Consider the following 57671-nt stretch of genomic DNA (forward strand, 5'->3'; position numbering starts at 1 on the left):
ACCGGAGAAAACGTACGTTTTCTCCGGTCTCTTACACATATGTTGACGGTTGATTAACCTACCGTTAAGATTTGGAAATAAATGTCACTTATAGGCACGAATCACTCCATACGCAAAAGCCCGAAATCGCCGGCCTCGCGCTTATACACGACGGCACTCTCACCGGTGGCATCGAGTATGAACATGAAGAAGTCGTGTCCCAACATCTCCATATGTAAAATCGCTTCGTCCTCGCTCAAACGCAAATTCTTGAACTGTTTCGATCGCACGATTTCTCCGAGCGGTCCGAGTTCGGCTTCGGTGTCGCCTGGGGCGCTACGAAATATCTCCTCGCCTTTTTGCCTACGAGAAAGCATGCGCGTCTTATACTTGCGCGTTTGCCGTTCGAAACGGTCGGTCGCCGAATCGACCGCGGCATGCATATCGGGCGCAGCCTCTTCGACGCGCAATTTGTAATCGCGGAGGCTTCCGGTTATTTCGACATGGTTTTGATTGGGAATCGAAGGATTTCTGTCATGGCTCAAGACGATTTCGATGCTGAGCTCATCGCTTCCGACTGCACGTGAAACCTTGGATATCTTTTCCTCGATATACGCCTTAATCGGTGGAGAGACGGTCATGTGACGACCAGAAATGTTGACCTGCATGAAAAACTCCCTTCATGAAGCAATGGACGAATAAAACGGTCGGTGGAAAGTGCCACCTCGCAATTCGACGATTCCATCAACGCGTCTACAATGAAAGGATACCGCTTACAAAATGAAAATCACACTTATTTCCCCCTTTTTGCACAAGTTTCGCCCTCTGCACATAATTAAGCTTCCCCTGCGCCGAATACCCTCCCGCCCATCTGTCAAAACTGAAAATATTGTGTGCAAAGACTTGCGTATGCCCTCTATCTTCGGTAACATAATCCCTCGCGCGGAAGTGGCTCAGTTGGTAGAGCACCACCTTGCCAAGGTGGGGGTCGCGGGTTCGAATCCCGTCTTCCGCTCCATTGAATCTTTTTAAAAATCGTCCGTGCGGCTCCTCGGCGGCACGTCGATTTTCTTTAAGGGCTTTGCCCGACTTCACGTGTTCGGCGATGTGGCCAAGTGGTAAGGCAGAGGCCTGCAAAGCCTTTATCCCCGGTTCGAATCCGGGCATCGCCTCCAAGATATTGAGAAAAACTCCCTTCAAAAGGGAGTTTTTTTATCTACTTAAGAGCGATAAAATTTCCGGGATGGAAGCTATCCGCGGTACGCCGCTCGTCTCTCTTTGCGCCGTCGGGTCCAACATCGTGTGAGAGGAGTGTTCGATAAGCACGGGATGCATTCCGACCGCACGGCAACCGGCGACATCTGCAATGGGGTGATCGCCGACATGTAGGGCGTTGTCCGCTGAAACGGACAGCGAGGAAAGCGCATGACGGAAAATATCGGGCTCCGGTTTGTGCATGCCGACTCCGGCGGATGCCGTGACGGAATCGATGTAGGCACCGAGCCCCAGCCCCTCGAGAAGCTCGTTCAGCCCCCTGCCCCAGTTCGAAATGATACCGATTCGGTACCCTCGCTCCTTCAACTCGGCGAACGTACTTTCCACTCCCTCGAAAAGACGCCACGCCTGCGCATCGTCGAATGCATTATAGATATCATTTACCAGCTGCTCGATGTCTGATTCGATGCCGGCACGCCTCAATATCAAACTATAACCGTCAATCCACATGCGCTGCTGCCTGTCGTGCTCCGACCAAAAGGATTCGTCGTTCTCATATGCCTGTGCATAATAATCGGCAAACGACACCATATGCTCATCGAAATCCTGCGCGGTTTTTTCAATCCCGTGGCTCTGGCATACTCGTGCCATCGTTGCACCGACGGAAGGATAGGGATAAAGAAGCGTGTTGCCTGCATCAAAGAAAATCGCCGATATACCCGTCATTTAGTTATCCAATCTTTTGATCGGGCGCGCCAAAATAGCACGCTCATATATATTGGGCCAAACTCGTGAAAAGCCCCGTAGCTATGAGAAATCCGAAAATAATCAGAATCACCCCGGCCACACGCTTTATGGCCATCGAGTGAACTGACATGAATTTCAGATACGGAGCGAAAAAACCGAACAATAAGGCAACCGCCAAGAACGGCAGTCCGAGACCGACCGAATACACCACCAAGAGAAGCGTTCCCGACGCGACCGAAGCACTGCTCGCGGCAAGAGTCAGAATGGTCGCCAAAATCGGTCCGATGCACGGAGTCCAGCCGGCACCGAACGCCAATCCGGTAAAAAAGGCAGAATATCGACCGAAGACTTTCGTCTTTCCCATATCGAATCGTGCTTCGCCGTAAAGTGCCGGAATTTTTACAAAATCGGTCATGAGGATACCGAAGATAATCACCAGAATGCCGCCTGCGACGGTGATGGTCTTCTGGTGCTGTTTGAGAATGCTCCCCAAAACCGAGGCGCTCGCTCCGAGCGCGATGAAAATCACGCTGAACCCCGCAATGAACAGCAGTGCCGGCACCACGGTTTTTGAAAGGGGCGGTTTTTCTTGGAGTTCCTCCGTGGAAAGACCTGTGAGGAAGGTCAGGTAGGCGGGAATCAACGGAAGTACACAGGGGGAAAAGAACGAAAGAAGACCGCCGAAAAATGCCGTCACAAATAATGTCGTACTCACTGTACCAACCCCTTTATTGCTCTCGAATCACTCTCGAACCGGAATGCCCTTGACGACTAGTCTTGAAAGGGAAACTCTTTCGTCTCCTTATTCGCATCGGATAGTTGAATCAACACGATGGCGAAAACAATCACCGCTCCGCCGACGGCAAGAGACCATGTTATCTTATCGCCGAACAAAGCCCACGAAAGGATGCCTGCCGTCACCGGTTCGAGCATGGCGGTGATCGAGGCATGCGTCGGCGATATGTATTTGAGCGATATCAAGTATGCACCGAAAGGTATTATCGTCGACACACACGCCATGATGATGATGGCCGTCGCCTCGTGCGGATTTTTAAAAGGTGCCATCACCGCTTTCGGACCCAAGACGACCAACCACATGAGAGCCGCGAAAAAAAGACCATAGAATAACAGCGTGAGGGAGTCGAAACGCTCGCTGCCCACGCCTCCCATAATCGAGTAAAACGCGAAAAACACCGCTGCTGCCAGACCCCAGAACAAAGCCTTCGGCGTGATGAGGAGTCCTCCTCCGTTAAAGGCTCCGACCACCACGGCACACCCCAAAATCGCAAGAAACACTCCGGCAAGCATCTGCCCTGTCGGTTTGTGTTTATAAACCAACACGCCGAATGCCAAGGTGAAAATAGGTGCGAGATATTCGAGCAATATCGCCGTCGTCACGTTACTCAGTGAAATCGCCTTAAAGTACGTGAAGTGCATTCCGGCAAGAGCCAACGCTCCGAAGGGGACCAAAAAAACCAACGATTTCGCTCCCTGCGGCAAGCGAAACGTCTTTCGAGAACCGATGATGAGTATGAGCCCCAAAATAAGCGTCGCCGACAAAGCACGCGAGCCTGAAAGCACCGTCGGTGTGATTGTGTACCCGAGCGGTGAAATCACCCAGTTTTTCGTCGCAGGGCCGGGGGACGTCATGAGCCAATGGGAAATGAGACCTCCGGTAGACCATCCGAGCGCGGCGATGACCGCAAAAAAATAGCCGCGCCGGTTATTTGACTTTTTCTGACCGAGAGATTGCAAACTTCTGCCCGAATCCTTTCATAAGAAGCGTTTCTACTTTTTCGATCGATACAGCTTTTGAAGTGCGACACCGAATACTTCCAGCTGGCGGAGCTCCGCAAAACCCAGCGTCTCGGTAGCAACGACTTCGTGGGGAGTCTCGTGATCGAAAACGACACCGAGATCGTCGGCCTCATCCCACAGCGGAGTGCCCGGCAAAACGCGCAGGGTCGAAATCTGCAATGTGCCGGGATCGGCCGAAAGCACGAATCGCAGGGAATCCAAGACATCTTCAACGGTATCTCCGGGAAGTCCGATGATAAGATCGGCCTCGACCGTTATCCCCGCCTTTCTGCACGCCGCTACGCCACGCAAATACTTTTCTTTATCAAGTGTGCGACTACAGGCGCGCAACGCCTTACAGCCCGTCGTCTGCGGCCCCGTCTCGACGCTTGCGACTCCCGCGCGCTTGAGGTCTTTTGCTTGGCTCTCGTCGATCGCCTCGATGTCGACCTCGATGGTATGCAAACGGATACCGCGCTTCGCCCACGGCTCCATAATGTCTGCGAGCTTCTTCAGGCGATCGGACGTCAGGTTGAACACCGAATCTATGAAAGAAAAGGCGGTCATTCCCGGCGTCGACGCCATCCGGGCGACGTCACGTTCGATACGCTTCCAACTATGCGATCTTATGCGGGTCGAGCCTTTCGCCTCGAAACAATACGCGCATCGGTGAGGACAACCGCGAAAGGACTCCAAATACGCCGACCCGTCGGTTGCCGGAGGATGAGCATCGGTATAAGGCGATGCCACCGAGTCGAGATCGGCAATCGGTTTTGCGGGCGGACCGACTTTCACGCGCCCGTTATCGTTGACGCTGACGCCGTCGATACCGAAGGGGTCTCCTCCGCGAGCGAATGAAAGCATGATCTCAGGAAGAGTTCGTTCACCTTCGCCTTCAACGACCGCGAAAATTTCGCCATGCCTCGCAAGCGTCTCGCCCGGGGTCGGACCGACCTCCGGGCCTCCGACAACGAGTGAAATGACGGGATTTATCGACGAGAGAATGCGCGAGACGGTAAATATCGCCTCTGCGTTCCAACAATATACCGAAAAACACACAAAATCAGGCACCGGGTCGAGTTCGAGGATGCGATACACCATCCACCACGGATCGAACGAGATTTCGAAGTCGAGCGTGGTCACCCAAATCTCGGGCAAACGCGAATCGCTTTTGAGCGCCTCCCTCAGATAAGCGTTGGCCTGCGACGTATAGCCGGGTTCGCTGACGCCCACCAAAGCGACGACGATTCTCTCCTTCTCCAAGGCTCTCATGCACCGACCTCGACAACCGAGTAGAGGCGCACGCCGTTCAGACGTGTCATTCCGTCGCCGAACAGCGCGACGCCTGCCGGAGTGGCTATCTCATATGCTTGTTTCGCAAGAGCCTGAGGAACTTGTCCCCCGCTGCGAATTTCGACGCGAATCGCATCGACTCCGATGCGGCAAAACGCCCCGACGATCAAAGGGAGTTCGGTGATATTGTGCGAGCAGACCGCGGCGATGCCGACGACTGTGGCGGACACGCCGAGCTGAAGAGATACGGCGGTGATATTTTCCACACCGAGAACGACGGCATCGAAAAGACCGTGTATACCGGTGCGCTCGTCGTGTGAGCGTGCATCGCCTCCCGTAAGTACAACCTCGAATACACGCACTCCCGCCGCGATACTGCCCCGCGTGTTGTCCGAAGAACTCAGTGCACCTCCATCGGTTTGAATACCGATGCGTTCAAACGACGAATTCGCGCTTTCAGTGATTATTTCGACAAGACCGCGATGCTCGAACGGCTCGAATCCGTCGAACATGACACCCTGAAATCCTTGCAAAGAACAGTCTTTTGAGAGGTGCGACGATTTCGCCAGAACGGATGCGGTGGAATACGGTTCTTTTTCGGCGGCACCACAGTTCAAGCAGGGGGCGATTCCGCCCGAACCGAGCTGTATACCTGCAAACCGGAACATGATTCTCCTCAGTCGGAAATTTCCCGCACGAAAACGACATGAAAAACGACATGAATATAGTCTAGCATGCAGACTCGGCACGGCTCACGACACAAAAAATCGCAAGCTTAAACGGCTTGCGATCAATGGTTATGTGGTGTCGGAGAAGGGATTTGAACCCTCACACCCTTGCGGGCACTAGCCCCTCAAGCTAGCGCGTCTGCCGTTCCGCCACTCCGACGTTTCGCCTGTTCGAGATAGTCGATTCGTCTCAAGACAGCGAACGCTAGTTTACCGAAGAATCACTCCGGTTTCAAGTAGTGCAACAAAAAAAATGAGTGCCCCCCGCAATATCGAGGAGCACTCACAATCTTCATGTTTTATTCGGGATGAAATTCGCCTGGAGTCGCAATGGTTTGAGCGGCGATTTCGGCGGGAATCGGATACGGCTTGGCGAAATGACAGGCGCACAGATGACCCGGCGTCACTTCTTTTAGCTCGGGAGACTCTTGCGAGCAAATTTCTTGCGCAATGGGACAACGCGTATGGAAATGACACCCGCTCGGAGGATCGATGGGCGAAGGAGGATCACCCACAAGCAAAATACGTTCACGCGATGTCTGGATATCGGGATCAGGAATCGGGACCGCCGATAAGAGCGACTGAGTGTACGGATGGTTGGGCGATTCATACAAATCGCGCCAGCTACTTTTCTCAACGATACGGCCCAGATACATGACCGCGACATCGTCGGAAATATGCTGCACAACCGACAAATCATGGGCGATAAACAGATAGGCTATACCGTATCTGTTTTGAAGATCTTCGAGTAAGTTGAGGATTTGCGCCTGAATCGACACGTCGAGCGCCGATACCGGCTCATCGCACACGATGAGTTTCGGCTCGAGCGCGAGCGCTCGTGCAATACCGATGCGCTGGCGTTGCCCGCCGGAAAACTCATGTGAATAGCGATTAATGTGCTCCGGGTTGAGGCCGACGATTTCCAAAAGCTCTTTCACATGAGCTTTGCGCTCTTTCTTCGTTCCGATTTTATGGATGATGAGCGGTTCTTCGACGATTTCACCGACGGTGAATCGCGGATTGAGAGAAGCATACGGATCCTGGAAGATGATTTGAACTTCTCGGCGAAACGCTTTGAGTTCTTTGCGATTCATTTTCAGCACATCGCGGCCCTCGAACGCGACCGAACCCGATGTCGGCTCGAGGAGACGCATAAAAGTGCGTCCGGTGGTCGATTTCCCGCACCCCGACTCACCGACGAGACCGAGTGTCTTGCTTTTTTGAACGGAGAACGTAACCCCGTCGACGGCTTTGACCGTCTGTTTTTGCCCGGAAAAAGAAGAGCCGTCGACCTTGAAATATTTCACAAGATCAGTTACTTCGAGTAAATCTGACATTATCGGTTCAACTCCTTTTCCTTTTCCTCACGCGAAAAGCCGGCTTCTCCCGCAAAATGGCAGGAAGCCGTATGCAAGCCGCTGATCGACTTCGTTTCGGGAACTTTCGTCTTGCAAATTTCCTTCGCATAGGGACAACGAGGATGGAACGTGCATCCGGCAGGCAGATCGATGAGACTCGGGGGCATGCCGTCAATCGGTTTAAGCGAGGATTTCTCCGTCATGTCGGCGCGCGGCAAAGAGCCCATCAAGCCCCACGTGTAAGGATGCGACGGCTGGTGGAAAACTTCTTCCGTCGTACCGTACTCAACCGGACGGCCGGCGTACATGACGAGAACGTTATCGGCCATATCCGCTACGACACCGAGGTCGTGGGTAATCATGATAATCGCACTGCCGGTTCGTTTTTGGACGGCCTGCATGAGCTCGATTATCTGTGCTTGGATGGTGACATCGAGGGCGGTCGTGGGTTCATCGGCAATCAAAATATCAGGGTCGCAGGTCAGCGCCATGGCAATCATGACACGCTGACGCATACCGCCTGAAAACTGGTGAGGATAATCCTTCACCCGCTGTTCCGGGTTCGGTATGCCGACAAGGCGCAGAAGCTCGATCGAGCGTTCGATTGCTTCTTTTTTCCCGACGCCTTTGTGAATGCGCAACGGCTCGGAGAGCTGGCGACCGACGCGATATACCGGGTTGAGCGAAGTCATGGGGTCTTGAAATATCATAGCTATTTCATTGCCGCGAATATCGCGCATCTTTTTTTCGGGAAGCTCGAGCAAATTCTGCCCTTTGAATGTGACCGTTCCCCCCTCGATTTTTCCGGGAGGCATCGATATGAGACGCATGATCGTCATGGCAGTCACCGATTTACCGGAACCGGATTCCCCGACGATACCAATCGTCTGGTTTCCATCGAGTTCATACGACACACCGTTGACGGCCTTTACCACGCCGTCACGTGTATGAAAATACATTTTCAGGTCATCGACTTGTAACAACTTTTCGCTCACGGCTGCTAATCCTCCATCTTTACATCGAGGGCATCTCTGACACCGTCGCCCAGGAGGGTGAATGCAAGCACGGTAAGCAAAATCGCAAGCCCGGGGAATAAAACCATTGCCGGATGATCGGTCAAATTCATACGACCGTCATCAATCATGCGACCCCATGAAACGGTCGGCGGTTGAATGCCTATCCCTAAAAAGGAAAGTGCCGATTCCGTCAGAATCGCACCGCCGACACCCATGGTCGCATAGACGACGGCAGGCGCGATGGCGTTCGGCAAAATATGCTTGAACATCAAGCGTGCGTTCGATGCGCCGAGCGCGCGCCCGGCAGCGACATAGTCGTTTTCTTTCACCGAAAGTACCGAACTTCTGAAAAGTCGCGCAAAAGTCGACCAGCCGAGCAAACCGATGACCGCAATTACCACCGGCACTCCCTTATATTGGCTGGGAAGCACCGACATGACCAAAATTGCAAACAATATATACGGAAACGCGAGGAAGATATCGGTGATTCTCATAATAATCGCATCGACGGCTTTGCCGTAAAACCCTGAAATCGCTCCGAGGAAAACACCTATTGAAAGAGAGATCAACGTCGCGAATATACCGACGGTCAAAGATACGCGTGCACCGTAAATGACCCGTCCGAATATATCTCGGCCCATGTCATCGGTACCGAACCAGTGCGCGAAGCTCGGTGAGGCGAAACGATGGGTCATCGCAAGCTGGGTATTGATTATCGTCGGGTCTCCGAATAATTTCGGCACCCAGAGCTTTGCGGCAATCGCTGCGAGGGCAACGACGATAATCCAAATCAGCGAAAACATCGCCAACTTATTTTTCGAGAGCCTTCTAAAAGCATCCCCCCATAAAGTACGGGTTTTGCGATCGATCGAAGCATCGAGAAGCTCACGGGGCGAATCGGAGTTGCCTTGAGAAATACGATTCCCCGACGGGCCGTTTTTCTCAATATTGGATTGACTTATGCTCGACTGTTCCTTTTGGGCACGATACTCATGCTTGATTTCGCTCTCGTCCCTATTTGATTTATCGTGTATTTCGTTATCCATAAATTATTCCTCCGATCCACCGAAACGAATCCTTGGATCAAGGAATGCATAGCTGATATCGACAAGTAGATTGATAATCATGACGGCGAACAGGATTACTGTCACACAGCCGATGACCACCTGAAAATCTCGAGCCATGATAGCCCGATAAACCGTAAAGCCGATTCCCGGCCAGTTGAAAACCGTCTCGGTGAGCACGGCGCCGGCAAGCATCGCCCCGAAGTCGAGGCCGATGAAGGTGACGACGGGAATGAGCGCGTTTTTCATTTCGTGGTGAAAAAGAATTTGTCGTCCGCTCAGGCCCTTCGCCTTGGCGGTGCGGATATAATCCATCCCCATGACTTCAATGAGCTGACTTCGCATGATGCGAGCACCATAGGCAGTGGAGACCGCCGCCAGAGTGATTCCGGGAAGAATGTAGTATTCCCATGTGGGAAGAGCTCCCGAGGCACCGGATATAGGTAGATAAAACGCACCGCCTGTTTGCTGTTTGAGGTAAATTCCGAAGAAGTACTGCAAAAGCAAACCGAGCCAAAACACCGGCAGCGATACGGATATCGACGTAGCCAGCGTTACTAATATATCGAGAAAGGTTCTCTGCTTGAGCGCCGATATGACACCGGCACATATACCGATCACTATCTCAATGGCGATTGCAACAAGTGCGAGATTCAAAGTGAAGGGGTATTTTTCCAATATTATATCTGAGACTTCGCGGCCCGTTGAGATCGAAACGCCCAAATCACCTTTGGTCAATTTAACGAGATAGTCGCCGTATTGAATGTACCACGGCCTGTTGAGGCCGTAGTCTTGTTCGATTTGCTTGCGCAGCTCCGGCGTTACGTGCTTTTCTCCGACTTTCATTTGAACCGGGTCGGATCCGGGCATATAGTTTGCAACCAAAAAGAGAATCAGTGTTACCCCGAAAAACACCGGAATAAACTGCAAAATCCTCTTAATAATATATTTGAGCATGAAAGAATAATCCTTTAAGGCCACATAAGGGGGCGGCGCGCCTACGTGCGCCACCCCCTTATGCTCGCAACAGGGACAACTACTTGCCTGGGGTAATCCAGACCTTGCTGAAGTTGCCCAAATACATAGCGTCGAACGTAAAGTCGTTGAGACGCGCAGAAGCTACATGATGATGCCTGTAGAACATGATAGGCGCAACCGGATTGGCTGCACCGATCGTCTTGTTAATAGCTTGAAGCTTAGTCAAACGAGCGGCATCGTCGGTAATTTTCTCGGCATCTGAAATCGCCGTGTCGACGGATGTGTTCTTGTAGTAAGCCTTGTTGTCGCCTGACTTGGAGTTGAAGACAGGATAGAGGAAGTTGTACTCAATCGGATAGTCCGCAACCCAGCCGAGACGGCCGAGGTCATAGTTCTTGGCGTCGAGCTGCTTGAGATAGGTCGGGAAATCAGCTGAATCGAACGTGGTATTGATTCCGATCGCCTTCAAGTCAGCTTGGATGAGCTCCATGACCTTCTCGTGACCGCCGTCGCTGTTAAACGAAAGCCTCACCGTGGGAAGGCCTTTTCCGCCGGGATATCCCGCGTCGATGAGAGCTTGCTTTGCAGCAGCGATATCGTACTTGGAATCCGTCCACGTGTCCTTTTCATAGCCGGCGATTCCCGGAGGAACGATGCCGTCTGCGGGCTCACGAGTACCCTCGAATACGATATCGCAAATCGCCTGACGGTTGATTGCGAGAGTAATCGCCTTGCGGAGATTCTCATTCTTGAAATACTTGTTCTCGTTGTTCATCAAGAGATAATAAACCGAGGTCTCCCCTCCGAGCAATACTTGTGCATTCGGGTTCGCGGTATAACCGTTCTTCGAAGTACCGTACTTGGACTCGGCGTCTTTAATCTTGCCCGCGCCGATTTGTGTGAAGTCGAGGTTTCCGGCTTCGAACTCGGTGTATGCGGTCTCGGGATCTTTGAAGATATTGAAATCTACACCATCGAGATAAGGTGCGGTGCCGTAATAGGTATCATTACGAACGGTCTTGATGTACTGATCATGCTTCCATGGCTCCGCCATCTTGAACGGACCGTTTCCGACGGGCATATCGCCGAAGGCGACATTCTTGCCGTTATACGTCACGCCATTCTCGACGGCCTTTTGTGGTGTAGGTCCGAGGGAAGGATGCGTAACGACATAGGCGAAGTCAGCAAACGACTGAGAAAGAGTTACCTGCAAAGTGTAGTCATCTACAGCCTTGAGGCCTGAAAGCTCCGTCGACTTTCCTGACTGAACGGCATCATAACCCTGGATGAAACCGAGGTGATAGGAAATAACCGAAGGGTCCGATTTTCCCGTCAGAGTGTTCTTGGCGCTGGGGTTGGCGATACGGTTCCAAGAATAGATGAAGTCCTTGGCGGTGACAGTCGTACCGTCGGAGAACTTATCCTTTGGATTCAACTTGAATGTCCAAACGGTAGCATCTGCGTTTTTGCTCCATGAAGATGCAGCAGCAGGCAAAAGCTTGCTCGAATCCAAACTGTCAACGGTGATCAAGCTGTCAGAGATAGCTTGAACGACCTGCATACCTTCGGTCTCTTGGCAGTTATAAGAATCTATGTATGCCGGTTCGCCGATATAGAACGACATAGTGCCACCCTTTACGGGTGTTGTGGTAGCGCTACCGCTCGTGCTACCGGTGGTAGCCTTTTCCCCGCACCCCGCGAGAGAAAAGACCATGACAACTGCAACCGCAAGAATTAAAAATACATTTCTCTTACGCACAATTGCCTCCCTTCTTCCAACTCACCGAGTCGCTTCTATTGAAGCGGCTTTTTAGTTAAACCAGCCCCTTGCCGGTTTTTCACAACTTTGATTCGCTTATCAGCTCAAAGCTTCAGCGTTTCGGCCAGATGAGCATGAAAACGATAAGCGACGCTATGAATACGACCGCTGATGCAATGGTGATGCGGTCGAGATTCTTCTCAATGATTCCCGTGCCGACAGAAGTCTGCATTCCTCCGCCGAATGTCTCGGAGAGACCTGTTCCCTTGCCTGAATGGACCAAGACTAAAACGATGAGGGCGATTGCAGAAAGTGCCCATACGATTGTCGTGATGATGAGTAGTGGACTCACGTTAAATCTCCTTTTATAACTCTCACAGTAATTTCATATTTCGTTCACTTCAATAATATCCGTATCAGTATACCACCAAGTTCTTTCCCGTCCACGCTGAAGGAGCAGGTATTTTCAAAAGAAAAAGTATCGTCGGAGCGATGTCGCTCAGCACGCCGTTTTTCACCATTGCTGCATGCGCGCCGACCGCGATGAAGGGGACGGGATTGCACGTGTGTGCCGTACAAGGCGAGGTCCCGCCGTCGTAAAGCATGTGCTCACAGTTCCCGTGATCCGCCGTTATCAGAGATGCGCCGCAAACGTTCAGCATCGCTTCGACGACGCGTCCGACTTGCGTGTCGACCGTCTCAATCGCCGCCACAGCCGCGTCGAAATCTCCCGTGTGCCCGACCATGTCTCCATTCGCAAAGTTGACGACATAAAAATCCGCTTCGCGAGCATTGATCGCTTTGACTAAATCATCGCCCACCTCGGCCGCACTCATCTCCGGTTGCATGTCATAAGTCGCAACTTTCGGGCTGGCGACGAGAACTCTCTCTTCATTGTCCTTTTGAGGCTCGACTCCCCCGTTGAAAAAGAACGTAACGTGCGCATATTTTTCGGTCTCCGCAATATGCAGTTGGCGCAAACCGTGCGCAGCCAGCACATCCGCCAAGACATCCGGAAGCTCTTCCTTGGGAAAAGCGACGAGCGCCGAAATGGTCGGATCGTACTGAGTGAGACACACAAAAGTCGTCTCGACGGTTTTTTCTCGGATGAACCCATCGAAATCGGAATCGACGAACGCCCTTGTAATCTCACGGGCCCGATCTGACCTGAAATTGAAGAAGATGACCGTGTCGCCGTCGGCAATCGGGTTTTCGGCCAGCACGGTGGGCTCGACGAACTCATCGTAAATGCCGTCGCGATAGGATTCCTCGATGGCAGAGAGCGCATCGGTTCCGTAGACTCCTTCACCGAGAACGAGGGCATTATACGCCCGTTCCACGCGATCGAAACGCTTATCGCGATCCATTGCGTAGTAGCGTCCGATAACCGTCGCAATCTTTCCAACGCCGATTTCATCGATATGATCTTCGAGATCTCGAAGATATCCCTTTCCGCTTTGCGGCGCGGTATCCCGCCCGTCCATGAAACAATGGATTGCGACGTCTCGGGCGGAGAGCGATTTTGCGAGTTCGAGTAGTGCATACAGGTGCTTGTCGCTCGAATGCACTCCTCCATCGGAGAGCAATCCCATGAAATGAACGGTTTTCCCTCTTTCTACAGCGGCTTCTATCGCGCATACGAGGACTTCGTTTTTGAAGAACGAACCATCCTCGATTGCTTTGTCGATCCGCGTGAGTTCTTGGTAGACCACTCTACCGGCGCCGATATTGAGATGCCCCACCTCGGAGTTCCCCATTTGGCCTTGCGGGAGACCGACGGCCGATCCCGAGGCCTCGAGCTGTGAATGAGGCCAAGTCTTAACCAAAGCATCGAGCACGGGGGTATGCGCCTTCGCCACTGCATTGCCCGATTCGTGCGTCGTCTTGACGCCGTAGGCGAGCCCGTCCATGATGATCAGACAGACGGGAGCGGTGCTCCCGTGTTTCAATTCCATTTCACTTGTATCCCTAGTCATCGATTATCTTGCCGCCGCTTTGATAATCTCACTGAACGCATCCACCGTAAGCGATGCGCCTCCGACCAGTGCACCGTCGATGTCGTTTTCGGCAAAAAAGAATGCGGCGTTTTCCGGCTTGACCGACCCTCCGTAAAGCACACGGACATCATCGGCAATAGCCTGGTTGAATTCATGAGCGATTACCGATCTGATGGCGGCGCACACTTCTTGTGCCATTTCCGGTGTCGCAGTGCGTCCGGTTCCAATCGCCCAAATCGGTTCATATGCGACGATGAGTTTATGCGCGTGCACCGGAGAAAGACCTTGGACGGCTTCAGCGATTTGGGCACTGATGACGTCGACGGTCTTACCTTCCTCGCGGAGTGCAAGCGTTTCGCCGCAGCAGAGAATGGCCGTCATCCCGTGTTCGAAAACCGCTTTGAGCTTACGGTTGACAATCGTATCGGTCTCGTTGAAAAATTCACGACGCTCGGAGTGCCCCACTATGACATAGTCGACGCGAAGATCCTCGAGCATACGCGGAGAAATCTCGCCGGTATAGGCACCCTCGTCTTCCCAAAACATATCTTGCGCAGAAAGTCCGATGGGAACCCTATCGAACTCGATTACGTTCGATACGCTGTGCAGCGCAGTGAACGGAGGCGCAACGACGACCTCGACTTTATTCTCATGGTCCTCCGCGATAAACTCGAGTTTTTGGACCAAAACCACGGCTTCACCAGCCGTTTTGTGCATTTTCCAGTTACCTGCAACCATCGGCTTTCGAGACATGACAACGCTCCTTACTCATGTAAAACCTATCGGCACGTTCAACTCGTTTCATCACTGCAACCTATGCATCGAGAAGTGCTTCGACTCCCGGCAGTGGGGCGCCCTCGAGCAATTTCATCGATGCGCCGCCGCCGGTCGACACGAACGTCACACGATCTTCCAAGTGGAATTTCTTGACTGCTGCGACGGAATCGCCGCCGCCGATGACTGAGACCGCACGATTGTTACGAGCAACCGCTTCGGCTACCTCGCGCGTTCCGGTCTCGTAAGATTTCATCTCGAAAACACCCATCGGTCCGTTCCAAAATATTGTTTTCGCCATGGCGATCTCCGACTTGAAGAGTTCGCATGTCGCCGGTCCGATATCGAGACCCATCATATCGTCGGGGATCTCTTCCCTGCCGACGACCCGTGTGTTCGCATCTTCGGCGAAAGCGTCGGCGACTATGAAATCGATGGGCAGGACGAGTTCACAACCGGATTTCTTGGCCTTTTGCAGAGTAATCTTCGCCGATTCGATCCAGTCCTCTTCGACAATCGAAGTGCCGATTCCCAGGCCTTTCGCGGCAAGAAAAGTAAACGCCATCCCGCCTCCGATGAGTAAAACGTCGACGACATCGATGAGCCTGTCTATAACGCCGAATTTATCCGAAACTTTCGAGCCGCCCAAAATTGCAACGAACGGTTTCTCGGGTTCGGACAGCATGGAAGAGAGAGTCTGGACCTCACGAGCCAGTAAAAGCCCCGCATACGAGGGAAGATACTCGGCGACGCCGGCGGTCGACGCATGGGCTCGATGGGCGGCTCCGAATGCATCGTTGACATAGATATCGGCCAGTTGACTGAGTTTTCGCGCGAATTCCACATCGTTTTTTTCCTCTCCGGCGTGGAAACGCACGTTTTCGAGCATGATGATTTCACCGTCGACCATTCTCTCGACGGCGTCGAATGCTTTTTGATTGATCGTTCCTTCGACGAAGACGACATTGCGTCCGAGGAGACGCTCAAGACTTCTGCGAACGGGACGAAGGGAATACTTCGGATTCGGCTCGCCTTTCGGCCTACCGAGATGGCTGACTACAATGACTTTTGCACCGTGATCGACGAGATAGCGCAAGGTCGGTAGCGCGGCGCGAATGCGCGTGTCGTCCAAAACGGAGCCTTCTTGAAGCGGCACGTTGAAATCGACGCGTACCAAGACGCGCTTGCCTTTCACATCGACGTCTTTGACGGTCTGCTTATTGAACATGTACGCAAGCCTTTCCCTCGTGGTTTTTACCGTTCCATTTTAGCACTCAACCACGCCTCTGTTTGGGGATCAGACGTTCGGACGACTTTGCGCGTATCGCCACGCGTTCCCCTCGTCACGCCGCTTGGAACACCGGACACGTTCGAATCGGTATACCACCACAAAAAAGAGCCTCTAAGGTAAGGAAAAGTTCCTTCTTAGAGACTCTTAAGAATGCGTTTCGACGCGTCGACGAATATCTGAAACCGATTTCGCGCGAGGAGTCGAATGATCGCCTTAAGCCATCATGAGTTTTGCAAGATCGTTCACGCGACTGCTGTAACCCCACTCGTTGTCATACCAACTGAGCACCTTGACGAAATTTCCCTCGCCGCCCATAACCATGGTCGCAAGCGAATCAAAAATCGATGAAGACGGGTTATCGATGACATCCACCGACACGATCGGGTCTTCGCAGTACTCGAGAAATCCCTTGAGCGATCCGTCTGCAGCCTTTTTCATGGCGGCATTGATATCCTCTTTGGTCACCGACGTACCGAGTTCGGCGACAAGGTCGACCAAAGAGCCATCGGGAGTCGGTACGCGCGTCGACATACCGTCGAGCTTGCCTTTGAGTTCGGGAAGAACGAGTCCGATTGCTTTTGCCGCACCGGTCGAAGTCGGAATCATCGAAGATGCTGCTGCGCGAGAACGACGCAAGTCCGAGTGCGGGAGGTCGAGAATACGCTGATCGTTGGTATAGCTGTGAATGGTGTTCATATAACCACGTGTGAGACCGAATGTATCCTTGAGCACTTTTGCCACCGGAGCAAGACAGTTCGTGGTGCACGATGCATTCGAAACGATGAAATGCTTCGAGGGATCGTACTTATCGGAGTTGACGCCCATGACGATGGTGATGTCCTCATTTTTTGCCGGAGCAGAAATGATGACACGCTTCGCGCCGGCGTCTATATGGGCATGAGCCTTATGCGCATCGGTGAAAAAGCCCGTCGACTCGACGACGAGTTCGACCCCGAGTTCGCCCCAAGGAAGGTTTGCCGGATCACGATCGGCGAGCACTTTGACGAGACGGCCGTTTACCAAGAAGCCACCCTCGACGACTTCGACCGTGCCGTCGAATTTACCGTGAATCGAATCATACTTAAGCAAATGTGCAAGCGTCATAGCATCGGTCAAGTCGTTTACCGCCACCACTTCAACCGCCGGGTCATTTTCCATAACGCGAAAAACATTTCGACCGATACGGCCGAATCCATTGATACCTACCTTAATAGCCAAAGCAGATTCCTCCTTGAGATCTTTGGGCGGTCACTCGACCGCAACGGATGTAAGAAGGCGCCTTCGAAAAAACCGCGCCTTCACCGTGCTTTTCCATGTTACGACAAAAAAGTGATTTCATCTACCGCAATAACGGCATCGTTTCGCACGCGCGCGGCATTTCACACGCGCACGGCATGACGGGCCTATTTCGACAGCGACTGAGCCGTCTCTTCGATGCGCCGGACACGATGGTTCACCGCTGATTTCGACAGAGGAGGCTTTGCCGCCTCTCCGAGTTCGCGCAAAGAAAGCTCGGGGTTGGCGAGTCGTAATTCTGCGAACTCTCGCAAGGCACGGGGAAGACTGTCCAGACCGACATGTTCCTCGATGATACGTATCGATTCTATTTGCGAGAGCGCGGCGTCGGTTGCCTTCATCTGGTTGGCGACTTCTGCATTCACCCGACGATTCACATCGTTGCGCACCGATTTGTACACACGGACGTCTTCCGCGCGCAAGAGCGCATTATGCGCTCCGACCAATGCGAGAAAATCGATGATCGGCTCGGTTCCCTTCATGTATACCGTCCAGCCGCTTCTGCGAGGAATGATTTTCGGCTCGATATCGAAGCGTTGCATCAGTGCCAAAATATCATCTCCGAGCTGTTCGGAGTGGACGCTTATTTCAAAATGAAAATCCCCTTTGGGGTCGGCGATGAAGCCTGCAGCCAGAAAGGCACCGCGCAAATACGCAATCGCACACCCGTCGTTCGGCACCAACGCGGGCAAGACGCCCCAGTAGGGATTCGCTCCGCCCATCATTCCCAGCTCATCGAGAACTTTTGTGAGTGCCGATTGAGCGGGAAAAGTTATCAGGTAATTGTTGGTCTTGTGAAGTACGTTCCTCCGAGGCGTGAACTCCGTTTTAAGACCGTACACATTATGGGCGAGCGTAATTATCTTTCGCGCGACCGGAGCATTTTCCGTCGCGACTTCCACGCGGTAATGCCCGCTTCTGCTCCCCCCGAGCGTACCTTCGAGATGCACGAGCGCGGCCAACTCGGCTTTGCAACACTCGCTCTTACTCTCGAGTATGCGCGCCAGCTCATCTCGCACCTCTGCGGTAAACGACATCTAAAGCACCTGCCTGAGAACAGCACACATCGCATCGAATCCGTGGCGTGTCGGATCTTCGAAATCGGTCACATCGAAGAAAAGGGGTTCGACACCCAGCTCGACCAGCGACGTGGCGGTCTCTCGGTGATCGGCGCACATTTCACCGTCGGGAACGATGACGATGTCGATGACATCGGTGAGTCCGTGGTCGCAAAGCGCTTTCACGTGATCGTAGCTGTCGAATCCGGCGGTCTCTCCACGCATATTGGCAACATTGCAAAAATAGATGACGCGAGCGTGACTTTGCGCTATCGCTTCGGTGATTCCGCCCACCAGCAAGTTTGGAATGATGCTCGTATACAACGAACCGGGACCTATCAAAATGACATCCGCATGCTCCAACGCGGTAATCGCCTCGGGATTCGGTTTCGGGCTGGGAGGCGTCGAATACACTTCGGCGATGGCCACGGCATTGGACGCAAGCGATTCTTGACCCGAAATCGGCTTTCCGGATCTGTCGAGTCCCTGCAACTGCATGTCTTCAAACGTCGAGGGAAGTACTCTCCCGCGCACGGCGAGGTGGCGCTCCATGAACTTGACCGCCTGTTCGAAACTTCCGGCCAAATCGGTCAGCGCGGCGATGATCAAATTTCCCATCGCGTGGCCCTCGAGACCTTCTCCGGCGACGAATCGATACCCCAAGACGGAAGCGAAATCGCGCTCCTCTTCGGAAGCCAACGCGACAAGACAGTTCCGCACATCGCCGGGAGGATTGATGCCGAGTTCGCGACGGAGACGTCCCGAACTCCCCCCATCATCAGCCATCGTGACGATTGCCGACGGATGATACCCGAGCTCGACACAAGCGCGAAGCACGAGAGGCAAACCCGTGCCACCGCCCAGGGCGACGATATTTTTTTCGGTGACGGTATTCATATCAGTGATTCGTGCCCCGATTGATGTCGCGATGGATGACCGTCGTCCGGTATCCGATTTCAGTCAAACTGTCCGCCGTCTTTTCGGCAAGGGCGACCGAACGGTGTCTGCCTCCCGTGCAACCGAGCGCGATGGACAGATGAAGTTTCCCTTCGGCGAGATAACTCGGCAGCACCGATTCGAGAAGCGGCATCCATGCATCGAGGAACTGGACCGTTTCCGGTCGAGCCAAAATATAATCCGAAACAGGCTTGTCGAGACCGGAGAGGGGTTTGAGCTTCGGGTCATAATAGGGATTCGGCAAAAACCGCACGTCGAAAACGATGTCGGCATCGACGGGCGGGCCGAACTTGAAGCCGAACGACGAGACCGAAACCGCCAGAGAATCGGCAGCCGGCGTAACAGAAAATTCGCTTTGAATCCGTGCGCGCAACTCGCTGGCGCGCAAATCGGAGGTGTCGATGATGACATCGGCGCGCTGTCTGACGGGCTCGAGCAGCGTGCGCTCCCTTTTAATCGCCGCAGCCAGCGAATGCGTCTCTTCTTCGAGAAGATGTGGGCGCCTCGTCTCTTTGAACCGATTGACAAGTGTCGCGTCGCTCGCGTCCAAATAGAGAAGCAACGGACTGTACATCGCCAGATCCTCGTCGTCGAGCTCGTCGAGAAGGTCGTAAAACTGCTTACCGCCTCGAATGTCGCAAGCAATCGCGATGCGTTTTATCGAGGAATCCGGCAAAAGAGCCAGACTTGCGATTTGTTCAATCATCGCGGGAGGCAAGTTGTCGACGCAGAAATAACCGAAATCCTCGAGCGCGGAGAGCGCGAGTGAACGACCGGCACCCGACATGCCCGTCACGATGACGATGTTGATTTTCTCTTGCTCTTCATGCATTTCGGCCATATCAATCTCACCACCGTGATCATTCTTGCGCGTCGCAGGTTTCCTCTACATGTAGTATCGCATAAACCCCCGACGCCACGTCGGCAGGAATCCCGTGAACTTCATTTATCTGCGCAAGCGTTGCCGCCTTGAGCCTCTTCAGGGAGCCGAAATGCTTGAGGAGGAGTTTTCGCCGCTTATCCCCGAGGCCGACCACCTCATCCAGCAGCGAGACGGTCATCGCCTTCCCGCGGAGATTGCGATGGTATTCGATGGCGAAACGGTGCGCTTCATCTCGAATCTGCTTGACCAAATACAGCGACGCGGAGCCGTCCGGCAACAGAATCGGCGCGTCCGACCATTCCACCCATATCTCCTCATCACGTTTGGCGAGTCCGGCCACAGGAATCGACAGTCCCAACTCTTCGAGCGCGGACAGCGTGGCATGCAATTGCGGCTTTCCTCCGTCGATGATAAGCACATCAGGTAAAACTCCGAACCGTTTGTCTTCGCGGCGAATTTTCGAAAAACGCCTCGACAAAACTTCCTTCATCATGGCGACGTCGTTTGCCTCGTCGCTTTCCCGTCGGATTTTGAATCGCCGATACGCCGCCAAATCCTTCTGTCCCTGCGAAAAGACGACCATCGAGCCGACCGAATTCGTACCGTGCAGCGTCGAGATATCGTAGCATTCGATACGCATCGGAGGCGCGACAAGACCGAGCGCCGACTCCAGCTGCAGCAGCGCGGCGTTGACGCGCTGGTCCGTATAACGCGTACGCACCATGAAGCGCAACAGCGTGTGGCGTGCATTGCGTGAAGCCATATCGAGGAGCTCGCGCTTCACGCCGCGTGTCGGAACGGTGAGCTTCACGCGAGTCGCGCGCTCTCCTTCCGCGACGCGAAGCGTGGAAAACCATTCCTCGATCGCATCCCTGTCTTCGAGCTCACTTTCGATGACGATTTCTTGAGGAACGTGACTCGCAGTCGAATAGTACTTCGTCAAAAACCCGCTCACCAACTCGTGCTGGGCGATATCCATCCCCTTGTCGAGGGTGAATTCGTTTCCGTACAGCACGCGTCCTTCACGAACGACGAGCACATAGGCACCGGCGATCGTCTCCTCACGGAAAAATCCGACGACATCGAGATTCATCGAGGTATCGGCGACCATGACCTGCCTTTCTCGAATGGCCGCGATTGCCCGGATGCGATTGCGAAAACGCATGGCCGCCTCATAATCGAGATTGTCGGAAGCTCGTTGCATCGATTCTCTGAGTTCGTCTTCCAAATCATCATGATGCCCCGACAAGAATCGCATCACCCTGTCCACGTTGGCCCGGTATTCCTCGGGAGTGACGGCTCCGGTGCACGCCCCCGGTCCCAAACCGATGTGCGAATCGAAACACGGACGGTCGATCGGTTCTCCTCCCCGCGCCGTCAACCGTTTCCACTCCGCACAGGTGCAACGACAAAATGGGATGATGCGTCGGACCGTATCGATAGTCTCCCGCGCGGCGCGAGCATCGGTGTAGGGGCCGAAATAGCGCGTTTGGCTCCGCCGTTTTTCTCGCGTGTATTTTATGGCCGGATATACATCCCCGGCGGTGACTGCGATGAAGGGGAAACTTTTGTCATCCCGGAAATCGACGTTGTAAGGAGGCGAAAACTGACCTATGAGATTGACTTCGAGAATGAGCGATTCGACCTCGTTGGAAGTCACCACATAATCAAACGTGGTGACGCGCTCCATCATCAGAGGAATTTTCTCGCGCTCGTCTTGACCGGTCAGATACTGGCGCATGCGGTTGCGCAACAACTTCGCTTTGCCGACATAGAGCACCGCGCCGTGCGAATCTTTCCAAAGATAGACGCCGGGCTCTAAGGGGACGCTTTTAATCTGCTCCAGCAATGCGACGTGGTTGTCTTTCGGCATGGTGTCCATCAGCTTTTCTCTGCGCGTCTCGAAAGTACCCGTTTCAGATAGTGACCCGTATGCGACTTCTTTACGTTCGCAATCTCTTCAGGTGTTCCCGTGGCGATGATTTTACCACCGCGGTCCCCGCCTTCCGGCCCCAGATCGATAATCTGATCGGCACATTTGATGACGTCGAGATTATGCTCGATGACGAGTACGGTGTTTCCTTTGTCGACCAAGCGTTGCAAAACGATGAGGAGTTGTCTCACATCGTCGAAATGTAATCCGGTCGTCGGTTCGTCGAGCACATAAAACGTCTTACCAGTGCTCCTGCGATGCAACTCGGATGCAAGTTTTATGCGCTGAGCTTCGCCGCCGGAGAGTGTGGTCGCCGGCTGTCCGAGTCTGATATAGCCGAGCCCGACATCGAAAAGCGTCTGCAACTTCCGTTTGATTTGAGGAATGTTTTCGAAGTAGTGCAACGCCTCTTCGACGCTCATGTCCAATAGGTCGGCGACTGTTTTTCCGCGATAGGTGACTTCGAGCGTCTCGCGATTGTAGCGTGCCCCGCAGCACAGCTCGCACGGAACATACACATCGGGCAAAAAGTGCATCTCTATCTTGATCTGTCCGTCGCCCTTGCACGCTTCGCAACGACCGCCGGCAACATTGAACGAGAAGCGCCCGGGAGAATAACCACGTTTTTTAGCCTCGGGTGTCGAGGAAAAGAGATTGCGGACATCATCCCACACGCCGGTATAGGTCGCCGGGTTGGAACGCGGCGTACGTCCGATGGGAGATTGATCGATATCGATTATCTTATCGAGCAGATGTATCCCCTCGACCGATTGAAATGCGCCCACGCGATGTCGGGCATGGTTGAGCCGATTCGCGAGCAGCGGTGTGAGCGTGTCGCTCACCAGCGAGGATTTTCCCGAACCCGATACGCCGGTGACCACGGTCAACGCACCGAGTTTGATCGATACATCGATAGTGCGGAGGTTGTTCTCGGAAGCTCCCTTGATGAGCAACTCCCCTCCGTTGCCTTCACGCCGCTTTTTCGGAACGGGAACCGATTTACGTCCGGAAATGTAGTCGGCCGTCAACGAGTCCTTCGATTTCAAAACATCATCGATCGAACCTTGAGCGACAATATATCCTCCGTGCTCTCCGGCACCCGGACCCATATCGACGATGAAGTCGGCGGCGCGGATCGTCTCTTCATCGTGCTCGACCACGATGACCGTGTTGCCGAGGTCGCGCAGGCGCTCCAGCGTAGCGATGAGCCGCGCATTGTCGCGTTGATGCAGACCGATGGACGGTTCATCGAGGATATAGAGGACGCCCATCAAGCCGGCACCGATTTGAGTCGCGAGACGGATACGTTGAGCTTCTCCTCCGGAAAGAGTCGCCGTACCGCGCTCGAGCGTCAGATAATCGAGACCGACGTCGACCAAAAAGCGGAGGCGCTCGAGAATCTCTTTTATCACACGCCCGGCGATTCGCTCGTCGCGCTCGCTCAAGCCCAGTCCCTCGAAAAAGGCGAACGAATCCTTGGCGGAAAGCGAAGTGACCTCGTGGATGTTTTTGTCTCCGACGGTGACGGCCAAAATCTCAGGTTTGAGACGGGCGCCTCCGCAGGTCTTGCAGGGAGTGATCGACATGTAACGCTCGAGCTTCTCGCGAGGGCCTTCCGAATCGCTCTCCTTGTGCTTACGCTCGACCTCACCGACGATGCCGTTCCATTCGACGAACCAGTGGGTATTTCGCCCGTCACGCGTATGATAATTCACCTTCACACGTTGTCCCGGAAGACCGTTCATGAACACTTTGCGTTCTTTTTCCTTCAAATCGCGCCACGGCGTATCGATATCCGCGCCGATATGCTCAGCCACGGCCGCCAATACTTGAGGATAGTAGTTCGAACCGGCGGAAAATACCGCAATCGCACCGTCGGCGATGCTCAAAGAGTCATCTTTGATAACCAAGTTTTTATCGACTTCGAGACGTGAGCCGAGCCCCATGCATTCCGGACACGCACCGTAGGGACCGTTGAACGAAAAATCGCGCGGCTGAAGCTCTTGCAACGACACCCCGTGCTCGATGCAAGCCAGCGCTTGGGAAAAAATGATTTCCTCACCACCGATGACATCGACTGAAACCATGCCTTCCGCTATGCGCAAGGCGACTTCGACCGATTCCGCAAGACGTGAACGCACGTTTTCTTTGATGACGAGGCGATCGATGACGACATCGATATCGTGTTTGATTTTTTTGTCGAGAGGGATCTCGGTGTCGAGCGAGTGGACTTCTTTGTCGACGCGCACTCGTGAAAACCCTTGTGCCCGCAAATCATCGAACAATTTAGCGTACTCGCCTTTACGGCCGCGTACCACGGGGGAAAGCACTTGAAACTTCGTCTTCTCGGGAAGCTCGAGAATCGCATCGACGATCTGGTCCGATGTCTGCTTCGAAATCGGCTTACCGCAAACCGGGCAATGGGGAATGCCTATACGCGCGTACAACAGCCGCAGGTAGTCGTATATCTCAGTCACGGTGCCCACCGTCGATCGGGGATTTTTCGACGTGGTCTTCTGGTCGATGGCAACCGCGGGCGACAGACCCTCGATATGATCGACATCGGGCTTGTTCATCTGCCCGAGAAACTGACGCGCGTACGCCGAAAGCGATTCGACGTAGCGGCGCTGCCCCTCGGCGTATATGGTGTCGAACGCCAACGAAGATTTACCGGATCCCGAGAGCCCCGTGATGACGACGAATTTGTCGCGCGGAATCTCCAAATCGATATTTTTAAGGTTATGCTCGCGGGCACCCTTGATGATAATATTCTGATTTGCCATTGGTAAATCTCCTCATGATTGCCTAGCCTTTCATTATAACAAGAAGTCGGCCCATCCCACCCGTCTGATACACTAACATTCATATGAGATGAAAGGATGTTTCAGATGGCGATATATACGCGGAAAGGCGATACCGGCTCGACATCGCACGTTCAGCACGGACGCTTGTCAAAAGGCTCGATTGAAATCGAAGTGAGCGGGAAGTTCGACTCCGCGATAACGATGATGGGCTTTGCGGGGGAAGCCCTCAAAGACCAAGCCCGACAAGACACGAGACATATGTCGGATTATGAAGTCCTCCTCGAAAGCCTCGTCTACGCCCAACGAAAACTCTTCACCGCGGCCGTCTGCACTTTCAGCGAAACAGGTTGTAACAACCCTCTGGCGCAAAAAGATGTCGACGATCTCGAATCGCGCATTGATTTCTACAGTGAGAAACTTCCGGCGCTCACCGGCTTCGTGCTGCCGGGGGGCTGCGAGGCGAACGCCCGTCTCAACCTCGCGCGAACCAGCGTACGCGATCTCGAGCGCAGTATGGTCAAGGCGAAGGACGGGTACAATCTCGAAGATACCAATGATAGTGTGCTTCGCTATCTCAACCGCCTGTCGGACGCACTCTATACCTATGCACGCTATGCTCTCTTGCTCGACGGGCACGACGAAATAAACTGGGGTGCCTGATGCATAACGACTTGATCGCATTCTTCAAAAATTATCCTTCGGCCACCATCGGCTATTCGGGAGGCGTCGACTCGACGCTCGTAGCCTATTGCGCAAAAGTCGCACTCGGCGACAACGCGCGGATCGTGATGTTTGACACACCTCTCATCGCCGCCGACGAGCTGAACTGCGCCATTGCAACGGCAGCGTCTCTTCATTTCAACCTACAGGTGATTGAAGCGAATCCGCTCGTACTCGATGAAGTCGCCACCAATCAAAAGAGCCGCTGTTATGTGTGCAAAACATTGATTTTCTCAACGTTGAAAGAAGTGTATAGAGGAAATCCTGTCTTCGACGGCACGAACTACGATGACACATTCACCGATCGCCCGGGGCTGAAAGCTTTAAAGGAGCTAGGCATAATCAGCCCGCTCGCGCAATTACATTTCACCAAACATGAGGTTCGAGACGCTTCGCGTCGTATCGGATTGCGCACCGCCGATAAGCCCTCGGCTCCCTGCTTGGCCACCCGCTTCGAGTGTGGTCACCTTTTGAAAACCGAAGAACTCGAGCGCGTTCAAAAAGCCGAAAGCGTGCTTTGCGATTTGGGATACACGAATCTGCGCATCAGAGACCACGGCACACACGCATCGATTGAAGTCGACCCCGGCCAAGTTGAAAAACTCAGGGAAAACGAAGCCTCGATTTCAAAGCTCTTGTTTCCCTTCTATGAAACCATCGAAATCAAAAAAGACGGATACCGCGCCGGCTCAGCCTAAAACGTCTGCAATCAGACGAACGTAGCCTTCTTCGTCGGGAAAGATGACACCTTGTTCGGTGATGAACGCGGTGATATTTTCCGCCGGTGTGACGTCGAAAGCGGGATTGTAGCATTCGACGTTGGTCGGTGTCGTCTTAAACCACGCATCAAAACTATATCCACCGCCTTTGCGATTAATTTGCATATGGTGGCCTTTGGTCATCGGCAGTTCGCAAGCGCCGTCCGCAGTGAGCTTATCGAATGCAGCCGCCACTTTCGCATCGGTCGGATCAAACGTCCCCGATACCGTGAACCCTTCGATTTCACGCGGATCGCGCTCCTCGATTTCAATCTGACGACCGGTGCTTAAACTCAAATCGAACGTCGATGCGGGAGCGGCAACATAAAACGGGATATTGTGAACTTTCGCAAGTACCGAAACCCCGTACGTGCCGATTTTGTTCGCGGTATCGCCGTTGGCACAGATTCGGTCCGCCCCGACGACGACCGCATCGACCCATCCGTTGTGCATGATGGAAGCGGCCATATTGTCACAAATCAACGCCGAAGGCACACCCACCATCAAAAGTTCCCATGCGGTCAGACGCCCGCCTTGATTGACCGGCCTGGTCTCATCGACCCACACATGCTCGACGTTACCCTCCTCGAACGCGGAGTAAATCACCCCGAGTGCGGTTCCGTAAAACGCCGTTGCAAGAGAGCCGGCGTTGCAGTGTGTCAAAAATTTCGTCGGTTTCGTGAAAAGTGTTGCACCGTTCGCGCCGATTCGACGATTGACGGCTTCGTCTTCTTCGACCAGGGAAAGTGCCTCTTTGAGAATGAGCTCGTGAAGCATCGCGGGGGCGACATCCTTGTTGTCTTCGATCATGTCGACGATACGTTTGACTCCCCATGAAAGGTTTACGGCCGTCGGACGCGCATGGGCGATTTGCTCGGCGACTTCGTGCATTCTCGCGAAGTACTGCTCGCCTGCTTCAAAAGTCTTGCCTTCGGTCTGAGACCACAACGCCATACCGAGTCCGCCCGCGACGCCCAGAGCGGGAGCACCGCGGACCGCCAGCGCTTTGATCGCTATAATGAGGCCGTCATAGGAATTGCATACCAAAATATCACCCTGGAGAGGCAAGCGCGTTTGATCGATAAGTTGTATGGCATCGTCTTCCCACCATATGGTGCGAGGCATATCACTAATAGCCATAGTCTTCTTTCCTTTCGCAACGCTCGAGTTCTCCTAAGATCACGGCACCTTCGGCAGTCCTGCCGCAACTGTGATCGGCGATATCGTCTATCACCGCTTGGAGATCTTGGGGCAACGGATCGAGAAACGCCATCTCTTCTCCGGTAATGGGATGCTGGAGCTTCAGTGAGTAAGAGTGCAAAAACTGGCGATCGAGACCGTGGCTCGCTTTAACGCGCCGAGCACCGTATGTCTGATCGCCGACGATGGGATGATGGATATATTCCATATGCACCCGAATCTGGTGCGTACGTCCCGTGTAGAGATGGCACTCGAGAAGCGTGAATCCGTCATCGAAACGACCGGCCTCGAAACGTTCGAGCACCGTAAATGTCGTCACCGCCTGCTTGGCCGACGGATGCTCGGAGATGCCCATGCGGAGGCGGTCGTGTTGATTGCGCCCGATGGGCGCATCGATGAGACCCGTATCAGGAGCAATCCAGCCGTGTACGAGCGCCAAATAACGTCGATCGATTTTTCTGATTTTAATATCTTCTTGCAGGCGAACCTGCGCGGTGTCGGTCTTTGCGGCCATCATCAAACCGGACGTATCTTTGTCGAGGCGGTGCACGATACCGGGGCGTTCATCTCCCTGCAACGACCCGAGCTGCATACAATGTGCCAAAAGCCCGTTCACCAACGTGCCCGTCCAGTTGCCTGTAGCCGGATGAACGACGAGATCGGGTTGCTTGGATAGCACGATCATGTATTCGTCTTCGAAACGGATGTCGAGCGGAATGAACTCGGGTTTGACGTCGCTTGCCACCGGAGGCACGACATCGATTCCGATTACCTCTCCTTGAACCACTCGGTATTTTTTCGGTAGCACATCGCCGTCAACCGTGACATATCCGTCTTCGATGAGACGTTCGGCCGAGGAACGAGACACGACGGCGTCAAGCGATCCGACAAGGGCATCGAGACGCATACCCTCCTGATCCTGCTCGACGATATGTTTGTGATAACCTACGTCGCTCATCTGGTCGGTACTTTCATCGGATGGCCTTTTTCGATTCCGGAGTGGTCCTCGAAAAAGAGAAGCCACACAACGAGCATGACGACGCCGACGGTGATGCCGATGTCTGCCACATTAAAGATTGCGAAGTTGATTATCCGTGCGTCGAAAATGTCGATGACTTCACCGGACACGACGCGATCGATGATATTGCCCAACGCCCCCGCCGACATGAGCGCACTTCCCACCACCGGCAAAACGGTGCTCGGCTTTTTGAGCCGCCAAAAGAGAAACATGGCTGCAAAAGCGATTATTCCCGCAAGAAAGAAGAGCCACGTCAGTCCCGAGAAAAGAGAGAATGCCGCTCCGCTATTTCTGATGTAAGTCAAATGAAACACATTTTTGATTATCGGAATCGTGGAACCGACTGTCATGGAGTGACGTTCGACGGCTTTGACCACTTGGTCGAGAGCCAACCAGAAAACGCCGACTACACCAAACGTCAAGAGAGGCCTTCGAATGGGCTTTTCGTTCCGAGAAAACGCCATGGATTACTCACCTGCCGAGTCGGAGAAACCGATTTCATCAAGCACGTGCGCGCAACGAGTGCACACATCGGAATGACCCTCGACTTGACCGAGCGGACGGTAGTTCCAACAGCGCGGGCATTTTTCGCCTTGTGCCGCGATGACTTTCACACCGATTTCCTCGGTCGACGGGTCCGATTTCACCTCGACGTGTGACACGATGAACAGTTCTTCGAGCATCGAAGGCTCGCTCATCTCGAGGATGTGCGCCACCTCGGGTGCACAGGTGACGACTATCGCCGCCTCCTGGCTCTTATTCACCAATTTCTCATTTCTCGCGTCCTCGAGTGCCTTGGTGACCGCATCGCGCACGGTGCGCAGGACAGCGAACTTTGCGCGCACGGCTGCGACATCGACGCCCGTCAAGTCCACAACGGGCCAATCGGTCAGATGAATCGACTCCACGCCTTGCGTCATCCATGCGGGAATGAAGCTCCACGTCTCATCGCAGGTGAAGGCAAGAACCGGGGCGAGCGCACGGACAAGCGTGGACAGAAGCACCGAAATCGCCGTTTGGGCGCTCCTGCGAGCGGGAGAATTCGGAGCCTCGGCATACAGACGATCCTTAAGCACGTCGAGATAGGTCGAGCTCAGCTCACCGGCATAATCCGCAATTGCACGTTGTGCGGAATAAAAGTGCCATTCGTCGTTATGACGCGTCACCTCTTCGAGAACATCGGCGAGACGAACGAGCTCCGCCCGATCGAGCTCCTCGAGTCGATTGAGCGCAACGACATCCTCGGCGTTGAAATCGTCGAGGTTGGAGAGCAGAAAGCGGAATGTGTTGCGCAAGCGTCGATACGTATCCGAAGAGCGCGCCAAGATTTCATCCGACACGGTCATATCTTGGCTGTAGTCGGTCGTCCCCACCCACAGACGAATGATGTCGGCTCCGAGTTTGTTCATGATATCGATCGGTGAGATGACGTTACCCACCGACTTGGACATCTTTCGCCCATCACCGTCAACCACGAAGCCGCAGGTCAGCAAGTTTTTAAAGGGCGCAGTTCCATCGTAACCCATCGAAGTCAGGTACGAGGACTGGAACCAACCGCGATGCTGGTCGCTCCCCTCCAGATACAGCTCTGCAGGGCGATGGAGCTCGGGGCGTTTTTCGAGCACCGAAATATGGGATACACCGCTCTCCCACCACACATCGACGATGTCGGATTCAGGAACGAGTTCGCTGCATCCGCAGTGCTTACAGACGGTACCTGCCGGCAAATATTCTGTAGGATCTTTCGTGTACCACGCGTCGGCGCCCTCGATGCTGAAAAGTTCGATTATCGCGTCGAACGTCTCGGCGGTCGCCACGATTTCTCCGCACTCTTTGCAGTGATGCACGGGAATGGGAACGCCCCACGAACGCTGACGCGAAATGCACCAGTCGGGACGGTCGGATATCATCGCCCCCATGCGATTTCTCGTCCACGCGGGAATCCATGTGAACGAATCGAAATTATCAATCGCCGCCTTGCGTAAGCCGGTTCCGTCCATGGAAACGAACCACTGTTCGGTGGCGCGGAAGATGACGGGGTTTTTGCACCGCCAACAATGCGGATAGCTGTGAGTGATTTTCTTCGAGCCCACAAGCGTACCGCGCTCGGCGAGCCAATCGATGATGAGGTGGTCATCGCGTCGTACCTTGTTACCCTCGAACGGTCCGCCGCCTTCGTCGAAGAAACCTTCGTCGTCGACGGGCATATAAATCGGCAAATCGTACTTTACGGCAAGCAAGTTGTCCTCGGCACCATGTCCGCCGGCACCGTGCACCGCGCCGGTTCCCGTCGACATATCGACGTACTGGTCGGTGATGATGCGGTTTTCTCTACGGCTTTCATGCACGGGATGTTTATAGGTCAACTCCGAAAGTTCAGTACCGGTTCTCGTCTCGCTCAGCACCTCATAGTCGGTCCAACCGAGTTCCTCGACGAGCTTGGGAAGAAGTTCTTCTGCCACGACGAGCACCCGGGATTCGACTTTCACGGCGACGTAGGCGGCTTCGGGATTAAGTGTGACGAAGCCGTTTGCCGGCAATGTCCATGCAGTGGTCGTCCAAATCAGAATCGACACAGGGACGCCGTTTGCTTGTGCATCCCACGGCGTCGGACCGTTGAGCTCATAGGCAACATAAATGGAAGTCGAAGTGTCGGCGGCATACTCGATTTCGGCCTCGGCAAGTGCGGTTTTGCAGGTCGTGCACCAGTGCACCGCTTTCCTACCGCGATATACCGAACCGTCGAGGTACATTTTCTTGAAAACTTCGACGTTTCCCGCCTCATACTCATGATTAAGCGTGAGGTAGGGGTTGTCCCAATCTCCGAGCACGCCGAGACGCTTGAATTCACCGCGCTGGATATCGACGAACTTCAACGCGTAATCGCGACACTTCATGCGCAATTTCGCACGCGAAATTTCCGCCATACGCTCAGGGCCGAGATTCTTCTCCACCTGATGTTCGATGGGCTGTCCGTGCGTGTCCCAGCCGGGAACATACGGAGAATAAAATCCCCGCATCGTTTTATATTTGACAATTATATCTTTGATGATTTTGTTGAAAGCGGTTCCCATATGGATATGCCCGTTTGCATAGGGGGGCCCGTCGTGCAAAATAAACGATGGGCACTCAGCCCTTCGCGCAACCGCTTTTTCATGAATGCGTTTCTCGTCCCACATCTGAATCCACGCCGGTTCGCGCTGTGAAAGATTCGCACGCATCGGAAAATCCGTTTTCGGCAAGTTCATCGATTTTTTATAATTCGTCGCCACTATTTCTCCTTCAATATTTATAAAAAAACGCTTCCATCCCATTGCCTGGGACGAAGCGTATACCATCACTCCGCGGCGCATGAGCCTTCCGAGGAGATGGCCGTGTCCTCTTCATAGCAACCAGTGCTCAATAATACAACTTTTATGCATAAAAACAAACGTGGCGCTATCCTTTGCGATACCCCTCGAGCTTTTGGGCAAGCTCGCTATCGGTGAGCGTCTGAAAGTCGAACGTCTTAATCGACGCGTTCTGACCGCGCGTGATACGTATCGTACTTTTCGGCACGCCGAGCGTTTTCGCCAGCACTTTAACTAGAGCCGCGTTGGCGAGTCCGTCAGCCGGCGGGGCGGTGATTTTCACAGACAAAAGCCCCGTATCGGTAAAACCTGCAAGCGCATTTTTACCGGAACGGGGCTTTGCGATGACTCTCAGTAACGCCACGTACCTAATCGATTTCTTCGATATCGAGATCGTCTTCGCGATCGCCCCAGCGATCCCCACCGGGAATCGTATATTCGTGGGGGTCGACGAGCCGCGTGTCGACAGGCACATCCGCACCGACTTCACCGATGATCAATCCCTCGGTGCGAGGTTTCGGCGACGAGGTGGGAATGACAGGAGCGGGAGCTTCGTAATGTTGCACGGGTTTATGCTGAGGAATGACGGGAGCAGGTTCGGGCTGGGGTGCTGCATCGAACTCTTGGACCTCGACCGCTTCGACCTCAACCAATTCCGGTTGCTCGAAACCGAAGTCAGCCTCGAACTCGATTTCGGGATCGTCTTGCTCGGGTTGCGATGACGCCTTCGCCACGGCAGAAGCGTAGCTCTGTTCTTTTTGGGAAAGCACCGCCATCACCGAGTCGGAAAGTCGAACTTCTTCGACCGAAGCGCGGGAATCTTCGAGAAGGCGAATATAACCTTTGCGGAAACGCTCCTCTTCGGATTTCAGGCGTTTCAACTCAGAAAGAAGTTCGCGTTTTTGTGAAAGAGCTTCATGAATGATCTCGCTGGCTCTCTTCTCGCCGTCCTTGATGATTTTCGTATGATCGCTCTCGGCTTTAAGCATGAGCTCGTCGGCTGAACGTTGCGCAATCAACAAAGCACTGTTTATGGCATTGCGCTCGGAGTCGAGTCCGGCGATTTTCGTCTCAGCTTCACGAAAACGGTCTGTGAGCGCCTCATTCTCCTTCGTCAGGCGATCGACTTCCGCGGCGATACCGTCGAGAAAATCATCGACGTCATCCTCGCGATAACCACGCAACCCATGATTGAATTCTTTTTCGTGAATAGCGAGTGCGGTGATTTTCATACTTTCCCCTTTACTCCGAACATTTTCCTGCCGACGACTTGATGAGCTAAATTGTGAGAACGATCCTTTGAAGGACTTGTAAAACGATAATAGCTATTACCGGTGAAAAGTCCATCCCCCCGATCGGTGGGATAAACCGACGAAATAAGGAGAGGAACGGCTCGGTGATGAGCGCCAGGCTCGCCTTGATGTCTGCAACGATTCCCTTCGCCGGAAACCATGTCAAAATGACGCTGACGAACACGATGGTGGCATAAAGACTGAGCGCCTGTGCAAGAAGGGTTCTGAACAAATCCATAGGCTACTCACCGCTCCCGTTCTCATCGTCGGCGTCTTCGTCGGTTTCGTTTAACTCGTATGCGCGGTAAACGGCCGCATCGACGGCATCGACGAAAGCCGAGCGCAGTCCGGCCGCTTCGAGTTCGTTCAAAGCTTGTATGGTCGTTCCGCCGGGACTCGTGACCATGTCGATGAGCACCTCGGGGTGAATATCGTTTTGTTCAATCATGGCCGCCGTACCGGCCATGGTCTGCACGCTGAGTTCTTGTGCAAGATCGCGCGTAAGCCCCTGCGTGATGCCTGCGCGCGTGAGCGCATCGATTACCAAGGCGAAATAAGCGGGACCCGAACCGGAAAGTGCAGCACCGGCATCCTGAAGATTTTCTTTTATGATGACCGCCTTGCCGAAGAGGGTGAAAAGTTCGCACGCAAGCTTTTCTTGAGCGGCGGAAGCACTCTTGCCAGCTGAAACCAGAGCCATTCCCCGTCCGACAATCGACGGTGTGTTGGGCATCACGCGAACGACGGGCCAACGACGTCCGAGAACCCGTTCTATCGAATCGGTCGATATTCCGACGGCGATCGAGATAAGCAACGGGCTTTTTGTGGCGGCTTTCACTTCCGAAAGCACGTCGAAAAATATCTGCGGTTTCACCGCCATAATCACGAAATCATCGGCGCCGATGTCATATGCGGAAAGCTCTGCCGCCGTCGAAACCGTCTCGATACCGAAAAGTTCTGTCAAAGCCTCACGATGTGACTTCGTCGGAGCGACAGCGAGCACCTCAGCGGGCTTGACTCGACCCGAAGCAAGAATGCCGGTAATAATCGCCTGCCCCATCTTGCCTGCACCGACGACGACTATGCGACCGGGAAATTCGATATCGGACTCGGACATAGGACCTCCTAGAAATTGCGTTTGGCGCCGAACGCACTGCCCGAACCGTATCGTTTCCGATCGGCATCCGACATTTCGACGTTGTGGGGTGTGAGCATGAAGACCGCGTCGGTCACTTTGTTGATCGCCCCGTCGAGAGCATATGTCAGACCGGACACGAAATCGATATAACGACGTTGCTGATCATTGGGAACCTGGCTCAAATCGAGGACGACGGGTGTCCCCGATTTGAATTTATCGGCGATATCCGATACTTCTTCGAAGTTGGTCGGTCGAGCATTGTAAATGCGCATCTGAGGAGCCATCGGTGTTATCGAAGCTCCGCCTTTGCCGGTGGGAACCGAACGCAGAGACGTACCGCTCGCCGCTTGTGCTCGCTCGAGATCGGGGGTGCGGATACGACGACGTACCGATCCCGAACTCGCGCCTGAGCCGTACGGCGACTCATACGCATACGTACGTTCCTCGATATCGAAGCTGTCGTCTCGTTGCGCAGGCTCTGCGACGGGTTCCTCTTCGTCCTCTTCCAACTCATCGCCGAAGCCGAGCGTTGATTTCAAGCGATCAAAAATACCCATAGCCCTTTTCCTTACGACTCGAAAAGCATGACAACTCATGCTTAATTATCTTTGAATAATGCCGTCCCCACTCGCACGAGAGTGGCGCCCTCTTCGATGGCGACTTCATAGTCGTTCGACATCCCCATGGAGAGCTCATCTAATTGTATCGTGCAATACCCCTGTGCGTCTGCGTATTCACGTAAAGAATCACGAAGAATCCGCAAATCTCTGAACACCCATCGTACGGTTTCTGCATCATCATGTGGAGCCATCGTCATCAGACCGTTTACCAAGACGTTTTCATACCCTGAAATCGCATCGCACACATCCTTCATACCACGCGCGGTAAACCCGTGTTTCGAGTCCTCCTCGGCGATATTTATCTGCAACAAGACAGGCTGCACGATACCGAGTTCGGCTGCGCGTTTATCGATGGCCGCAAGCAGATGAATCGAGTCGACCGAGTGAATGAGCTCGACTCTTCCTACCACCTTCTTCACCTTATTGGTCTGCAAAGAACCGATTAAATGAAATTTCGCTCCCGGGCAGTGTGCAAGTTTGTTCTCGAGTTCGGGAACGCGATTTTCACCGAAAACCGTTTGCCCTGTCTCCATTGCAGACAAAACCGTCTCAAAAGAGACGGTTTTTGATACCGCTATCAAAGTGACCGCTTCCTGCATCCGCCCACTACGCTGTTGCGCTTTTGCAAGGGAAGAACGAACGTTCTCGAAGTTCATCGCCAGTGTGTTCAAAACAGTCCTCACCCAATAGGTTCGTCGTTCGTGTCGTTGGTGACGTCTTCGAGCATATCGCGCTCGCCGGTGATAAGGTACGCGATGCGCTCACCGATATCGACCGCGTTGTCTGCAATGCGCTCGAGATAGCGCGCGGCGAGCACCATGGAAGACGCCCATTCGATGTCGTCTTCATCCGATAGACGTGAAAGTTCTCGGAAAAATTGTTTATAAAGGTGGTCGATGGGCTCATCGAGCTCGGGGAGTTTAAGTGTCAAATCGAGATCGCGTTTTTCAAGTGCCTCACGTGTGGCATCCACGACACGATACACTAAGTTTCCCTGTGCCTGGATGAGGTCGCACAAAGTCTGGGGGCCCCGACGATATGCGGTGCGACGGGCGGCCTTGGCGATGTTGACGGCCAAATCGGCCATGCGCTCCTCATGCATTGCGATGAACGCCATCGATTGCAGGAAGCGCAAGTCTCGAGCCACGGGGAACTGAGTTGCTATGATTTCGAGAACACGCTCTTCAACTCCGACGGTTCTCTCGTTGAAGACCTCATCGCCGACGATGACCTCTTGCGCCGTCTCTGCATCGCCTTCGACGAGCGCGGTGGTGGCCTTGCGGGCGACTTTGCCGACCTCGCGGAGGATGTCGATTACTTCATCTTCGACTTCGGTCATTTGCTGATTGAAATTCTCGCGCATATTATGTCTCCAAACTAAGTCGCCTCACCGAACTCGCGCATGCGATATCATCTTCTCCAAGTATACCTAGCCGAAACGGCCTGTAATGTAATCTTCCGTCCTTTTATCCATCGGAGATGTAAAAATTCCGTTAGTTTTGCCCGATTCGACCAAAACAGCCGGCTCACCGGCGACCTCTTGGAGGAAAAACGAGGTGTGATCACTGACACGAGCCGCCTGCTGCATGTTGTGCGTGACGATGACGATGGTGACTTGTTCCTTTATCTCAACCATCAGGTCTTCAATTTTTTGAACCGATGTCGGATCGATTGCCGAGCACGGCTCGTCCATCAACAGCACATCGGGCTGCACCGCGAGAACACGGGCGATGCAGAGTCGTTGCTGTTGACCACCGGAAATCGCCAAACCGCTTTTCCCGAGATTGCCCGACACCTCTTTCCAGAGGTTGGCACGCTTGAGTGCGCTCTCCACGATATGATCGAGCTCGGACTTGTTGTGAATTCCTTGAAGACGGGGACCGTAGGCGACGTTGTCATAAACCGACTGGGGAAACGGGTTCGGCTGCTGAAAAATCATACCCACGCGACGGCGAAGATCGACGGGATCGACCCCGGGACCGTATATGTTCGCCGAATCGAAGAGCATCGTTCCTTCGACACGCGTTCCCGCGATCAGATCGTTCATCCGATTCATGCAGCGCAAAAACGTCGTCTTTCCGCAGCCCGAAGGACCGATGAAAGCGGTGATGGCGTGCGACTTCACGTCCACCGAGATGTCAGTCAACGCATTGAAATCGCCATACCAAAAATCAAGATTGCGCACAAAAAACGCCGAATCGCCCGGATTGTCCACGAGCGGCTCGTTGTAAACCGTCCGGCGCGGTTTGCGGGTCACATTGGTTTCTTCCATCAGTCAACCTTCCGATATTTCTTTGAAATCCAGCGGGCGATCATATTGAACGCGAGGATGAGAATCATCAACAAGAACGCCGTACCGTATGCGGCCTTCATATTGATACCCTCGACGGCGAGTAGATAGAGATGCACCGGCATCGAGCGCCCGGAGTCAAGCGGCGTGACCGGCAAGTTGATTGCCTGACCCATCGTATAAAACACGACCGCGGTTTCTCCGACGGCACGCCCCATCGCCAAAACGAGTCCGGTGATGATACGCGGCATCGCCCAAGGCAAAACGACTTTCGACACGGTCTGCCACTTCGTTGCGCCGAGTCCGTAAGAACCCCAGCGAATGTAGCGCGGAACCGCCCTGATCGCCTCTTCGGTCGTTCTCATGACAATCGGCATCATGAGCAAGCTGAGCGCCATTGAGGCCGAAAGCATCGAAAGCGGAATTCCGAGTGTCTCGACGAAGAACGCGAACCCGAACAAGCCCATGACGATCGACGGCACCGAAGAAAGCGAGTCCGCCGCATAGCGAATGAGTCGAACGATGCGCCCTTGTTTGGCGTACTCGGCCAAATAAACCGCGGCAAGAACTGCAATCGGAGTCGTGATGATCATGGAGAGCGCGGTCACGTAAAGTGTCGAGACGATCGTCGGCCAGATGCCGCCCTCCGAGTTCACGCCCTTGGGCCAGGTGAAGATGAATGCGGGCGAAATGACCCCGATGCCGCGAATGATGATATATAAAATGATTATCGCAAACATCGCCACGGTGATTATCGCTGCAGTCCACAAAACTCCGAGCGCGATTTTATTGGAGGTGTTCTTATTCATTATGAACGCTCACCTCCTCCGGAACGCGAGAGTAGGCGTACGAGGCCCACCAGCCCCATGGATATGAGGAAAAGGATTGCGGCCATTCCGAATAACGCCGTGCGGTGAACGCCGCTCGCATATCCCATGTCCAAAACGATTTGGCTTGTCAACGTAGCGATCGGTTTGGCGATGCCTTTAAACATTTGAGGAGCGTTTCCCACGACCATGAGGACTGCCATGGTCTCTCCGATTGCACGGCCCATTCCCAAAATAACCGCGTCGATGATACCGATTTTCGCCGCCGGCAATACGACTTTATAGATGGTCTGCCATTGCGTGGCCCCCATCGCAAACGATGCCTCGCGTATTCCCATGGGGATCGAGTTCAAAGCATCCTCGGAAAGTGTGGCTATGGTCGGAACGATCATGATGGCCAAGATGATCCAAGCGGTAAGGGGTCCGAAACCGACGCCTCCGAAAATTTTTGCAACAATCGGTGTGACGATGACGACGCCGAAGAAGCCGTACACGACCGAAGGAATGCCCGCAAGCAATTCGACGGCGGGGCGCACGATACCGCGCACACGCTTCGTTGCGATTTCTGCGAGGAACACCGCCGTCAAGACGGCAAGTGGAGCACCGATTACGAGAGCTCCGATGGTCACCACGAACGACCCGACGACGAAGGGCACGATGCCGTACTGCTCGTTTGCAACAGACCACTTCATGCCCGTCAAAAAGTTTTTCAAACCGACTTCGGTCACAATCGGCCAAGCCTTGACGGCGACGAACACGAATATGGCACCGACTGCCACGACGGCGATGAACGCGCATACGAAAAAGAGCGACGCGAGTGCGGCTTCTTTCGCCTGGGTTGCGCGTGATACCAGTTGCAAATGTCCGGCGGATGCCCCCGCGGAAAGAGTCTCATTTTGCCTGTGCGCATCTGCCACGTGCGCATCTGCCGATTCGGTCTGCGTTTCGCACGCTTTATCGCTTTTATCCGTCACAGTCATCACTCTCCCCCCGTCTTGGCAGCCGCCGGAATGAAGCCGGCCTCGACGACCGGCCCGTTTTGGACGGCATCGGAGAGCACATAGTCTATGTATTCTTTAGTTAAACCGGTGGGCGTTCCTTTGACGAAAAAGTGCAATTCACGTGCAATGGGGTATTTTTTGCTCGTCACGTTTTCGACCGTGGGGGCAACGCCGTCGACGGAGAGCGCTTTGACATCATCGGTCACGAAACCGACGGATATGTAGCCGATTGCACCTTTCGTGCGTCCGACGACCTCTCGAACTTGCCCGGTACCGGGCAAAACGACGGAGTTCGTATTGAAAGATGCGGTGCCCATGATGATTTTTGAAAAAGCCTCACGCGTGCCTGAGGCTTCATCGCGGTTGATTCTTTCGATTTCAAGGTCGGGCCCGCCGAGTTCTTTCCAGTTGGTTATGTTGCCGGCGAAGATATCCCGGAGCTGCTCGCTCGAAAGATTTTTGACGGGATTTGATGGGCTGACGATGGCGGCAATGCCGTCGTGCGCGATGGGGATGTCTGTTAAACCGATTTTGAGTTCATCATCTGCAAGTTCTCTCGAGGAAGTACCGATTTGAGCCGTGCCCATGCTCACCGCCTCGATACCGGACGAAGAACCCATGCCCGAGACGAGAACGGACTTGCCCTCGTGCGCCGTCATGAACTGTTCGGCCGCCTGCTCTGCGATGGGCAAGACGGTGGTGGACCCCGAAACAACGATGCTGTTGGCCGTCCCGCTCGTGTTCGAACACCCGCCGAGAAGCAAAACCGAGCCGAGCACAACGCTTATCGTGCTCGCAATAACGGCGCGAGACAAGACGGCGCGCCCTATCGCATGCATGCCAACGCACCATGACGACCCGTCACGCCGTTTTCTGCTCGATAAGAATAGAAGTGTTTCGTTGTTTCTACGCTGCACACGTCGAGTGAGACGATGTTGCAAGGTAAAACTCCTAATTTCATAAGCGATTCGCGAATCGCATCTGCCAAGTCGAAACTCACGGTACCGTCGCTCGAATCATTCGGTGCAAAAACACGTGCTGAATCTGCGAACGAGACCTTTGACAATGTATCAAATTTGGCTGCAAATTGCGATGCGATGTCTAAAGATACTTTAAAGTTCTTCGGCCCGATGTAAGGCCCGATATACACCAACAGTTCGCTTGGCTCAATCCCGAATGAGGTCTGCATTTTTCGCGCGGCAACCGCGGATATCTCTTCGAGCGTCCCTCTCCAGCCGGAATGGACCACCGATACGGCGCGCGGACGTCGAGGGCTGACCATGATGACGGGAACGCAGTCCGCAAAACAGAGAAGAAGCGGTGTGTCGGTTCGATCGGTGATCAAAGCATCCGTATCGGGCAGAGGTTCGAGGGAAACTTGAGTGTCTCTCTCGATGACGGCGGTGTGTGTCCCATGCACTTGCCGGGCGGAAACCAAACGCGAACAGGCGACATCACCGACCTCGAGTGCGCGCAATACTGCCTCTCGGTTTTCTTGGACATGGTCGGGATTATCCCCGACATGCAAGCCGAGATTGAGGGATTCATACGGGGGCTTGCTCACTCCGCCGGTTCGTTCCGTGAAAGCGATACGAATTCCGCACTCATCGTATAAGTCGACATCGGTATGAAAGGAGATTCCCCCACGTGTAATCCGAGTGAGAGACGGCTTGATGATTTGCATGTCTGCGCCCTTAATCGTATCTTGAAACATCAAAAAAGGCCCAATGGTGACGAGGTCGCTCCGTCGTCACCATTGGGCCTAAACTAAATATATTCTTTTCTTAACATTTGTGCAAGAATTTTTACATATTTTCCGCACTATTTCTTCACTATTCCGAAAGCGCTTTCAGCGTCCTACCTAAAATGAGCGCTTCTTTAAGAAATCGGGAATATCAATTTCCTCATCGGAACCGAAATTGAAGACGGGAGGCTTTTCAAAACTCTCCGTCTCTCCGCTGCTGAATCCGAGCTTCTGCTGTTCCTTCTTCTTCGTGACCCCGGCGAAACCGGTCGCGATGACCGTCACACGAATCGCTTCGCCGAGTGAATCGTCGATAACCGCTCCAAAAATGATGTTCGCCTCGGGAGACGCGGCATTCGCGACGATTTCCGCCGCCTCGTTCGCTTCGAGAAGTCCTAAATCGCTTCCGCCTGCGATGGAAAGCAGCACTCCGCTCGCTCCTTGGATGGAAGACTCGAGCAGCGGACTCGAAATTGCCGCCTGAGCTGCCTCCGTTGCACGGCCGTCACCTTCAGCGATTCCGATTCCCATAAGTGCGGATCCGGCATCTTGCATGATGGTGCGAACGTCTGCGAAGTCGAGGTTTATGAGACCGGGAACGGTAATCAAGTCGGTGATGCCTTGAGTACCCTGGCGCAGTACATCGTCGGCAAAGCGGAATGCATCGAGTATCGAAGTTTTCTTTTCAGCGACTTGCAAAAGACGATCATTGGGAATGATTATGAGCGTATCGACACTCTCGGAAAGACGTTTGATTCCCTCTTCGGCCTGGAGTGCGCGCTTGCGTCCCTCGAATGCGAACGGACGCGTGACGACACCGACAGTGAGCGCGCCTATTTCATCCTTGGCGATTTGTGAGATGACGGGAGCGGCGCCCGTGCCGGTTCCGCCACCTTCACCTGCGGTGATGAAAACCATATCGGCACCTTGAAGGGCCTCTCTGATTTCATCACCGTTTTCTTCGGCGGCCTCATGGCCGATATCGGGATTCGCACCTGCTCCGAGTCCCTTGGTGAGGTTTACACCGATGTGCACTTTGTAATCGGCATCAGACATCAAAAGTGCTTGGGCATCGGTGTTCACCGCGATGAACTCAACACCTTTCACACCGGCTTCGATCATGCGATTGATGGCATTCGTTCCGCCGCCGCCAACGCCCACGACCTTAATTACCGCAAGATAGTTTGCTCCGGTTTCAAGCATCATTCCAGCCTTCCTGTTTCGCACTACTGTCCGTGATGTGTTTTCAGCACTCATGTGTGTCTCAGTTTCTATCTGTGTGTAACCGATAACCCTCAAGTTAAAGTTTAACTTTAAGGTTCAGTAATAACACTTAATAATCCCACAACGCAAATAAATAGCAAAGCAAATGATTGATTTTATCTCAATGCAAGGTTGAGACTTTGAGAAAAATACCAGCTGAGAGAGCGTATCCATAGAGTAATTTATTTATTATTTTAGTCCGCGCCATGTCGGCGCATCCACGGATCTCACATTAATGAGCACAACATTGCCCGCCTGGGCCTTGAGAATGGAACGCGCGATTCTGTCTTTCAAAGCTATATTGCTCGCATCTCCGATGGCGATTTCAATCCCTATTTTCGTGAAGATTTCCGTTTTGGTGACGCTCGGACAGCTTATTCGTTCGACCTGAGAAAACAACTCATCGCTCAAACCCGCAACGATTCGCATCGCATTTGCGATTTCAGGAGATGACGTCTTCTTCCCCTCTTTCGCAGTTGTCACAGGCATGTCTTTTATAATGCCGAGATTCGCAGCATCGAATTGCGTATCATAGCGTGTGTCCAGGCCCGAAGTTGTGCCTTTCCCCTCTCCGCTCACTTTCCCGAGCCACACACCCTCATCATCGATGAGCCATCGTTGCGCGGATGGAAATACGACCACTGCTGCCGGTTTACGCTCGACTACCGTTATCAAAACGGTATGGGGAAGTTTCTTGCGAATTTCTGCCGATACAATCCAGGGGTCGTCCGTGATCTTTCGTTCAATGGATTTTTTATCGAGTGTGAGCACGGAACTTCTCTGCGCGATTGCCGCTATTTTCTTGATGGTCGAACTTTCGACTGCCGAATTGTTTTTTACAACGATATCCGTCGCATAGAACACCGGACCGCGTACCAAAACGGCTGCACCCCATACAAGGAGAACAAGCAGTACAATAAACAGCACTCCGAACACGAATCTCCGAATGAGGCGCTCTGTCTTGCGTTGGAGCCTTTCGTCGCGCTTAAGTGATGAAAGTCTCTGCTTTTTGGTGAGATGCCCTTCGAGGCGTGGCGAGCGAGAAGGCTGCCTCTTCGTTTTCCTCTGCCCGTCCGCATCGGAAATACGACTCGGCCCGGCCGGCGATTTCGTTTTTCTCAGCGAAGTTCTCTCGGCAAAATCCAGTGGCGCGCGATCGACTCGATGCTCGGCACTCTTCTGCCGTGAATTCGACCGATTTTTAGAGGAATCTGATTTCTGTCTTGAGTCTGACGCCATATGTATTGAAAACCTTTTCTTGAACGATCTCTATCAGTTGTTTCACATCCAGAGAAGTTGCTCCGCCGGTGTTGACGATGAAGTTTGCATGTACCTCGGAAATTTTTGCACCGCCGATGTATAAACCTTTCAGTCCACACGCATCGATGAGTCTCCCCGCCGAATGCCCCTGCGGATTTCTGAAGATACTTCCCGCATTCGGCTCGGTGAGCGGTTGGGTACTTTTGCGGTGTGCGAATGCCTCTCTCATACCGATGCGCGACGCATCGGTATCGCCGGCACACAGCCCTTTGAATGTCACTGAAAGAATCAGGTACTCATCCCGCAGACTCGAATAACGGTATCCCCAATCTATGTCATCATAGCTCAAAGTCGAGATATCCCCGTCGAAAGCACAAACTTCTACGGACTCGACGAAATCATCCACCCAAACAGTTCGCGTTCCGGCATTCATCGCGACAGCTCCTCCGACCGTGCCGGGAATCCCTCCGAAAATTTCCAGTCCGACGAGTCCGGCATCAAGCGTATCCTCGACCAACCGACGAAACGGTGTCGCTGCGCCTGCGATTGCACCGTCCGTCTCAATATGGACATGAGAAAAACCCGAGCCGAAGCATATCACCGCACCTTCATAGCCCTTATCGGAGCAAACATAGTTCGACCCGACGCCTATGATGGCGAAACGAATACCTTCTTGCGAAAACAAATCTATGAGCCGTTTCAGCTCATCCACGGTTTCAATCGTAATAAAAGCATCGGCGGGGCCGCCGATTTTTATCGTCGTATGCTTATGCAAAGGCTCGCCGAAAGATACGCGATCCCCCACCACCGCCTTTATGGCGTCTCTGTATTTGAAAACTTCATCAGCCATGTATTCCGCCTAGCCTCTAAGAACGTCGACGAGTTCGGGTCCGATGGTCGTCACATCGCCGGCGCCCATGGTCAAGACGATGTCTCCCGGGAGAGCGATTGCCTTGAGATAGGGGGCTATTTCATCACGATGCGGGATGAAAGCGACTTGAGCCCGAGGATACCGCTCGAGAATCGATTCGACTATCGAACGCCCACTCACTCCGGGAATAGGTTCTTCTCCGGCGCTGTATACGTCGAGAATCACCGTCTTGTCGGCTTCCGTGAACGCTTTCCCAAAATCATCGACCAACGTCTGCACACGGGTGTAGCGATGCGGTTGGAAGGCCACGACCACACGATTAAAGCCCAAGCCTGCGGCAGCGGATAACGTTGCCGCTATTTCAGTCGGATGATGTCCGTAGTCATCGACCACGGTAATATCGTTCACTTCACCGACGAGGTCGAACCGACGCCGCACCCCGCTGAAGGAGCGCAGCCCCTTCGCGGCTGCTCGAATATCGAACCCGAGCACCGCAGCCACCGTCAATGCGGCTGTTGCGTTGGAAACCATGTGCTCACCTGGCACGACGACGCTCGACGTGGCAAGACACCGCCCCTCATGGTAAAGTTCGAACTCGCTTCCGACGCCTGCACGAGCGACGATTTTGTAATAATAATCACACGATTCACGCTTGCCGAAAGTCACAATCTTCTTGCCTTCGATTTTTCCGGCAATTTCAACGAGGTCATCATCGTCGCCGCAAATGACGATTGCCCCATCCTCATGCGTACTGCTCATGAACGTCTTGAATATATCCTTGATATCCTCGAAAGAGGCATAGTGGTCGAGGTGATCGGGCTCCATATTCATTACCACCGAGACGAAAGGATCGAGAAAAACAAACGAGCCGTCGCTCTCATCGGCCTCGACGACATAGAGATCACCTTTCCCGTTTTCGGCGTTTGCATCGACTCCGTCGACGACACCGCCCACACAAAAACTCGGCGATTCGCCCATGGCGCGAAACATGGTGGCGACCATGGCGCTCGTGGAGGTTTTACCATGGGTGCCCGCAACAGCGATAGTCTTTCTCGTCCCCGAAAGATACGCGAGCATTTGAGCTCGTGGCCACACCTGGATACCACGCGCGCGCGCTACGACGACTTCGGGATTCAACTCGGGTATGGCAGTCGAAACCACGACGACATCGGGATCGGCGATATTCTCGGCGCTGTGTCCGACGAAAATCGTCGCTCCGAGTTCACGCAAATTTCGAACATATTTAGAATCTTTCAAATCGCTTCCGCTCACACTTGCGCCGCGCGCAAGCAGTATACGAGCCAAAGCGCTCATACCGGCACCGCCGACCCCGACAAAATGGGCCTTAACGGTCTCGGGAGTATAGGGCAAAGAACTACATTCCACTACGGACTCCAATACACTTACTTCTCATCATCAATAACCGAGTATATACCATCGACCAAGAGCTCAGTCGCATTTCGCCCTCCGAGCCTTGAGGAGGCCTGCCCCATCTTCCGTCTGAGCGCAGTGTCGTCGACCAACTCGAAAAGAGTATCACGCAACACACCTGAGTCGAGTTCGGAGTCTGTAATCAACCTCGCCGCGCCGTGATCGACTAAGGCGCGCGCATTCTTAGTTTGATGATCACCGGTCGCGTAAGGATACGGCACCAGGACCGAAGGCACACCCAAAGCCGTCAGCTCGGCGATGGAAGTTGCACCGGCGCGACAGAGTGCGAGATCTGTCGCTGCCAATACTTCACCCATATTCTCCACGTACGAACGAACCGTCAAACGAGTATCATCGACCAGATCGCCCAAGCTCTCGCAAACGGCATCATATTCACCGGCGCCCGTCATATGCAACACTTTGACGCCTCCGTGATTGAGAAGCTCCCCGATACATGAGGAAAACGCCGCATTGATGTGACGAGCACCTCGGCTCCCTCCGAAAACAAAAATGAATACTTCGTCTTCTTTAAGCCCGAGTTCGGCGCGCGCTTGAGCGCGGTTCGCCGTGAGTATTTCTTTACGTACGGGATTCCCCGTGACGATGACTTCGCCTTTCGCGACTTTTTCCATGGCGGAGACCGTGTCGGGATACGTCACGCAGACCAAAGAAGCATACTTGGCCAGAAAATTGTTCGCCATGCCCGCAACGGAATTTTGCTCATGGATGATAAGCGGCGTATGCGTTCTACTCGCAGCGACTCCCACCGGAATCGACACATACCCGCCGAAACCGATCACCGCCTGTGCGCCGAAATTCTTCAGGAGCTTTTTCGCTTTAAAACTCGATGAGGCAACCATTGCACCCGACGTGAGAAACGACAACGGTTTCGAACGATTGAAACCTGCCGCCGGCAGCGCGACGAAGTCGATGCCCGCACGGGCGACGAGCTTTGACTCGAGGCCCTTATCGGTGCCGACGAACACTATATCGTGACCGAGCTCGACGAGCCTATCGGCGAGTGCGAGAGCCGGGTAAATGTGACCCGCCGTCCCACCGCCACTCAAGACTATCTTCATCTTCTTCCTCCGTGTGTTTCGTGCGTCGTGTTCCGGTTTTCGTTTTACCGGTAGGTTTATTTTTCACTCCGCGTTCACGCTTTGCGTCAAGTTTGTTTTTGCTCTTCACCGTGGCACTCCGGGTAGTGTCATTCCTCCCGGCTCCGACGCACTTGGGCTCGGGCTGCTTGCCGAATCGTGCAACCGACAAAATAATTCCCAGTAGCGCAAAAGAGGTAATCATCGCCGATCCGCCGAGCGTCACGAAGGGAAGAGGTTTTCCGGTGACAGGCCCCAAACCGATGACTGAGAAAATATTCAAAATCGCTTGGGTCATCAACATCGTGAGGGCTCCACCGGCCAAAGCTCGACCGAAAGAGTCGGTCGCCTCATAGGCGATTTTGAAGCCGCCCCATAAAACAAGTGCAAATCCCCCGAGGACGGCAATCGAGCCCGGAATTCCGAGTTCCTCGCCGATTATCGCGAGGATGAAGTCGTTTTGCGCTTCGGGAAGATAGAAATACTTCTGACGCGACAGCCCCGGTCCCAGACCCGTAAGTCCGCCGGAGCCGAAAGCGAGTTTAGCTTGCGTGACCTGCCATTTCGCGCCGTTCCCTTGGTCCGCCAGATTGAGAAACACCAAAATACGTTTGAGGCGATAGGGAGTTTGCGCGATTGCAATAGCTGCGACCACGGCGACGCCGATTAAAATCACCCCGAGCGGCTTGAGCGGAAGTTCCAAAATCAAGTACGCGGCCAGAAGGCCCACCATGATGATTATCACATTGCCGGTCTCAGGCTGTTTCAGGATAAGCACAAGCGAAGCAAAAGCGATGATACCTGGAATGATCCAAATATCGCGATCCCTGATGTGGTCGTGCCCTCGTTGATGAACCTTATACATCGCTGCCGTTATCAGGATCAAAAGTACCGGCTTGGCAAACTCCGAAGGCTGCAACGATTGTCCGAACACGACAATCCAACGCTTCGCGTTATTGACTTCCACTCCGAAGATGGGCACGACGATGAGCAAAAGCAACACGATTGCACCCATCGCGATAGCCGCCTGCGAATTGCTGTATTTCCGGTAATTCATTCTCGAAATCGCCCAGGCAAGAGCACAGCCCAACAGTAGGGAGACGAGCTGCTTGACCCCCACTCCCATGATATTCGTCTTTATCGAAGCGAGCCCGGCGAGTTTTCCTTGCTTTGCGAGTGTTGCGGCCGATTTCGAGACCTGGTTGATAACCGTTTCTCCGCTCGATGCGGAGACGACCATCAACAGCCCGACTCCCGCCAAAATCAAAACACCGGCGAGCACCGCATAAAAGGCAAACGAGCCTCCGACCCGACTATGTGCGCCGAGCTGTTTGCGTCGCCCGCCTTTTTCGTCGCCCTTTTTTGCCTTGGCTGCTTTTTTGCGGACATCATCGATATGTGTGGTCGAAGCCGTCATGAGAGACGTTTCGCGCTTTCATTCCCGACGAGCCTGACGAACTCGCGCCCCCGATGTTCGAAAGAGCTGAACTCATCAAAGGATGCATTCGCAGGTGACAAAAGCACGCAGTCTCCGGGCAATGCCCTCTCTTGAGCGCGCTCGACCGCATCCGTCATGGTAGCGCGTACAGAGGTGCGCACGTTCGATTCGTCGAAACCGACAAGTTCACGCTCGACGGAGGAAAAATCATCGAACAAGGTGTTTTTCGCCTCACCGAAACAAATGACTTCTTTTATGTTGGGCTTTGCAAAAGCGTAACGTGCCAATTCGAGGAATCGGTTTCCCTTGTTGCGTCCACCGACGAGAAGAATCAGCGGCTGGCTTTCAAACGCGGACAATGCTTTGAACACCGCATCGGGATTCGTTGCCTTGGAATCGTTATACCACTGCACTCCGCCCCTCGTCACCACAAGTTCCAGTCTGTGCTCGACAGGAAGAAAACTCTTCAGCGCCGAGGCGATCTTTGCATCGTCGACGCCGAACGCCCGGGCGATATGCGCCGCGAAAAGCGCATTTGAAATATTGTGCGGACCTTTGATGTTGAGCTCGTCGGGCTTCGCCCACGTGAAGATTTCCTCATCGGCCCGTGAAATACCGATTACGTCGGCACCGGTTCGCTCGGCCGGTGAGACGACTTTTCTCGTTTCCGTATCATCAGAGTTGAGAAGAACCACATCGCCTTGCCCGCAATTCTTGAAAACGCGCGCTTTGTCATCCGCATAGTTTTCCAGGGTACCGTGCCAATTGATATGATCCGGCGTTATGTTGAGCAACGCACAAACACGCGGCTTGAACGTATCTATGGCATGAAGTTGAAAAGAGGACACTTCGGCGACGAACACCGAATCTTTCCGCGCCGTTTCCACCGCTTCGATTGCCGGCGTACCGATATTTCCGACACTTATCGCATCGATACCTGCACCTTTCAGCATATGGGTGGTCAGCGCAGTCGTCGTCGTCTTCCCGTTCGTCCCCGTAATGGCGACCCAGTCCCCTTCGCTTTGCCCATAGGCGAACTCGATTTCTGAGATTATTTTATCCGTATGTTCCTCGATGGAACGATACATCGGACTCAGCGGACTGAAACCGGGACTCATGACGCAGGTGTCGAACGTTTGATCGACGTCTAGCTCATCAATACCGAAAAGAGTATTCACTTTATCAAAGCCTGCGATTTTTTCGATTTCGGACAGGAGGCGGGGATTCGAAGAAGAATCGACCACCGTTAAAGAATCGAATATGTCGGGATGTTTGAGGAAATACGATACTGCCGCCACGCCCGACTTTCCCAAGCCGGCGACCAGCACACGCCCCAAAGGCATTCCGTAAGTAATATCACGCCGCACGTTATCCACCCAATCGGGTCGTCTGGAAGAAATAAATTGCAAAACCGAGACCGGCGAAAATGCCCGAGACTATCCAGAATCTGATGGTGACTTTGGTTTCCGACCAGCCGAGCTGTTCGAAGTGATGGTGAATCGGCGCCATTTTGAATACGCGTTTCCCCGTCCGCTTGAAAACAATGACTTGAATGGCGACCGAGAGTGCTTCGACGACGAAAATGCCTCCGAGAATCAGAACCAACAGTTCGGTTTTCGTAACCATCGCCAAAGCGGCGATTCCTCCACCGAGCGCAAGCGATCCCGTGTCCCCCATGAAGATGTCAGCGGGGTGACTGTTCCACCACAAAAACCCGATACAGGCACCGGTGATGGAGGCCGAAATCAACGAAACCGGAAGATTGTTCTGAGAATAGGCGATTGCCGCAAACACGAGCGTGACGATCATGACAGTTCCCGCGGCAAGGCCGTCGAGCCCATCGGCCAGATTGACCGCATTGCTCATCCCCACGATCATGACGCACGCGAACAGAAGATAGAGCCACGGAACGGTAAGCGAAAAACTTCCGAGTGAGATCACGCTCGAAAACGCAGTGAGCGGAATATGTATTTTGGTCGCCGGTATCTGAATATCTGCCGTAATACCTGCCCAGTTCACCGCGAGCAGCGTCGTCGTGACCGCGATGGCTGTCTGGCCGATGAGTTTCGCCGGCGGCGTCAAACCCAAAGAACGCTTATGGGCGACTTTGGAATAGTCATCGATGAATCCCAATATGCCACATGCCAACAATGCGAACACCACGACACATGTCGCGCGAATATTCATTCCGTAACGAACGATTTTCTCTGCTTTCGCGCTTGCAGGCGGCCATGACAAAAAGACCATAACGGCAAATATCGCCACCGCTATTCCGACCACTGCGACGCCACCCATGGTCGGCGTCCCTTGCTTTTCAATGATATGGCGTTTGGGACCGTCGACGCGCACCTGTTGGCCGATATGCAAACGACGCAGGACACGAACCAACAACGGTATCGCGAGCGCAACCGCCATCATCGACAAGGCAATGGTTAAAAATACTTGGAACGTAGGATATTGCGCAAGCTTAGCCAACACGGAAGTCTCCCAACACATTGATAATTCGTTCAAGCGCCAATCCGCGCGAAGCTTTCAATAATACGGTGTCTCCGGGCCTCACGTACTCGCCAAGGTCTGAACACAACTTATCCATTTTATCAAGTCCGTACTCGAATACTCGGATGAATTCATGGTTTCGGGAACCGGCGGCGATCGCAGAGGAGAAATCTCCGTAAACAAACACCGCATCCAAAGACAGCTCGGCGACCAACTCCCCGATCTCCTCATGGGCCTTCGAAGAATAATCTCCCAGTTCGAGCATGTCACCGAGCACAGCGATTTTTCTGCCGGTCGCCCCGAGCGCGGCAAAGGTCCGAAGCGATCCTCTCATGGAAGTCGGGTTCGCATTATAGGCGTCATTGATGAACGTAATCTGCAAATTATCGTTTCGAACCGCGGAAAATCTCATGCCGCTCAGCTGCGCGCGCCCAAGTCTGCTTCTGATTTCTTCTTCGGCGACACCGAGTTCAAGCGCGATGGCGGCCGCATACCCGGCGTTGAGGAGATGGTGAAGACCGGGAACCGTGAGTGAAACGTCAATTGCCACCTCCCCGCTTCTGTAGCGCGCGCTCGGAAGTCCCAATGCATCAAGGGTGGCATCCTTGATCGCCACGTCGGCATGATCACAGAAACCGACGGTGAGATGACGACAATCGGCGGCGACAGACAGCAGGGAGCCGAACTCATCCGAAAAGTCATAGAGGGCGACACCGTCGGACGGCAATTGCGCAAACAGTTCCGCTTTGGCGTGCGCGATATTCATCCGAGTACCGAGAAGCTCCAAATGTGAAGTCCCCACCGAAGTGACGATTCCGTAGCGGGGCCGGGCAATCGATGCCAGTTCGGTGATTTGTCCGCTTCCCCGCATGCCCATTTCTACGATTACGACCTGAGTGGTTTCGTCCGCTCTCAAAAGCGTGAGAGGCATTCCGAGCTCGTTGTTTTGATTCCCGGATGTCGATATGACCTTAAACGTAGGAGACAGGACGGCGGCGATGAATTCCTTCGTGCTCGTCTTGCCGGTCGATCCCGTGACCGCGATTACCACCACCTCGTTGTCATGCAACCTCGACCGCTGGTGACGCGCGAGATCTTGAATCGCTTTTCGCATGTCATCGACGAAGATGACTGCAACCGCCGAGTCATCGAGAGCAGCTTTCCTTGACTCAAACGCATCCTTGTCACTCACGAGCAATACCGTCGCCCCTGATGAGGCGGCACTTTCCAAATAGGCATGACCGTCGCTGTTTTCACCAAGGAACGCCGCGAAAACACTCCCCGCCTTCACTTCGCGTGAATCTATGGTGATATCATCGGCCATAATCGATTCATCCCCGGCCAGAAACATTCCGCCTATCGCATCCGCTATTTCTCGCGCGTTATACCTATACATCAGTTACTCCTCATCAAGGTAATAGCCGATTTTTGTCAACGATTCGCGCGCGACTTCCCGATCGTCGAAGTGCGTCGTATGGTGAGCGAAAATTTGATAATTTTCGTGTCCTTTGCCCGCTATCAATACGCAATCGTGCGCTTTGGCCAAAATGCACGCACGCTCGATGGCATGACGCCGGTCGACTTCGACGATGTAGTTTGCATTCGCCTCTTTGAGGCCATCGATGACTTGCAATAAAATGGCAACGGCATCTTCGGTCCGAGGATTGTCGCTTGTGGCAATTGCCAAATCTGAATATTGTCCGGCGGCTTTGCCCATGAGCGGCCGTTTGCTCGCATCACGATCCCCCCCGCAGCCGAATACGACGATCAATCTCCCTTTCGTAACCTCGCGCATGGCGCAAAGCGCCTTTTCGAGCGAGTCGGAAGTGTGCGCATAGTCGACGACGACCTCGAAAGGTTGGCCGCAGACAATGCGCTCGAGGCGACCGGAGACCTGAGGCGCGGCATTGAGCGCGCTTGCGATGACCTCTTCGGAAACACCGAGCGCGAACGCACAACCGGCGGCGACGAGCGCATTGTCGACGTTGTATGCTCCTGAAAGCGGAAGCGAAATCTGGAAATACCGACCCGACATGGATAAGGTGAACCGGGTTCCCTGTGCCTGAGGTTTCTCATCGATCGCTCGCAGTGTCGCGCCGTCTTGCCGCCCGACGGTGATGATATCGTACTTCCCGCCCAGTTCATTCGCCAATTTTTCACCGACCGGCGTATCGATGTCGATTACACGCGCATTCGTCTTGAAATCAGTGAACAAACGTCGCTTCGCCGCCAGATAATTATCCATGGTCACGTGATAATCGAGGTGGTCCTGCGTCAAGTTCGTGAGCGCAACGACGGAGAAGGTGACTTCTTCGACACGGCGTAAATCGATGGCATGACTCGACACTTCCATTGCAACGCTCTCGATATCATGTTCCAGACAAACCGAGAAAAGCTTTTGAAGTCGGACCGACTCCTGCGTCGTACGGCTCGCGCTGGTCGAAACGCCGCCGATTCGCGTTTCCATCGTCCCGAATACGGCGGTCTTTTGCCCCGCCGCACGCAATATAGCATCCAAAATGTATGTCGTCGTCGTTTTGCCATTCGTCCCGGTGATGCCGACCACATCAAGCTTCGCGCTCGGATTGTGATAAAAAACGTTTCCGAGTCGTGCCAATGCGATTCGAGTATTATCGACGACGATTTGGGGAACGCGAGGATTCGTTTCCACTATGCGCGAAACGCAGAGGGCGACCGCACCTTTTTCAACAGCCTGTTGGGCGAAGTCGTGCCCATCGAGCGAAAAGCCGTCGATGCAGACGAAGAGTGCACCTCGTTCGACTTCACGAGAATCATATTCGATTGCAGATATATCCGGTGAAGACAGAACGGCGTCATCGTTTACAAGCTGTCTGTAATCAAGTTCCGTCTGTAACTCCGAAAATCTCATGCCATCACGTATCCTTCGTCTCACTCGTTTTCATTCGTATCATCACTACTAGTTTATACAACTCTCAATAATTAGCACGGCCGCCGCTTCATACATCAAGACATCGTCACAACTTCGCAACTAGGGAATTACTTTCACTCCTTTTGACGGAGCAATTCCCAAATGAGAGGCGGAAAATGACGCAATCTTTGCAAATGCTCCCCCTGCCACAGTTGAGCCGTAGTAACCGGCGCTCGGCTCATCGATGACGACGAGAACTAAGAGTTGGGGATCCTCGGCAGGTAAATAGCCGATAAATGAGCCGATATACTTTCCCGCAACGTACCCTTTTCCGGGAATCGCTTTTTGCGCAGTACCTGTTTTGCCTGCAACGGCGTAGCCTTTTACTTCGGCACCTTTGCCGGTACCCTGTGTCATGACTTTCTCGAGTATCTTAGTTTCTTCTTCCGCCGTGGACTGCGAAATGACACGAACGGTCGAATATTTCTCAACACTCGATTGATCGCTTGGGATATCTTTCAAGAGATGAGGCGTACTCATGAGCCCCCCGTTGGCGATGCCTCCGACTGCACGAGCGAGTTGAATCGGTGTCAGCGAAACACCTTGACCGAAAGATAAGTTCGACAAAGAAACATCGCTCCAGTTTTTAGTTTCCGGTAGCCAACCATGCCCGGATCCCGGGAAATCGAGACCGGGACGTGCCGTGAGCCCGAACGATTTCAAAGTGTTGTAGAGACTTGTTTTGCCGAGTTTTTTTGCAATCTTCGTCGTGCCGACGTTGCTCGATTGTTCGATGATCTGTGAAGTCGTCATCGTTTGGGTGCCATGGGTGTGCGAATCGCGAATCGTGCGTGTCCCGACTTTGAGCGAATCGGGAACGCTGAAGGTGGTTTTAGCACTCACCACCCCCCGTTCAAGTGCTCCGGCCAGTGTAAGACACTTCAAGGTGGAGCCCGGTTCATACGTATCGGTCAAAGCACGATTTCGAATCGATGTCTGTTTCGCTTTGTTATATTTATTGGCATCGAACGTCGGCACGGAGGCGGCGGCATAAATCTCACCGGTTTTGGGGTTCATAACTATCACCGAACCGGCAATACCCTTATAGTCCTTGACTGCTTTTTTGAGTTCGTTCTCAGAATAGAACTGAATGTCTTTATCGATGGTTAAGAAAATATCTTTCCCACGTTGGGAGTCGATGGTTTTTTGTATTCCGGAGGGAATCGGATTTCCCTTGCTGTCTTTTTCGCTGAAAGATACCCCCGGTGTACCCTTCAATATATCGTCGTACTGTAACTCGATCCCCGCAGAGCCGACGTTTTCAACATTGGCGAAACCGACGACTTGACTCGCCGTTTCATTGCACGGATAGATTCGTTTGTACACCTTCTCATAAGAAAGAGACTGCAGACCTTCTTTGTACCGCAGCTCTTTCTTGTAATTCGAGACTGAGCTATCCGGCAACGCAATTGCATCGATCTTCTTTTTCAATACATCGACCGCTGAAGCATCGACTTTCTTTGCAACGATACTGTATCTTTTTCTGCCCTGCTTCGTCAGTGATTTTTCAATTTGGCTCACGTCGCCGCCTATCACCGAAGCGATGAGGACGGCACTTTGATGAGGGCGAGGGATGAGCGTCGGATCGGCAACGATGTTGTACGTCTGAACCGATGTCGCGAGTACTTCGCCTTCACGGTCGTATATGGTTCCGCGCGCCGCCGGTGTTTCGGTTTGGCGCAAACGTTGGGCTTGAGCTGCTGATTTAAGCGCGCTGCTCTCAACGGTTTGAAATATAAGGATGCGAATGAAAGCAACGCCCAACATAATGGCAAAGAGGGAGAAAAACAGGAACAACACCCTCCGAGAATTCAACATTTTCTTTTGTCGGACTTGAGCAGAAGCCATAATCCAACCTTTATCGAGAAGATACGAGACTGATGTCTCCGACGAGGAGAGCCGACGCTTCGCCTGCCGTCATGTTCGCAAGCGTCGACAACGCGGTGTTGTCGCCTACCTTCGCTGCGGGTTCCACCATCGGGCTCGATTTTGCCGCACCGATATCTATGGTGGAAAAATCATTCCCCATGGCGACCATGCCGAGTTCCTTCGTTGCAATTTGTTCGATACGGCTCGTCGAACGTAACTTCGCTCGTTCGAGTTCGAGACTTTGCGCAATTGCCGTTTGATCGGAAATATCTTGCTTTATCAGTATCGACTGCTGAGAGCAAGCCGTGGCCTCGCCGTTGACGTACACGCATCCGAGACCGAGAACGACGCTGCACAACACGACCGCCGCGAGATAGTTGAATGCGATTCTCAGGCTCGCCTCTCGAGAGAGCTCTTTTTGTTGCGCCTTCCGCTGGCTACTGTGATCCACCACAAGGCGAACCTGTGCCTTTTTGCGCTGTTGCGGTGCTTCTTCCACTCGACGTTCGAGTTTTCGAGCCGGTTGTGCAGACATGGTTCCTCCTTTGCTAAATCTTTTTCGCTGCGCGAAGTTTCGCGCTACGAGCCCGCGGGTTACGTTCGATTTCTTCAGCACTCGCAGAAATCGGCTTACGTGTTATCACTTCGAGTTCGGGCTTGTTTCCGCATACGCATATCGGAAAGTCCTTCGGACACGTGCATCCTTGCGCGGCTGCGGCAAACGCCTGTTTGACGATTCGATCTTCGAGAGAGTGATAGGTCAAAACTACAATCACTCCTCCGGGACTCAGCCAGCGAAGGGCGCTTTCGAGACCGCTTTTCAACACCTCGAGCTCCCGGTTGACTTCGATGCGAAGCGCCTGGAACGTCTTCTTTGCAGGGTGACCTCCGGCACGTCGTGCCGAAGCCGGAATCGCCGCTTTGATAATGTCTACGAGTTCACTGCTTTGAGTAATCGGGCTGCGACCCCGCGCCGCGACGATGAACTTCGCGATGCGGCTTGCCCATTTCTCTTCTCCGTACTCGCGAAATATGCGGGACAAATCTTTTTCACCGTAGGTCGCCAAGATATCTGCGGCCGTGGGCGTCGAACTGTTTTGATCCATACGCATATCGAGAGGCCCGTTGTCTTTAAACGTGAAACCTCGCTCGGCCACGTCGATTTGCGGCGATGAAACACCTAGGTCCAGAAATATCGCATCCGCATAAGGCACGCCGGCGTTTTGAAGCAAGGTGTCCAAATCGCCGAAATTACCCTTCAGAAGGAGAATTTCGACATCGTCCTCGCGATTCCCGAGACTAAGTTTGCTTGCCGCCGCCTTCAGCGCCACATCGTCTTGATCGATTCCGATGAGTGTTCCACCCGGAGCGATGAAATCGATGAGGCGGCTCGAATGCCCTGCACCACCGAGCGTGCAGTCGACCACTATCGAACCAGGCTGCAGTGACAAATACTGTGTGACCTCGGTCGACAGAACGGGAATGTGCTCGTATTCATTTGTGAAGTTTCGCGTGGCCATCATCGTTTACGCGAGGATTCCGGCTTGGACCAATTCACCCGCGAGCTCCTCGACGGAAATATCGCTAATGTAATCCTCCCAATTCTTCGGATTCCACAGTTCGATGCGATCTCCGTCGCCATTTACGATGACGGACTTTTCAAGGTCGGCAAACTCTCTCAGAGGCTGCGGAACGCGAATGCGCCCTGCCCCGTCAAGTTCGACAGGCGCTGATCCCGACATGAAATACCGACGTACCTTTCGAACACGCGGCTCGATGGAGCCTCCGGCGGTAAATGTCTTGAGAAATTCCTCGTACGCATCTTGGGAAAAGACTTGAAGGCATCCTTCAAATCCTTTTGCCACCACCAAATCGCCGACCAAGTTCTTACGAAAGCTAGAAGGAAGCGAGAGCCTTCCCTTTGCGTCGATCGTATGAAGGTGTGTTCCGGTAAACATGGTTTAATCTTTGCTCTCAGTTGCCAAGTGCCTGGCTGGTCCAGATCTGTTCGTTAGCCAAAGATTACTCCACTTTATCCCCCTATGCAACACTTTATTAACTTTTCATCCCACTTTCCGACCCCGTATCACACCGGATGTTCGGACGACATC

Annotated in this window: 53 protein-coding genes and 3 tRNA genes; 4 read left to right on the forward strand and 52 right to left on the reverse strand. The window is 53.5% G+C overall.

Going from position 1 to position 57671, the window contains the following annotated elements; translation table 11 throughout:
* Window positions 1-101 precede the first annotated feature (101 nt).
* Window positions 102-647, reverse strand: coding sequence for a ribosome-associated translation inhibitor RaiA (gene raiA, locus JJE36_00005; GenBank protein ID MBK5210703.1), 546 nt, complete (start codon window positions 645-647; stop codon window positions 102-104).
* Between the two features lie 274 nt (window positions 648-921).
* Here raiA and JJE36_00010 point away from each other — a divergent pair.
* Window positions 922-997 (forward strand) — tRNA-Gly (locus JJE36_00010).
* Window positions 998-1080: 83 nt separating this feature from the next.
* A tRNA-Cys gene (locus JJE36_00015) sits at window positions 1081-1154 on the forward strand.
* Window positions 1155-1191: 37 nt separating this feature from the next.
* On the opposite strand, the gene JJE36_00020 is transcribed toward JJE36_00015, so the two are convergent.
* From JJE36_00020 to uvrA, 21 genes are all read right to left on the reverse strand, one after another.
* Entirely contained in the window at window positions 1192-1920 is a 729-nt protein-coding gene (locus JJE36_00020; protein ID MBK5210704.1) for an HAD-IA family hydrolase, read from the reverse strand.
* Between the two features lie 43 nt (window positions 1921-1963).
* On the reverse strand, window positions 1964-2656 hold the full coding sequence (locus tag JJE36_00025; GenBank protein MBK5210705.1) for a sulfite exporter TauE/SafE family protein: 693 nt from the start codon (window positions 2654-2656) through the stop codon (window positions 1964-1966).
* A gap of 56 nt (window positions 2657-2712) precedes the next feature.
* A complete protein-coding gene (locus JJE36_00030; protein ID MBK5210706.1) occupies window positions 2713-3696 on the reverse strand; it encodes an EamA family transporter in 984 nt (327 codons plus the stop codon).
* Window positions 3697-3729: 33 nt separating this feature from the next.
* On the reverse strand, window positions 3730-5010 hold the full coding sequence (locus JJE36_00035; GenBank protein ID MBK5210707.1) for a B12-binding domain-containing radical SAM protein: 1281 nt from the start codon (window positions 5008-5010) through the stop codon (window positions 3730-3732).
* Complete coding sequence (locus tag JJE36_00040) at window positions 5007-5699, reverse strand: radical SAM protein (GenBank protein MBK5210708.1); 693 nt, start codon at window positions 5697-5699, stop codon at window positions 5007-5009. Before JJE36_00040 ends, JJE36_00035 begins: the two co-directional genes overlap by 4 nt.
* A gap of 134 nt (window positions 5700-5833) precedes the next feature.
* Window positions 5834-5919, reverse strand: a tRNA-Leu gene (locus JJE36_00045).
* Window positions 5920-6058: 139 nt separating this feature from the next.
* A complete protein-coding gene (locus JJE36_00050; protein MBK5210709.1) occupies window positions 6059-7096 on the reverse strand; it encodes a dipeptide ABC transporter ATP-binding protein in 1038 nt (345 codons plus the stop codon).
* The gene (locus tag JJE36_00055; GenBank protein ID MBK5210710.1) at window positions 7096-8076 is read right to left on the reverse strand and encodes an ABC transporter ATP-binding protein; all 981 of its coding nucleotides are present in this window, start codon (window positions 8074-8076) and stop codon (window positions 7096-7098) included. Before JJE36_00055 ends, JJE36_00050 begins: the two co-directional genes overlap by 1 nt.
* A gap of 41 nt (window positions 8077-8117) precedes the next feature.
* The gene (locus JJE36_00060) at window positions 8118-9179 is read right to left on the reverse strand and encodes an ABC transporter permease (GenBank protein ID MBK5210711.1); all 1062 of its coding nucleotides are present in this window, start codon (window positions 9177-9179) and stop codon (window positions 8118-8120) included.
* Window positions 9180-9182: 3 nt separating this feature from the next.
* Complete coding sequence (locus JJE36_00065; GenBank protein MBK5210712.1) at window positions 9183-10154, reverse strand: ABC transporter permease; 972 nt, start codon at window positions 10152-10154, stop codon at window positions 9183-9185.
* Between the two features lie 79 nt (window positions 10155-10233).
* Window positions 10234-11934, reverse strand: coding sequence for a peptide ABC transporter substrate-binding protein (locus JJE36_00070; GenBank protein MBK5210713.1), 1701 nt, complete (start codon window positions 11932-11934; stop codon window positions 10234-10236).
* A gap of 112 nt (window positions 11935-12046) precedes the next feature.
* Window positions 12047-12286, reverse strand: a complete 240-nt coding sequence (gene secG / locus JJE36_00075; GenBank protein ID MBK5210714.1) for a preprotein translocase subunit SecG — start codon at window positions 12284-12286, stop codon at window positions 12047-12049.
* A 64-nt stretch (window positions 12287-12350) separates the two neighbouring features.
* Window positions 12351-13889 (reverse strand): 2,3-bisphosphoglycerate-independent phosphoglycerate mutase, encoded by a 1539-nt coding sequence (locus JJE36_00080; protein ID MBK5210715.1) that lies wholly within the window; start codon window positions 13887-13889, stop codon window positions 12351-12353.
* A gap of 24 nt (window positions 13890-13913) precedes the next feature.
* The gene (locus JJE36_00085) at window positions 13914-14684 is read right to left on the reverse strand and encodes a triose-phosphate isomerase (protein ID MBK5210716.1); all 771 of its coding nucleotides are present in this window, start codon (window positions 14682-14684) and stop codon (window positions 13914-13916) included.
* Between the two features lie 61 nt (window positions 14685-14745).
* Window positions 14746-15933, reverse strand: a complete 1188-nt coding sequence (locus tag JJE36_00090; GenBank protein MBK5210717.1) for a phosphoglycerate kinase — start codon at window positions 15931-15933, stop codon at window positions 14746-14748.
* Window positions 15934-16209: 276 nt separating this feature from the next.
* Window positions 16210-17214, reverse strand: a complete 1005-nt coding sequence (gene gap / locus JJE36_00095) for a type I glyceraldehyde-3-phosphate dehydrogenase (GenBank protein MBK5210718.1) — start codon at window positions 17212-17214, stop codon at window positions 16210-16212.
* Window positions 17215-17399: 185 nt separating this feature from the next.
* Entirely contained in the window at window positions 17400-18329 is a 930-nt protein-coding gene (gene whiA, locus JJE36_00100) for a DNA-binding protein WhiA (protein MBK5210719.1), read from the reverse strand.
* On the reverse strand, window positions 18330-19247 hold the full coding sequence (locus tag JJE36_00105) for a YvcK family protein (protein ID MBK5210720.1): 918 nt from the start codon (window positions 19245-19247) through the stop codon (window positions 18330-18332).
* A gap of 1 nt (window position 19248) precedes the next feature.
* Window positions 19249-20148, reverse strand: a complete 900-nt coding sequence (rapZ, locus tag JJE36_00110) for an RNase adapter RapZ (GenBank protein ID MBK5210721.1) — start codon at window positions 20146-20148, stop codon at window positions 19249-19251.
* Window positions 20149-20167: 19 nt separating this feature from the next.
* The gene (gene uvrC / locus JJE36_00115) at window positions 20168-22063 is read right to left on the reverse strand and encodes an excinuclease ABC subunit UvrC (protein MBK5210722.1); all 1896 of its coding nucleotides are present in this window, start codon (window positions 22061-22063) and stop codon (window positions 20168-20170) included.
* A gap of 8 nt (window positions 22064-22071) precedes the next feature.
* On the reverse strand, window positions 22072-24906 hold the full coding sequence (gene uvrA, locus JJE36_00120) for an excinuclease ABC subunit UvrA (GenBank protein MBK5210723.1): 2835 nt from the start codon (window positions 24904-24906) through the stop codon (window positions 22072-22074).
* 105 nt (window positions 24907-25011) lie between these two features.
* Between uvrA and JJE36_00125 the strand changes: the two genes are divergently transcribed.
* Together JJE36_00125 and larE are read left to right on the forward strand one after the other, a co-directional pair.
* On the forward strand, window positions 25012-25587 hold the full coding sequence (locus JJE36_00125; GenBank protein ID MBK5210724.1) for an ATP:cob(I)alamin adenosyltransferase: 576 nt from the start codon (window positions 25012-25014) through the stop codon (window positions 25585-25587).
* Window positions 25587-26345, forward strand: a complete 759-nt coding sequence (gene larE, locus JJE36_00130) for an ATP-dependent sacrificial sulfur transferase LarE (GenBank protein MBK5210725.1) — start codon at window positions 25587-25589, stop codon at window positions 26343-26345. The genes JJE36_00125 and larE overlap by 1 nt, the downstream gene beginning before the upstream one ends.
* Here the strand turns inward: larE and mtnA are convergent.
* The 30 genes from mtnA to mraZ all read right to left on the reverse strand — a co-directional run bounded on the left by mtnA (window position 26337) and on the right by mraZ (window position 57518).
* Window positions 26337-27545, reverse strand: a complete 1209-nt coding sequence (gene mtnA / locus JJE36_00135; protein MBK5210726.1) for an S-methyl-5-thioribose-1-phosphate isomerase — start codon at window positions 27543-27545, stop codon at window positions 26337-26339. The genes larE and mtnA overlap by 9 nt on opposite strands.
* Window positions 27535-28563 carry an RluA family pseudouridine synthase gene (locus JJE36_00140; GenBank protein ID MBK5210727.1) on the reverse strand — a complete coding sequence of 343 codons (1029 nt, stop codon included), beginning with the start codon at window positions 28561-28563 and terminating at the stop codon, window positions 27535-27537. The genes mtnA and JJE36_00140 overlap by 11 nt, the downstream gene beginning before the upstream one ends.
* Window positions 28560-29045, reverse strand: coding sequence for a signal peptidase II (gene lspA / locus JJE36_00145; GenBank protein ID MBK5210728.1), 486 nt, complete (start codon window positions 29043-29045; stop codon window positions 28560-28562). Before lspA ends, JJE36_00140 begins: the two co-directional genes overlap by 4 nt.
* Before the next feature lie 45 nt (window positions 29046-29090).
* Window positions 29091-31895, reverse strand: coding sequence for an isoleucine--tRNA ligase (gene ileS, locus JJE36_00150; GenBank protein MBK5210729.1), 2805 nt, complete (start codon window positions 31893-31895; stop codon window positions 29091-29093).
* 166 nt (window positions 31896-32061) lie between these two features.
* Window positions 32062-32337 (reverse strand): DUF167 domain-containing protein, encoded by a 276-nt coding sequence (locus JJE36_00155; protein ID MBK5210730.1) that lies wholly within the window; start codon window positions 32335-32337, stop codon window positions 32062-32064.
* Between the two features lie 4 nt (window positions 32338-32341).
* The gene (locus JJE36_00160; protein MBK5210731.1) at window positions 32342-33205 is read right to left on the reverse strand and encodes a DivIVA domain-containing protein; all 864 of its coding nucleotides are present in this window, start codon (window positions 33203-33205) and stop codon (window positions 32342-32344) included.
* Between the two features lie 46 nt (window positions 33206-33251).
* Complete coding sequence (locus JJE36_00165) at window positions 33252-33503, reverse strand: YggT family protein (GenBank protein ID MBK5210732.1); 252 nt, start codon at window positions 33501-33503, stop codon at window positions 33252-33254.
* 3 nt (window positions 33504-33506) lie between these two features.
* Window positions 33507-34382, reverse strand: a complete 876-nt coding sequence (gene proC / locus JJE36_00170; protein MBK5210733.1) for a pyrroline-5-carboxylate reductase — start codon at window positions 34380-34382, stop codon at window positions 33507-33509.
* Between the two features lie 8 nt (window positions 34383-34390).
* Window positions 34391-34960 carry a cell division protein SepF gene (locus tag JJE36_00175; protein MBK5210734.1) on the reverse strand — a complete coding sequence of 190 codons (570 nt, stop codon included), beginning with the start codon at window positions 34958-34960 and terminating at the stop codon, window positions 34391-34393.
* 41 nt (window positions 34961-35001) lie between these two features.
* Entirely contained in the window at window positions 35002-35694 is a 693-nt protein-coding gene (locus JJE36_00180; protein MBK5210735.1) for a YggS family pyridoxal phosphate-dependent enzyme, read from the reverse strand.
* Window positions 35695-35702: 8 nt separating this feature from the next.
* A complete protein-coding gene (phoU, locus tag JJE36_00185; protein ID MBK5210736.1) occupies window positions 35703-36386 on the reverse strand; it encodes a phosphate signaling complex protein PhoU in 684 nt (227 codons plus the stop codon).
* Window positions 36387-36452: 66 nt separating this feature from the next.
* Entirely contained in the window at window positions 36453-37295 is an 843-nt protein-coding gene (gene pstB, locus JJE36_00190; protein ID MBK5210737.1) for a phosphate ABC transporter ATP-binding protein, read from the reverse strand.
* Window positions 37295-38122 carry a phosphate ABC transporter permease PstA gene (gene pstA / locus JJE36_00195; protein ID MBK5210738.1) on the reverse strand — a complete coding sequence of 276 codons (828 nt, stop codon included), beginning with the start codon at window positions 38120-38122 and terminating at the stop codon, window positions 37295-37297. The genes pstB and pstA overlap by 1 nt, the downstream gene beginning before the upstream one ends.
* Complete coding sequence (gene pstC / locus JJE36_00200; protein MBK5210739.1) at window positions 38122-39120, reverse strand: phosphate ABC transporter permease subunit PstC; 999 nt, start codon at window positions 39118-39120, stop codon at window positions 38122-38124. The genes pstA and pstC overlap by 1 nt, the downstream gene beginning before the upstream one ends.
* Complete coding sequence (locus JJE36_00205) at window positions 39120-39980, reverse strand: phosphate ABC transporter substrate-binding protein (GenBank protein ID MBK5210740.1); 861 nt, start codon at window positions 39978-39980, stop codon at window positions 39120-39122. Before JJE36_00205 ends, pstC begins: the two co-directional genes overlap by 1 nt.
* Window positions 39968-40858, reverse strand: coding sequence for a peptidoglycan editing factor PgeF (gene pgeF / locus JJE36_00210; protein ID MBK5210741.1), 891 nt, complete (start codon window positions 40856-40858; stop codon window positions 39968-39970). Before pgeF ends, JJE36_00205 begins: the two co-directional genes overlap by 13 nt.
* Before the next feature lie 144 nt (window positions 40859-41002).
* The gene (gene ftsZ, locus JJE36_00215; protein ID MBK5210742.1) at window positions 41003-42088 is read right to left on the reverse strand and encodes a cell division protein FtsZ; all 1086 of its coding nucleotides are present in this window, start codon (window positions 42086-42088) and stop codon (window positions 41003-41005) included.
* Between the two features lie 249 nt (window positions 42089-42337).
* Complete coding sequence (locus JJE36_00220; GenBank protein ID MBK5210743.1) at window positions 42338-43387, reverse strand: FtsQ-type POTRA domain-containing protein; 1050 nt, start codon at window positions 43385-43387, stop codon at window positions 42338-42340.
* A complete protein-coding gene (gene murB, locus JJE36_00225) occupies window positions 43350-44258 on the reverse strand; it encodes a UDP-N-acetylmuramate dehydrogenase (GenBank protein ID MBK5210744.1) in 909 nt (302 codons plus the stop codon). The genes JJE36_00220 and murB overlap by 38 nt, the downstream gene beginning before the upstream one ends.
* 9 nt (window positions 44259-44267) lie before the next feature.
* Window positions 44268-45593, reverse strand: coding sequence for a UDP-N-acetylmuramate--L-alanine ligase (locus tag JJE36_00230; protein MBK5210745.1), 1326 nt, complete (start codon window positions 45591-45593; stop codon window positions 44268-44270).
* 89 nt (window positions 45594-45682) lie between these two features.
* The gene (gene murG, locus JJE36_00235; protein ID MBK5210746.1) at window positions 45683-46789 is read right to left on the reverse strand and encodes an undecaprenyldiphospho-muramoylpentapeptide beta-N-acetylglucosaminyltransferase; all 1107 of its coding nucleotides are present in this window, start codon (window positions 46787-46789) and stop codon (window positions 45683-45685) included.
* Window positions 46722-48224 carry an FtsW/RodA/SpoVE family cell cycle protein gene (locus JJE36_00240; protein MBK5210747.1) on the reverse strand — a complete coding sequence of 501 codons (1503 nt, stop codon included), beginning with the start codon at window positions 48222-48224 and terminating at the stop codon, window positions 46722-46724. Before JJE36_00240 ends, murG begins: the two co-directional genes overlap by 68 nt.
* Window positions 48221-49612, reverse strand: a complete 1392-nt coding sequence (murD, locus tag JJE36_00245; protein ID MBK5210748.1) for a UDP-N-acetylmuramoyl-L-alanine--D-glutamate ligase — start codon at window positions 49610-49612, stop codon at window positions 48221-48223. Before murD ends, JJE36_00240 begins: the two co-directional genes overlap by 4 nt.
* 1 nt (window position 49613) lies before the next feature.
* On the reverse strand, window positions 49614-50741 hold the full coding sequence (locus tag JJE36_00250) for a phospho-N-acetylmuramoyl-pentapeptide-transferase (protein ID MBK5210749.1): 1128 nt from the start codon (window positions 50739-50741) through the stop codon (window positions 49614-49616).
* A complete protein-coding gene (locus JJE36_00255) occupies window positions 50713-52137 on the reverse strand; it encodes a UDP-N-acetylmuramoyl-tripeptide--D-alanyl-D-alanine ligase (GenBank protein MBK5210750.1) in 1425 nt (474 codons plus the stop codon). The genes JJE36_00250 and JJE36_00255 overlap by 29 nt, the downstream gene beginning before the upstream one ends.
* Before the next feature lie 3 nt (window positions 52138-52140).
* Window positions 52141-53631 carry a UDP-N-acetylmuramoyl-L-alanyl-D-glutamate--2,6-diaminopimelate ligase gene (locus JJE36_00260; protein MBK5210751.1) on the reverse strand — a complete coding sequence of 497 codons (1491 nt, stop codon included), beginning with the start codon at window positions 53629-53631 and terminating at the stop codon, window positions 52141-52143.
* A 120-nt stretch (window positions 53632-53751) separates the two neighbouring features.
* Entirely contained in the window at window positions 53752-55458 is a 1707-nt protein-coding gene (locus JJE36_00265) for a penicillin-binding protein 2 (GenBank protein MBK5210752.1), read from the reverse strand.
* Between the two features lie 91 nt (window positions 55459-55549).
* The gene (locus JJE36_00270) at window positions 55550-56095 is read right to left on the reverse strand and encodes a cell division protein FtsL (protein MBK5210753.1); all 546 of its coding nucleotides are present in this window, start codon (window positions 56093-56095) and stop codon (window positions 55550-55552) included.
* A gap of 13 nt (window positions 56096-56108) precedes the next feature.
* A complete protein-coding gene (rsmH, locus tag JJE36_00275) occupies window positions 56109-57080 on the reverse strand; it encodes a 16S rRNA (cytosine(1402)-N(4))-methyltransferase RsmH (GenBank protein ID MBK5210754.1) in 972 nt (323 codons plus the stop codon).
* Between the two features lie 6 nt (window positions 57081-57086).
* The gene (gene mraZ, locus JJE36_00280) at window positions 57087-57518 is read right to left on the reverse strand and encodes a division/cell wall cluster transcriptional repressor MraZ (GenBank protein ID MBK5210755.1); all 432 of its coding nucleotides are present in this window, start codon (window positions 57516-57518) and stop codon (window positions 57087-57089) included.
* Window positions 57519-57671: the final 153 nt, after the last annotated feature.

This window comes from Coriobacteriia bacterium, from assembly GCA_016649875.1.
Taxonomy (GTDB): Bacteria; Actinomycetota; Coriobacteriia; order WRKU01; family JAENWW01; genus JAENWW01.

Bases quoted from the DNA above. Each gene is read 5' to 3' on its own strand.
- JJE36_00250 (MBK5210749.1), bottom strand. From the start codon at position 50,741: ATGTGTTGGGAGACTTCCGTGTTGGCTAAGCTTGCGCAATATCCTACG.
- JJE36_00220 (MBK5210743.1), bottom strand. From the start codon at position 43,387: ATGGCGTCAGACTCAAGACAGAAATCAGATTCCTCTAAAAATCGGTCG.
- mraZ (MBK5210755.1), bottom strand. From the start codon at position 57,518: ATGTTTACCGGAACACACCTTCATACGATCGACGCAAAGGGAAGGCTC.
- JJE36_00090 (MBK5210717.1), bottom strand. From the start codon at position 15,933: ATGTTCAATAAGCAGACCGTCAAAGACGTCGATGTGAAAGGCAAGCGC.
- JJE36_00160 (MBK5210731.1), bottom strand. From the start codon at position 33,205: ATGAAAATCACCGCACTCGCTATTCACGAAAAAGAATTCAATCATGGG.
- rapZ (MBK5210721.1), bottom strand. From the start codon at position 20,148: ATGGCCGAAATGCATGAAGAGCAAGAGAAAATCAACATCGTCATCGTG.
- JJE36_00060 (MBK5210711.1), bottom strand. From the start codon at position 9,179: ATGGATAACGAAATACACGATAAATCAAATAGGGACGAGAGCGAAATC.
- proC (MBK5210733.1), bottom strand. From the start codon at position 34,382: ATGTCCGAGTCCGATATCGAATTTCCCGGTCGCATAGTCGTCGTCGGT.
- JJE36_00270 (MBK5210753.1), bottom strand. From the start codon at position 56,095: ATGTCTGCACAACCGGCTCGAAAACTCGAACGTCGAGTGGAAGAAGCA.
- JJE36_00040 (MBK5210708.1), bottom strand. From the start codon at position 5,699: ATGTTCCGGTTTGCAGGTATACAGCTCGGTTCGGGCGGAATCGCCCCC.
- phoU (MBK5210736.1), bottom strand. From the start codon at position 36,386: ATGCGCGAGAATTTCAATCAGCAAATGACCGAAGTCGAAGATGAAGTA.
- JJE36_00065 (MBK5210712.1), bottom strand. From the start codon at position 10,154: ATGCTCAAATATATTATTAAGAGGATTTTGCAGTTTATTCCGGTGTTT.
- JJE36_00050 (MBK5210709.1), bottom strand. From the start codon at position 7,096: ATGTCAGATTTACTCGAAGTAACTGATCTTGTGAAATATTTCAAGGTC.
- JJE36_00055 (MBK5210710.1), bottom strand. From the start codon at position 8,076: ATGTATTTTCATACACGTGACGGCGTGGTAAAGGCCGTCAACGGTGTG.
- JJE36_00035 (MBK5210707.1), bottom strand. From the start codon at position 5,010: ATGAGAGCCTTGGAGAAGGAGAGAATCGTCGTCGCTTTGGTGGGCGTC.
- whiA (MBK5210719.1), bottom strand. From the start codon at position 18,329: ATGTCGTTTACCGCAGAGGTGCGAGATGAGCTGGCGCGCATACTCGAG.
- pstC (MBK5210739.1), bottom strand. From the start codon at position 39,120: ATGACTGTGACGGATAAAAGCGATAAAGCGTGCGAAACGCAGACCGAA.
- rsmH (MBK5210754.1), bottom strand. From the start codon at position 57,080: ATGGCCACGCGAAACTTCACAAATGAATACGAGCACATTCCCGTTCTG.
- JJE36_00020 (MBK5210704.1), bottom strand. From the start codon at position 1,920: ATGACGGGTATATCGGCGATTTTCTTTGATGCAGGCAACACGCTTCTT.
- JJE36_00230 (MBK5210745.1), bottom strand. From the start codon at position 45,593: ATGAGCGCTTTGGCTCGTATACTGCTTGCGCGCGGCGCAAGTGTGAGC.
- JJE36_00265 (MBK5210752.1), bottom strand. From the start codon at position 55,458: ATGTTGGGCGTTGCTTTCATTCGCATCCTTATATTTCAAACCGTTGAG.
- pstA (MBK5210738.1), bottom strand. From the start codon at position 38,122: ATGAATAAGAACACCTCCAATAAAATCGCGCTCGGAGTTTTGTGGACT.
- raiA (MBK5210703.1), bottom strand. From the start codon at position 647: ATGCAGGTCAACATTTCTGGTCGTCACATGACCGTCTCTCCACCGATT.
- JJE36_00240 (MBK5210747.1), bottom strand. From the start codon at position 48,224: ATGACGGCTTCGACCACACATATCGATGATGTCCGCAAAAAAGCAGCC.
- ftsZ (MBK5210742.1), bottom strand. From the start codon at position 42,088: ATGCTTGAAACCGGAGCAAACTATCTTGCGGTAATTAAGGTCGTGGGC.
- murB (MBK5210744.1), bottom strand. From the start codon at position 44,258: ATGGCTGATGAAGTTTTCAAATACAGAGACGCCATAAAGGCGGTGGTG.
- JJE36_00165 (MBK5210732.1), bottom strand. From the start codon at position 33,503: ATGGATTTGTTCAGAACCCTTCTTGCACAGGCGCTCAGTCTTTATGCC.
- mtnA (MBK5210726.1), bottom strand. From the start codon at position 27,545: ATGGCTATTAGTGATATGCCTCGCACCATATGGTGGGAAGACGATGCC.
- JJE36_00140 (MBK5210727.1), bottom strand. From the start codon at position 28,563: ATGAGCGACGTAGGTTATCACAAACATATCGTCGAGCAGGATCAGGAG.
- JJE36_00085 (MBK5210716.1), bottom strand. From the start codon at position 14,684: ATGTCTCGAAAGCCGATGGTTGCAGGTAACTGGAAAATGCACAAAACG.
- uvrC (MBK5210722.1), bottom strand. From the start codon at position 22,063: ATGCCGAAAGACAACCACGTCGCATTGCTGGAGCAGATTAAAAGCGTC.
- larE (MBK5210725.1), top strand. From the start codon at position 25,587: ATGCATAACGACTTGATCGCATTCTTCAAAAATTATCCTTCGGCCACC.
- JJE36_00175 (MBK5210734.1), bottom strand. From the start codon at position 34,960: ATGGGTATTTTTGATCGCTTGAAATCAACGCTCGGCTTCGGCGATGAG.
- JJE36_00255 (MBK5210750.1), bottom strand. From the start codon at position 52,137: ATGTATAGGTATAACGCGCGAGAAATAGCGGATGCGATAGGCGGAATG.
- JJE36_00125 (MBK5210724.1), top strand. From the start codon at position 25,012: ATGGCGATATATACGCGGAAAGGCGATACCGGCTCGACATCGCACGTT.
- JJE36_00260 (MBK5210751.1), bottom strand. From the start codon at position 53,631: ATGAGATTTTCGGAGTTACAGACGGAACTTGATTACAGACAGCTTGTA.
- JJE36_00205 (MBK5210740.1), bottom strand. From the start codon at position 39,980: ATGCATGCGATAGGGCGCGCCGTCTTGTCTCGCGCCGTTATTGCGAGC.
- JJE36_00105 (MBK5210720.1), bottom strand. From the start codon at position 19,247: ATGAATACCGTCACCGAAAAAAATATCGTCGCCCTGGGCGGTGGCACG.
- pstB (MBK5210737.1), bottom strand. From the start codon at position 37,295: ATGGAAGAAACCAATGTGACCCGCAAACCGCGCCGGACGGTTTACAAC.
- uvrA (MBK5210723.1), bottom strand. From the start codon at position 24,906: ATGGCAAATCAGAATATTATCATCAAGGGTGCCCGCGAGCATAACCTT.
- murG (MBK5210746.1), bottom strand. From the start codon at position 46,789: ATGAAGATAGTCTTGAGTGGCGGTGGGACGGCGGGTCACATTTACCCG.
- JJE36_00080 (MBK5210715.1), bottom strand. From the start codon at position 13,889: ATGGAATTGAAACACGGGAGCACCGCTCCCGTCTGTCTGATCATCATG.